This window comes from Caballeronia sp. PC1 (assembly GCF_021353155.1).
Taxonomy (GTDB): Bacteria; Pseudomonadota; Gammaproteobacteria; order Burkholderiales; family Burkholderiaceae; genus Caballeronia; species Caballeronia cordobensis.
Genome location: NZ_JAJUBH010000001.1, coordinates 2,742,467 through 2,799,405, shown reverse-complemented (window position 1 = coordinate 2,799,405; position 56,939 = coordinate 2,742,467). Strand labels below are relative to the sequence as shown.

The 56,939-nt window shown below is 62.9% G+C and carries 54 protein-coding genes (1 of these 54 cut by a window edge); 15 read left to right on the top strand and 39 right to left on the bottom strand.

Annotation, left to right across the window (positions count from 1 at the left end):
* Positions 1 to 237 precede the first annotated feature (237 nt).
* The 27 genes from LY284_RS13375 to LY284_RS13245 form a co-directional block, all read right to left on the bottom strand.
* The gene (locus tag LY284_RS13375; RefSeq protein ID WP_233386695.1) at positions 238 to 1,968 is read right to left on the bottom strand and encodes an AMP-binding protein; all 1,731 of its coding nucleotides are present in this window, start codon (positions 1,966 to 1,968) and stop codon (positions 238 to 240) included.
* A gap of 278 nt (positions 1,969 to 2,246) precedes the next feature.
* Positions 2,247 to 2,672 (bottom strand): F0F1 ATP synthase subunit epsilon, encoded by a 426-nt coding sequence (locus LY284_RS13370; protein WP_014192674.1) that lies wholly within the window; start codon positions 2,670 to 2,672, stop codon positions 2,247 to 2,249.
* A 77-nt stretch (positions 2,673 to 2,749) separates the two neighbouring features.
* Positions 2,750 to 4,144: a F0F1 ATP synthase subunit beta gene (gene atpD, locus LY284_RS13365; RefSeq protein WP_233386693.1), complete on the bottom strand. Its 1,395-nt coding sequence runs from the start codon at positions 4,142 to 4,144 to the stop codon at positions 2,750 to 2,752.
* A gap of 44 nt (positions 4,145 to 4,188) precedes the next feature.
* Positions 4,189 to 5,073, bottom strand: coding sequence for a F0F1 ATP synthase subunit gamma (atpG, locus tag LY284_RS13360; protein WP_014192676.1), 885 nt, complete (start codon positions 5,071 to 5,073; stop codon positions 4,189 to 4,191).
* Between the two features lie 74 nt (positions 5,074 to 5,147).
* Positions 5,148 to 6,689, bottom strand: a complete 1,542-nt coding sequence (gene atpA / locus LY284_RS13355) for a F0F1 ATP synthase subunit alpha (RefSeq protein WP_014192677.1) — start codon at positions 6,687 to 6,689, stop codon at positions 5,148 to 5,150.
* A gap of 56 nt (positions 6,690 to 6,745) precedes the next feature.
* Positions 6,746 to 7,288, bottom strand: a complete 543-nt coding sequence (locus LY284_RS13350; RefSeq protein WP_014192678.1) for a F0F1 ATP synthase subunit delta — start codon at positions 7,286 to 7,288, stop codon at positions 6,746 to 6,748.
* Positions 7,289 to 7,290: 2 nt separating this feature from the next.
* The gene (locus LY284_RS13345) at positions 7,291 to 7,761 is read right to left on the bottom strand and encodes a F0F1 ATP synthase subunit B (RefSeq protein ID WP_008352476.1); all 471 of its coding nucleotides are present in this window, start codon (positions 7,759 to 7,761) and stop codon (positions 7,291 to 7,293) included.
* Between the two features lie 135 nt (positions 7,762 to 7,896).
* Positions 7,897 to 8,166 carry a F0F1 ATP synthase subunit C gene (gene atpE, locus LY284_RS13340; RefSeq protein ID WP_007180033.1) on the bottom strand — a complete coding sequence of 90 codons (270 nt, stop codon included), beginning with the start codon at positions 8,164 to 8,166 and terminating at the stop codon, positions 7,897 to 7,899.
* A 95-nt stretch (positions 8,167 to 8,261) separates the two neighbouring features.
* A complete protein-coding gene (gene atpB, locus LY284_RS13335) occupies positions 8,262 to 9,113 on the bottom strand; it encodes a F0F1 ATP synthase subunit A (protein ID WP_233386692.1) in 852 nt (283 codons plus the stop codon).
* Positions 9,114 to 9,290: 177 nt separating this feature from the next.
* On the bottom strand, positions 9,291 to 9,836 hold the full coding sequence (locus LY284_RS13330; RefSeq protein WP_014192681.1) for an ATP synthase subunit I: 546 nt from the start codon (positions 9,834 to 9,836) through the stop codon (positions 9,291 to 9,293).
* 211 nt (positions 9,837 to 10,047) lie between these two features.
* Complete coding sequence (locus LY284_RS13325) at positions 10,048 to 11,184, bottom strand: SLC13 family permease (RefSeq protein ID WP_233386690.1); 1,137 nt, start codon at positions 11,182 to 11,184, stop codon at positions 10,048 to 10,050.
* Between the two features lie 12 nt (positions 11,185 to 11,196).
* Complete coding sequence (locus LY284_RS13320; RefSeq protein WP_014192683.1) at positions 11,197 to 12,099, bottom strand: ParB/RepB/Spo0J family partition protein; 903 nt, start codon at positions 12,097 to 12,099, stop codon at positions 11,197 to 11,199.
* 45 nt (positions 12,100 to 12,144) lie between these two features.
* Positions 12,145 to 12,924 carry a ParA family protein gene (locus LY284_RS13315; protein WP_014192684.1) on the bottom strand — a complete coding sequence of 260 codons (780 nt, stop codon included), beginning with the start codon at positions 12,922 to 12,924 and terminating at the stop codon, positions 12,145 to 12,147.
* A gap of 74 nt (positions 12,925 to 12,998) precedes the next feature.
* Positions 12,999 to 13,664, bottom strand: coding sequence for a 16S rRNA (guanine(527)-N(7))-methyltransferase RsmG (gene rsmG, locus LY284_RS13310; protein ID WP_233386688.1), 666 nt, complete (start codon positions 13,662 to 13,664; stop codon positions 12,999 to 13,001).
* Entirely contained in the window at positions 13,661 to 15,625 is a 1,965-nt protein-coding gene (gene mnmG / locus LY284_RS13305; protein ID WP_233386679.1) for a tRNA uridine-5-carboxymethylaminomethyl(34) synthesis enzyme MnmG, read from the bottom strand. Before mnmG ends, rsmG begins: the two co-directional genes overlap by 4 nt.
* A 157-nt stretch (positions 15,626 to 15,782) precedes the next feature.
* On the bottom strand, positions 15,783 to 16,550 hold the full coding sequence (locus LY284_RS13300; RefSeq protein WP_233387177.1) for an ABC transporter ATP-binding protein: 768 nt from the start codon (positions 16,548 to 16,550) through the stop codon (positions 15,783 to 15,785).
* Positions 16,550 to 18,322, bottom strand: a complete 1,773-nt coding sequence (locus LY284_RS13295; RefSeq protein ID WP_375294246.1) for an ATP-binding cassette domain-containing protein — start codon at positions 18,320 to 18,322, stop codon at positions 16,550 to 16,552. Before LY284_RS13295 ends, LY284_RS13300 begins: the two co-directional genes overlap by 1 nt.
* 4 nt (positions 18,323 to 18,326) lie before the next feature.
* Complete coding sequence (locus LY284_RS13290) at positions 18,327 to 19,370, bottom strand: branched-chain amino acid ABC transporter permease (protein ID WP_077157712.1); 1,044 nt, start codon at positions 19,368 to 19,370, stop codon at positions 18,327 to 18,329.
* Positions 19,371 to 19,467: 97 nt separating this feature from the next.
* Positions 19,468 to 20,640 (bottom strand): ABC transporter substrate-binding protein, encoded by a 1,173-nt coding sequence (locus LY284_RS13285; RefSeq protein ID WP_233386675.1) that lies wholly within the window; start codon positions 20,638 to 20,640, stop codon positions 19,468 to 19,470.
* 288 nt (positions 20,641 to 20,928) lie between these two features.
* On the bottom strand, positions 20,929 to 22,107 hold the full coding sequence (locus LY284_RS13280) for an ABC transporter substrate-binding protein (RefSeq protein ID WP_233386667.1): 1,179 nt from the start codon (positions 22,105 to 22,107) through the stop codon (positions 20,929 to 20,931).
* Between the two features lie 544 nt (positions 22,108 to 22,651).
* Entirely contained in the window at positions 22,652 to 23,623 is a 972-nt protein-coding gene (locus tag LY284_RS13275; protein ID WP_014192692.1) for a branched-chain amino acid ABC transporter permease, read from the bottom strand.
* Positions 23,623 to 24,507: a branched-chain amino acid ABC transporter permease gene (locus LY284_RS13270; RefSeq protein WP_233386665.1), complete on the bottom strand. Its 885-nt coding sequence runs from the start codon at positions 24,505 to 24,507 to the stop codon at positions 23,623 to 23,625. The genes LY284_RS13275 and LY284_RS13270 overlap by 1 nt, the downstream gene beginning before the upstream one ends.
* Positions 24,508 to 24,602: 95 nt before the next feature.
* Positions 24,603 to 25,823, bottom strand: coding sequence for an ABC transporter substrate-binding protein (locus LY284_RS13265; protein WP_077157715.1), 1,221 nt, complete (start codon positions 25,821 to 25,823; stop codon positions 24,603 to 24,605).
* 83 nt (positions 25,824 to 25,906) lie between these two features.
* A complete protein-coding gene (locus LY284_RS13260) occupies positions 25,907 to 26,668 on the bottom strand; it encodes an ABC transporter ATP-binding protein (RefSeq protein WP_014192695.1) in 762 nt (253 codons plus the stop codon).
* Entirely contained in the window at positions 26,665 to 27,444 is a 780-nt protein-coding gene (locus tag LY284_RS13255; protein ID WP_008352429.1) for an ABC transporter ATP-binding protein, read from the bottom strand. Before LY284_RS13255 ends, LY284_RS13260 begins: the two co-directional genes overlap by 4 nt.
* Positions 27,445 to 27,469: 25 nt before the next feature.
* Positions 27,470 to 27,652 carry a hypothetical protein gene (locus LY284_RS13250; RefSeq protein ID WP_233386663.1) on the bottom strand — a complete coding sequence of 61 codons (183 nt, stop codon included), beginning with the start codon at positions 27,650 to 27,652 and terminating at the stop codon, positions 27,470 to 27,472.
* A gap of 146 nt (positions 27,653 to 27,798) precedes the next feature.
* On the bottom strand, positions 27,799 to 29,475 hold the full coding sequence (locus LY284_RS13245; RefSeq protein ID WP_045451527.1) for a GMC family oxidoreductase: 1,677 nt from the start codon (positions 29,473 to 29,475) through the stop codon (positions 27,799 to 27,801).
* Between the two features lie 404 nt (positions 29,476 to 29,879).
* On the opposite strand from LY284_RS13245, the gene LY284_RS13240 reads away from it, so the two are divergent.
* On the top strand, positions 29,880 to 30,782 hold the full coding sequence (locus LY284_RS13240; RefSeq protein ID WP_014192698.1) for a LysR family transcriptional regulator: 903 nt from the start codon (positions 29,880 to 29,882) through the stop codon (positions 30,780 to 30,782).
* 117 nt (positions 30,783 to 30,899) lie between these two features.
* A complete protein-coding gene (locus tag LY284_RS13235) occupies positions 30,900 to 31,436 on the top strand; it encodes a class IV adenylate cyclase (protein WP_233386661.1) in 537 nt (178 codons plus the stop codon).
* On the opposite strand, the gene LY284_RS13230 is transcribed toward LY284_RS13235, so the two are convergent.
* Positions 31,412 to 31,897 carry an Lrp/AsnC family transcriptional regulator gene (locus LY284_RS13230; protein ID WP_041730842.1) on the bottom strand — a complete coding sequence of 162 codons (486 nt, stop codon included), beginning with the start codon at positions 31,895 to 31,897 and terminating at the stop codon, positions 31,412 to 31,414. The genes LY284_RS13235 and LY284_RS13230 overlap by 25 nt on opposite strands.
* Positions 31,898 to 32,145: 248 nt before the next feature.
* Positions 32,146 to 32,376, bottom strand: a complete 231-nt coding sequence (locus LY284_RS13225; protein WP_014192701.1) for a DUF3717 domain-containing protein — start codon at positions 32,374 to 32,376, stop codon at positions 32,146 to 32,148.
* A gap of 182 nt (positions 32,377 to 32,558) precedes the next feature.
* Here LY284_RS13225 and LY284_RS13220 point away from each other — a divergent pair, with 182 nt between their 5' ends.
* Positions 32,559 to 33,245 carry a response regulator transcription factor gene (locus tag LY284_RS13220; protein ID WP_014192702.1) on the top strand — a complete coding sequence of 229 codons (687 nt, stop codon included), beginning with the start codon at positions 32,559 to 32,561 and terminating at the stop codon, positions 33,243 to 33,245.
* Positions 33,246 to 33,265: 20 nt separating this feature from the next.
* Positions 33,266 to 34,780 (top strand): sensor histidine kinase, encoded by a 1,515-nt coding sequence (locus LY284_RS13215; protein WP_041730844.1) that lies wholly within the window; start codon positions 33,266 to 33,268, stop codon positions 34,778 to 34,780.
* 55 nt (positions 34,781 to 34,835) lie between these two features.
* Here the strand turns inward: LY284_RS13215 and LY284_RS13210 are convergent, their stop codons facing one another.
* The 8 genes from LY284_RS13210 to LY284_RS13175 form a co-directional block, all read right to left on the bottom strand.
* On the bottom strand, positions 34,836 to 35,300 hold the full coding sequence (locus LY284_RS13210; RefSeq protein ID WP_041730846.1) for an SET domain-containing protein: 465 nt from the start codon (positions 35,298 to 35,300) through the stop codon (positions 34,836 to 34,838).
* Between the two features lie 180 nt (positions 35,301 to 35,480).
* Positions 35,481 to 36,593, bottom strand: coding sequence for an NADH:flavin oxidoreductase/NADH oxidase (locus LY284_RS13205; protein ID WP_045451530.1), 1,113 nt, complete (start codon positions 36,591 to 36,593; stop codon positions 35,481 to 35,483).
* Between the two features lie 88 nt (positions 36,594 to 36,681).
* Complete coding sequence (locus LY284_RS13200; protein ID WP_233386659.1) at positions 36,682 to 37,410, bottom strand: glutamine amidotransferase; 729 nt, start codon at positions 37,408 to 37,410, stop codon at positions 36,682 to 36,684.
* A 158-nt stretch (positions 37,411 to 37,568) separates the two neighbouring features.
* Positions 37,569 to 38,213, bottom strand: coding sequence for a MarR family winged helix-turn-helix transcriptional regulator (locus LY284_RS13195; protein ID WP_045451532.1), 645 nt, complete (start codon positions 38,211 to 38,213; stop codon positions 37,569 to 37,571).
* A gap of 727 nt (positions 38,214 to 38,940) precedes the next feature.
* Positions 38,941 to 40,053: a YbdK family carboxylate-amine ligase gene (locus tag LY284_RS13190; RefSeq protein WP_014192708.1), complete on the bottom strand. Its 1,113-nt coding sequence runs from the start codon at positions 40,051 to 40,053 to the stop codon at positions 38,941 to 38,943.
* Positions 40,054 to 40,096: 43 nt separating this feature from the next.
* Positions 40,097 to 41,299: a cation:proton antiporter gene (locus LY284_RS13185; protein WP_014192709.1), complete on the bottom strand. Its 1,203-nt coding sequence runs from the start codon at positions 41,297 to 41,299 to the stop codon at positions 40,097 to 40,099.
* Positions 41,300 to 42,124: 825 nt separating this feature from the next.
* Positions 42,125 to 43,933, bottom strand: coding sequence for a bifunctional tRNA (5-methylaminomethyl-2-thiouridine)(34)-methyltransferase MnmD/FAD-dependent 5-carboxymethylaminomethyl-2-thiouridine(34) oxidoreductase MnmC (gene mnmC / locus LY284_RS13180; protein WP_014192710.1), 1,809 nt, complete (start codon positions 43,931 to 43,933; stop codon positions 42,125 to 42,127).
* 51 nt (positions 43,934 to 43,984) lie between these two features.
* On the bottom strand, positions 43,985 to 44,938 hold the full coding sequence (locus LY284_RS13175) for a VTT domain-containing protein (protein WP_233386657.1): 954 nt from the start codon (positions 44,936 to 44,938) through the stop codon (positions 43,985 to 43,987).
* Between the two features lie 369 nt (positions 44,939 to 45,307).
* Between LY284_RS13175 and LY284_RS13170 the strand changes: the two genes are divergently transcribed.
* Positions 45,308 to 45,586 carry an HU family DNA-binding protein gene (locus LY284_RS13170; RefSeq protein ID WP_008352404.1) on the top strand — a complete coding sequence of 93 codons (279 nt, stop codon included), beginning with the start codon at positions 45,308 to 45,310 and terminating at the stop codon, positions 45,584 to 45,586.
* An 81-nt stretch (positions 45,587 to 45,667) separates the two neighbouring features.
* Here the strand turns inward: LY284_RS13170 and LY284_RS13165 are convergent, their stop codons facing one another.
* Entirely contained in the window at positions 45,668 to 46,936 is a 1,269-nt protein-coding gene (locus LY284_RS13165) for a GTP-binding protein (RefSeq protein ID WP_014192712.1), read from the bottom strand.
* A 136-nt stretch (positions 46,937 to 47,072) separates the two neighbouring features.
* A complete protein-coding gene (locus LY284_RS13160) occupies positions 47,073 to 47,516 on the bottom strand; it encodes a lytic transglycosylase domain-containing protein (RefSeq protein ID WP_014192713.1) in 444 nt (147 codons plus the stop codon).
* A 585-nt stretch (positions 47,517 to 48,101) separates the two neighbouring features.
* Here LY284_RS13160 and gspD point away from each other — a divergent pair.
* From gspD to gspL, 10 genes are all read left to right on the top strand, one after another.
* Positions 48,102 to 50,504 (top strand): type II secretion system secretin GspD, encoded by a 2,403-nt coding sequence (gene gspD / locus LY284_RS13155; RefSeq protein WP_041730848.1) that lies wholly within the window; start codon positions 48,102 to 48,104, stop codon positions 50,502 to 50,504.
* A complete protein-coding gene (gene gspE / locus LY284_RS13150) occupies positions 50,501 to 51,988 on the top strand; it encodes a type II secretion system ATPase GspE (RefSeq protein ID WP_233386654.1) in 1,488 nt (495 codons plus the stop codon). Before gspD ends, gspE begins: the two co-directional genes overlap by 4 nt.
* A gap of 4 nt (positions 51,989 to 51,992) precedes the next feature.
* Positions 51,993 to 53,210, top strand: coding sequence for a type II secretion system inner membrane protein GspF (gene gspF / locus LY284_RS13145; RefSeq protein ID WP_014192716.1), 1,218 nt, complete (start codon positions 51,993 to 51,995; stop codon positions 53,208 to 53,210).
* The gene (locus LY284_RS13140) at positions 53,210 to 53,623 is read left to right on the top strand and encodes a general secretion pathway protein GspC (RefSeq protein WP_045451538.1); all 414 of its coding nucleotides are present in this window, start codon (positions 53,210 to 53,212) and stop codon (positions 53,621 to 53,623) included. Before gspF ends, LY284_RS13140 begins: the two co-directional genes overlap by 1 nt.
* 133 nt (positions 53,624 to 53,756) lie before the next feature.
* The gene (gspG, locus tag LY284_RS13135; protein WP_041731211.1) at positions 53,757 to 54,203 is read left to right on the top strand and encodes a type II secretion system major pseudopilin GspG; all 447 of its coding nucleotides are present in this window, start codon (positions 53,757 to 53,759) and stop codon (positions 54,201 to 54,203) included.
* Positions 54,106 to 54,696 (top strand): GspH/FimT family pseudopilin, encoded by a 591-nt coding sequence (locus LY284_RS13130; protein WP_375294259.1) that lies wholly within the window; start codon positions 54,106 to 54,108, stop codon positions 54,694 to 54,696. The genes gspG and LY284_RS13130 overlap by 98 nt, the downstream gene beginning before the upstream one ends.
* Positions 54,693 to 55,085 carry a type II secretion system minor pseudopilin GspI gene (gene gspI / locus LY284_RS13125; protein ID WP_014192720.1) on the top strand — a complete coding sequence of 131 codons (393 nt, stop codon included), beginning with the start codon at positions 54,693 to 54,695 and terminating at the stop codon, positions 55,083 to 55,085. The genes LY284_RS13130 and gspI overlap by 4 nt, the downstream gene beginning before the upstream one ends.
* Entirely contained in the window at positions 55,063 to 55,746 is a 684-nt protein-coding gene (locus tag LY284_RS13120) for a type II secretion system protein J (RefSeq protein WP_081478167.1), read from the top strand. The genes gspI and LY284_RS13120 overlap by 23 nt, the downstream gene beginning before the upstream one ends.
* Positions 55,743 to 56,876, top strand: a complete 1,134-nt coding sequence (gspK, locus tag LY284_RS13115; protein ID WP_144403919.1) for a type II secretion system minor pseudopilin GspK — start codon at positions 55,743 to 55,745, stop codon at positions 56,874 to 56,876. Before LY284_RS13120 ends, gspK begins: the two co-directional genes overlap by 4 nt.
* Before the next feature lie 36 nt (positions 56,877 to 56,912).
* A protein-coding gene (gene gspL / locus LY284_RS13110; protein WP_045451540.1) for a type II secretion system protein GspL crosses the window boundary here: on the top strand, positions 56,913 to 56,939 show its 5' end (the start). Its footprint extends 1,311 nt past the window's final position; 27 of the gene's 1,338 nt are visible here — the first part of the coding sequence; the start codon lies at positions 56,913 to 56,915; the stop codon falls past the right edge of the window.

Here is a 56,939-nt window from a genome sequence, read left to right as displayed (position 1 = left end):
GGGGGCATCCGTGTTGGGATCGTTCTTCGAATGGAAAGGCATTCGAACATCCCACGATTGGTCTCCTCGCGCTAACCCCGTAGCGTGTGGTTTTTAGCGGGCTCCAGGCCCGCTTTTTTTTCGTCTGGACAAACGTTTGCGTTGGCCGCCCGTTCGGTGCGACGACGCCCGGTCCAGGACAGAAGGGAGCGCCGCGGCGCTCCCTTCGTCATTTCTGCGTCCGCTTTCGGTGAGACGTCAGGCGGTCTTCGCCTCGGCGAGCTTCAGTTCGTCGATCATCCGCGCGCGCATCACGAACTTCTGCGCCTTGCCGGTAACGGTCATCGGCAACTCGTCGACGAAGCGGATATAGCGCGGAATCTTGTAATGCGCGATCTGCCCCTGACAGAACTCGCGAATTTCCTCTTCGCTCGCCTGCTCGCCCGGCCGCACGACGATCCACGCGCACACCTCTTCGTCATACTTCTGGTCCGGCACGCCGAACACCTGCACCGATTGCACCTTCGGATGACGGAACAGGAATTCCTCGATCTCGCGCGGATAGATGTTTTCGCCGCCGCGGATCAGCATGTCCTTCAGCCGTCCGACGATGTTGCAATAGCCTTCGGCGTCGAGCGTCGCGAGGTCGCCGGTGTGCATCCAGCCGTCGACGATCGCCTCGCGCGTCTTGGCTTCGTCGTCCCAATAGCCCTTCATCACCGAATAACCGCGCGTGCAGAGTTCGCCCGTCTCGCCGACGGGCACGATCTTCCCCAGCGGATCGACGATCTTCACTTCGAGATGCGGCTGAATGCGTCCGACAGTGGTCGTGCGTTTGTCGAGCGGATCGGTCGTGGAGCTTTGGAAGGAGACGGGGCTCGTCTCGGTCATGCCGTAGGCAATCGTGATTTCACTCAGGTGCATCGTCGACACGACGCGCTTCATCGTTTCGATCGGACACGGCGAGCCGGCCATGATGCCCGTGCGCAGGCGGCTCAGGTCGTACTTCGCGAAGTCGGGGTGATCGAGTTCGGCGATGAACATCGTCGGCACGCCGTGCAGCGCGGTGCAGCGCTCCTCGCGAACGGCGGCGAGCGTCGCGCCAGGGTCGAACGCTTCGCCGGGGAACACCATCGCGCAGCCGGTCGACACGCACGCGAGCACCGCCAGCACCATGCCGAAGCAGTGATACAGCGGCACCGGGATGCAGAGCGAATCCTGCTCGGTGAGGCGCATCGCCATCGCGATATAGCGCGCGTTGTTGACGATGTTCCGATGCGTGAGCGTCGCGCCCTTCGGGTTGCCCGTCGTGCCGCTCGTGAACTGAATGTTGATGGCATCGTCCGGCGCGAACTTCGCTTCGAGTGCGTCGAGCTTCGTTTTGTCCGCTTGCGCGCGGCCGGTGTGCATCACCTCGTCGAAGTTGAGCATGCCGGGCGTCTTGCCCTCGCCCATTCGAATGACGGCGCGCAACTCAGGGAGCTTTGCGGCGTGAAGGGCGTTGGGCTCGGCGCCGGCGAGTTCGGGTGCGAGCGCCTGAAGCATCTCCAGGTATTTCGACGTCTTGAATTGCTCGGCCGCGATGATCGCCTTGCAGCCGACCTTGTTGAGCGCGTATTCGAGCTCGGCCAGCCGGTACGCCGGATTGATGTTCACCATCACGGCACCCATGCGCGCGGTGGCGAACTGCGTCAGCAGCCATTCGATGCGGTTCGGCGACCAGATGCCGACGCGATCGCCCGCCTGGATGCCGAGCGCGAGCAGGCCGCTCGCCAGCACATCGACTTCGTGCGCGAATTCGCGCCACGTCCAGCGGATATTCTGCTCACGGAATACGACCGCCGGCCGATCCGGAAAGCGACCGGCGGTTTCGAGCAGAAACCGCGCGACGGTGGCGTCGCTCAGAGGAATGTCGGTCGCGCCGCGAACATAGGAAATACCGTCGCGCGGTTCGATCTGCGCGCCGGCCTGCGTCGGTTCAATTGCCATCGATGGTCTCCGCCAAGGTGAATCGCCGCCCGATGAAGGCTAAATGGAGGCCATTGTGCATCGCGGAGACGCCTGCGGACATTGAGTGTTTCCCCGCAATGCCGTTTTCGTGATAGCGTGAAAAATAAAATGAAATCAATGCGTTGGGACGAATTGGCGGGCAGGTCACACAACCGATATGCAGATATGCGCGCGCGCTTTGCCGATTTGGAGCATAAAAAAAGCAGCCCGAAGGCTGCTTTTTTCTACTGCTGAACGCCGCGTGGCGCGTCGCGCGCTCAATGCTTCGCGTGCGCCTTGCGCAGACGCTGGATCGCCGCGAGTTGAGCCGTCGCGTAGGCGAGTTCCGCTTGCGCGGTCGCGTACTCGAGCTCCGAGGTGTTGTTCTGAATCGCTTCCTCGGCGCGCTTCTTCGCTTGCTCTGCCTTCGCTTCGTCGAGATCGGCGCCGCGGATGGCGGTGTCGGCGAGCACGGTCACGACGCCCGGCTGGATTTCGAGAATCCCGCCAGCGACGAACACGAACTCTTCCGTTCCGTCTTCCGCCTCAATGCGCACCGCGCCCGGACGAATGCGCGTGATGAGCGGCGTGTGACCCGGCAGAATGCCCAGTTCACCCGCTTCGCCCGGCAGCGCGACGAACTTCGCCTGGCCCGAGAAGATCTCCTCTTCCGCGCTGACGACGTCTACCTTGATGGTTGCCATATGTGTCGACTCCTAGGGTCTCGTGTATTCGTGGACGCCGGCGCATGCACCGGCGTCCGCCTGAAAACACCCGACCTTTACTGGATCTTCTTGGCCTTTTCGAAGGCTTCGTCGATCGTGCCGACCATGTAGAACGCCTGCTCCGGCAGATGATCGCACTCACCTTCGACGATCATCTTGAAGCCGCGGATGGTTTCCTTCAGCGGCACGTACTTGCCCGGCGAGCCCGTGAACACTTCAGCAACGTGGAACGGCTGCGACAGGAAACGCTGGATCTTACGCGCGCGCGAGACCGACAGCTTGTCTTCCGGCGACAGTTCGTCCATGCCCAGAATCGCGATAATGTCGCGCAGTTCCTTGTAGCGCTGCAGCGTCTGCTGCACGCCGCGCGTGATCGAGTAATGCTCTTCGCCAATCACGTGCGGGTCGATCTGACGCGAGGTCGAATCGAGCGGGTCCACTGCCGGGTAGATACCCAGCGAAGCGATGTCACGCGACAACACGACGGTTGCGTCAAGGTGGCCGAAGGTCGTAGCCGGCGACGGGTCGGTCAAGTCATCCGCAGGAACGTACACGGCCTGAACCGACGTGATCGAGCCGGTCTTGGTCGACGTAATACGCTCTTGCAGCTTGCCCATTTCTTCAGCCAGCGTCGGCTGATAGCCCACTGCCGAAGGCATACGGCCGAGCAGAGCGGACACTTCCGTACCCGCCAGCGTGAAACGGTAGATGTTGTCGACGAAGAAGAGCACGTCGAGGCCTTCGTCACGGAAGTGCTCGGCCATCGTCAGACCGGTCAGCGCGACGCGCAGACGGTTGCCCGGCGGCTCGTTCATCTGGCCGTACACCAGCGCGACCTTGTCGAGAACGTTCGAGTCCTTCATTTCGTGATAGAAGTCGTTCCCTTCACGGGTACGCTCACCCACGCCCGCGAACACGGAGTAACCGCCGTGCTCCTTCGCGATGTTGTTGATGAGTTCCATCATGTTCACGGTCTTGCCGACGCCAGCGCCGCCGAACAGACCGACCTTGCCGCCCTTCGCGAACGGGCAGATCAGGTCGATAACCTTGATGCCGGTTTCGAGCAGTTCCGTCGACGGCGACAGGTCTTCGAACGAAGGCGCCTTCTGATGGATCGAGCGCGTGGTTTCCGAGGCGATCGGACCCGCTTCGTCGATCGGACGGCCGAGCACGTCCATGATGCGGCCGAGCGTCGGCTTGCCGACCGGCACGCTGATGGGCTTGCCCGTGTTCTTGACCACGGTGCCGCGGCGCAGACCGTCGGACGCACCCAGACAGATGGTGCGCACCACGCCGTCGCCCAGCTGCTGCTGGACTTCGAGCGTCAGTTCGGTGCCTTCCAGAATGAGCGCGTCGTAGATTTTCGGCATTTCCGCACGCGGAAATTCCACGTCGATAACGGCGCCGATGCACTGTACGATCTTGCCTTCTACCAAAGCAGTAGTACTCATCGCATTTCCTTTAGATACTGTGTTCTTTCACGCGGTCAGCAAAATCAGACCGCAGCGGCGCCGCCGACGATTTCCGACAATTCTTTCGTAATCGCGGCCTGGCGGCTCTTGTTGTAGACGAGCTGCAGTTCGTTGATCACGGTCTTCGCGTTGTCGGACGCGGCCTTCATCGCGACCATGCGCGCGGACTGCTCCGACGCCATGTTTTCCGCGACGGCCTGATAGACGAGCGCTTCGACGTAGCGGACCAGAAGCTCGTCCACCACGGTTTGCGCGTCCGGCTCGTAGATGTAATCCCACGAAGTCTTCGGCATGGCGCCTTCTTCGTCCTTCGCGTGGAGATCATCCACCGACAGCGGCAGCAGCTGCTCGATCACCGCTTCCTGCTTCATCGTATTGATGAAGCGCGTGTACGCCAGGTACACCGCGTTGATCTTGCCTTCCGAATACAGGTCGAGCTGCACCTTGATCGCGCCGATCAGCTTTTCCAGATGCGGCGTGTCGCCCAGTTGCGTCACTTGCGACACGACATTCGCCTTCAGCCGGTTCAGGAAGCCCAAACCCTTGCCGCCGATCGCCGACGCTTCGATCTTCACACCGCTCTGATCGAGTTCCTTGATCTTGTTCAGCGACGCACGCAGGATGTTCGTGTTCATGCCGCCGCACAGACCCTTGTCGGTCGTGACGAGGATCAGGCCGGCCGTATTCACGCCCTTGTTCTCGACCATGAACGGATGGCGATACTCGGGGTTCGCCTTGCTCATGTGCGAAGCGATCGCGCGGACCTTGTCGGCATACGGACGGGCGGAACGCATGCGCTCCTGGGCGCGGCGCATCTTCGATGCGGCGACCATTTCCATCGCTTTCGTGATCTTGCGCGTGTTCTGCACGCTCTTGATCTTGCCGCGAATTTCCTTCATTCCAGCCATTGCTTACTCCTTGATCGAAGCCGCGCGATGTCGCATGTTCGACACCGGCATCGCGCGTTGCTCCTCTATCCCGATCAATAAGCGCCCGACTTCTTGAAGTCCTTCAGCGCGGCATGCAGCGCGCCTTCGTCGTCCTTCGACAAGTCTTTGTTGTCTTCGATGCGCTTAATCAGATCGGCGTGGCTGGTCTTCAGGAATTCGCGCATGCCCTTTTCGAACGGCAGCACTTGCGAAACTTCCAGGTCGTCCAGATAGCCGTTGTTCGCCGCGAACAGCGAAACCGACAGTTCCCACACTTGCAGCGGCTGATACTGCGGCTGCTTGAGCAGTTCCGTCACGCGGCGGCCGCGTTCGAGCTGCTTGCGGGTGGCTTCGTCGAGGTCCGATGCGAACTGTGCGAACGCCGCCAGTTCACGATACTGCGCGAGGTCGGTACGAATACCGCCCGACAGCTTCTTCACGACCTTGGTCTGAGCCGCACCGCCGACGCGCGACACCGAAACGCCCGCGTTGATCGCGGGACGGATACCGGCGTTGAACAGGTCGGTTTCAAGGAAGATCTGGCCGTCGGTAATCGAGATCACGTTCGTCGGAACGAACGCGGTCACGTCGCCAGCTTGCGTTTCGATGACCGGCAGCGCCGTCAGCGAACCGCTCTTGCCCTTCACTTCGCCGTTCGTGAACTTTTCGACGTACTCTTCCGAGACGCGAGCAGCACGCTCGAGCAGACGCGAGTGCAGATAGAACACGTCGCCCGGATACGCTTCGCGGCCCGGCGGACGGCGCAGCAGCAGCGAAATCTGGCGATACGCCCAGGCTTGCTTGGTCAAGTCGTCATAGACGATCAGCGCGTCTTGACCGCGATCGCGGAAGTATTCGCCCATCGTGCAGCCGGCGTACGGTGCGAGGTATTGCATCGCAGCCGATTCCGAAGCCGAAGCCGCCACGACGATGGTGTACGCCATCGCGCCGGTTTCTTCGAGCTTGCGCACCACGTTCATGATCGACGATGCCTTCTGGCCGATCGCGACGTAGATACAAATGAGGTCCTTGCCCTTCTGGTTGATGATCGCGTCGACGGCCACCGCGGTCTTGCCGCACTGACGGTCGCCGATGATCAGCTCGCGCTGGCCGCGGCCGATCGGCACCATCGAGTCGATCGACTTCAGACCTGTTTGCACCGGCTGCGACACCGACTTACGCCAGATCACGCCCGGGGCGATCTTTTCGATTGCGTCCGTTGCCTTCGCGTTGATCGGGCCCTTGCCGTCGATCGGGTTGCCGAGCGCATCGACCACGCGGCCGATGAGTTCCGGACCAACCGGCACTTCGAGAATGCGGCCCGTCGTCTTGACGATGTCGCCTTCCGAGATGTGCTCGTACTCGCCGAGAATAACGGCGCCGACCGAGTCACGTTCGAGGTTCAGCGCGAGGCCGAAGGTGTTGCCCGGGAATTCGAGCATTTCGCCCTGCATCACGTCCGACAGGCCGTGGATGCGCACGATACCGTCGGTCACGGAGATCACGGTGCCCTGGTTGCGAACGTCCGCGCTCGCTTCAAGGCCCTGGATCCGGCTCTTGATCAGCTCGCTGATCTCAGAGGGATTGAGTTGCATTATTCGCTCCTGATAGTCAATTCTGTTGCGTGCCAGCTAGGCGCTTCTTTGAAGCGTCAGGCGGTCAGAGCCGTCTGCATGCTGGCAAGGCGCGCGCGGACCGAGGTATCGAGCACTTCGTCGCCAACCGTCACGCGAACGCCGCCGATCAGCGACTGATCGACGGAAACGATCGCTTTCAGCTTGCGCTTGAACTTGCGTTCGAGGCTTGCAACGAGGTCGTTCAACTGTTCGCCTTCGAGGGGAAACGCGCTCACGATATGAGCGTCGGCAGCACCTTCACGGGCGTTTTTCAGCTCGTCGAACTGGATGGCGATTTCCTGCAGCAGCGGCAGTCGATGGTTCTCGACCAGCATGCCGACGAAGTTCTTCGCCTGCGCGTTGCTCTGCGCGAGCGGCGACTTCACTGCGGCGAGCAGGAGATCGACGATCTGCTGACGGTTCACCTTCGGGCTCGAAGCGACCGATTCCACTTCGGGCAGACGCGCAACCTGTGCCAGCTCCTCGACGAAGGTGGACCAGCCCGCGAGATCGCCGGTTTCGGCCACGCGGAACAGCGCTTCTGCGTAAGGACGAGCGATGGTTGCAAGTTCGGCCATGATCAGAGCTCGGTTTTGAGTTGATTCAGCAGATCGGCGTGAGCCTTCTGATCGACTTCGCGCTTCAGAATCTGCTCTGCGCCTTTCACGGCGAGCGCGGCGACTTCGCCACGCAGCGCTTCGCGAGCCTTCACGATTTGCTGGTCGGCGTCGGCCTTGGCTTGCGCAACGATGCGTGCGGCTTCGGCTTGCGCGTTGGCCTTGATTTCTTCTGCGACTGCGGCAGCGCGCTTTTCAGCGTCGGCGATGCGTTGCTGGCCGTCGTTGCGTGCTTGGGCGAGCTCCTGGTCGACGCGCTTGTGCGCTGCTTCGAGTTCCGCTTTGCCCTTGTCGGCGGCGGCGAGGCCGTCGGCAATCTTCTTCGAGCGCTCGTCGAGGGCGTTGATCAACGGCGGCCACACGAACTTCATCGTGAACCACGCGAGGATCAGAAACACGACCATTTGCGCAAACAGGGTTGCGTTGAGATTCACGGTGTTTCCTTAAACGTTGCTTGATCGGAGGTGAAACGGTTAAAAGGCGCTCATCGGCTTGTTGAGCTCGATCAGCGCCTCACCCGTTCCGTTTTGCGTCCTGTCAAAAGATCAGGCGCGCACTTCCGAGGAACCTCAGCCTGCGAGCTTCGAGAGCAGCGGGTTCGCGAACGCAAACAGCATTGCCACACCAACGCCGATCAGGAACGCCGCGTCGATCAGACCAGCCAGCAGGAACATCTTGGTCTGCAGCGGGTTCATCAGTTCCGGCTGGCGGGCGCACGCTTCAATGTACTTGCCGCCCATCAGACCGATACCGATACAGGCGCCGATTGCACCCAGGCCGATGATGATGCCGATACCGATGGCGGTCAGACCTTGGATGTTGGCGATGAAAGCTTGCATGATCACTCCTTTGATTAAAGACTTTGGAACTGGATTTATAAAAATTGAAACTTGAAACCTTTGAACCTTAACGATCGCGGAACTGCCGCGAAGCGTCAGTGCGAGTCATGCGCCTGGCCGATGTACACCAGCGTCAGCATCATGAAAATGAACGCCTGCAACAGCACGATCAGAATGTGGAAGATCGCCCAAACCGTGCCCGCAACAATATGGCCAATGAAACCGAGCACGGATGCGTCCGCAGCGAAGGTCCACATGCTGCCCAAGAGGGCGATCAGGAGGAACAGCAGTTCGCCGGCGTACATGTTGCCGAAAAGCCGCATGCCGAGCGAAACCGTCTTGGCGACGAACTCGATGATGTTCAGCGCGAGGTTCGGAATCCACAGCAGCGGATGCGCGCCGAACGGAGCGGACAGCAGTTCATGCACGAAGCCGCCGGCGCCCTTGATCTTGAAGTTGTAGTAGATCATCAGCACGAACACGCCGAGCGCGATGCCGATGGTGCCGTTCAGGTCGGCCGTCGGCACGATGCGATGATGCGGGAGCACGTTCTCGAGACCCAGCCAGCCGATGATGCGGCCAGGCAGATCGACGGGGATGAAGTCGAGCGAGTTCATCAGGGCGACCCAGACGAACACGGTCAGTGCGAGCGGAGCGATGAAGCGGCGGCTGCCGTGGATCATCGACTTCGACTGGTCTTCGACCATCTCGACCAGCATCTCGATTGCGCACTGGAAACGGCCGGGCACGCCGGACGTCGCCTTGCGTGCGGCAAGACCGAGAATCAGGATGGTGAGGAGACCGCACACGATCGACCAGAACAGCGTGTCGAGATTCCAGACGTGGATATCGAAAATCGACGTCTGCGCGTGGGTGGAAAGATTCTGTAAGTGGTGCGCAATGTACTCGGACGGATCCAGAGCGTGCGTTCCTTCGCTAGCTGCCATATCGTTAAAGCCACCCAAATTGTCAAAAATCTTTCGCCGCCTGTCAGGTCCGAGCCGGCGCTTCGCGTCGCGGCTCCGGACCGGGAGGCCCGAGTGCGGAGCATGGTCCGCACCTGTTCATATGTGATGCTACTTGCAACCCGTGCTGCAGGCACTTACCTGGGACGTCAAGAATCGTCACCGAAGCGCCATTGCAACCCAGTAAGTCTTCAAAGCGACGATGTACGTGACGAGCAACGGCAGCCACAACGCGCTTTTGTACCAGTACGCGACGGCCACGAACATGGCAATCGTCGCTCCCATCTTGATCGCCTCGCCGATCATCCAGCTCATGATCGTCTCCGCGCCACTCTTCGCCTTCAGGCGCGCGGCGAACAACGCGCTCGGCACCCAGCAGATTGCGCCTCCCAGGAACGCGGACAGCGCAGCATCGCCCGGCGGCTTGTAGAACAGCCACCACAACAGCGTCGCACCCAGGGACAAAACCATTTGCGCTGCCACCACCTTATACGGCGTGACACGCGATGGACGACTCACCTCGGGCCCAAACAGCTTCTGTGCCTGATCCCGCGTGAGCGGAACGATATTGTTATCTTGCGCTTCGGCGTCCCACGACTCGCTCGACGAGCTGCGCGGCTGATTTCCGGAGGCCTTCGCATTGCCGGTTGCGTGAGCGTTCGGCGCTCGATTTTCCTCTCGCACCGTCTTCAAACCTTCAACCAAAAGTCCGGGGAAATCACCCTGCGCTTTCGCAGCGCTTTCGAGGTGGCCTAGCTGATAAATCCGGGCGATTGTAAGCGATTGTTGTCACGGATTCAATAGTTTAGGTGTGTCAAAAGCCAAGCGGACGAACCTTAAAAATCGGTCTCGAAAGCGAGACTTTTCTTGCAATTGCAAGGAGATTCTCAGTTGATGTAGAGGACCTCGGAACGCCTCAGACGAGCGCCCAACCGATGAGCATCGCCACGATCCAGAACGGTATCGACACGATGTGGAACGGCATCCACATGCCCTTTTCGCCGGACAGCCGCACGGCGATGAGATTGGCCAGCGAGCCGATCGCCAGGCCGAAGCCGCCGACGCTCACGCCGAACGCGAGCGCGCGCCAATCCTTGGAAAACTCCGCGAGAACGATCGCGGCGGGCACGTTGCTGATCGCTTGCGAAAGCACGGCGCCGGCCGCATAGGCGCGCACCGGCGTGCCGACGCCGATATGCGCGATCGCCGCGTGGATCGACGGCAGCGCGGCCGCGCTACGCAGCACGATGAACATCAACACGAAGATGAGCAGCAGCAGCCAGTCGATCTTGAACACGACCTCGCGGCGCCACAGCAGGAAAACGAGCGCGAGCACGGCGAGCGCGGGGCCAGCGTGATGCGCATCGGCGAGCGCGACGAATATCGCGAATGCAAGCACGCTCACGCCGCACAACACGCGATCGACGCGATGCTCTTCCACATCGCCCGACAGATCGAGCGGCGCGGCGCGAAACATCGCGAACGTGACGACGCCGAGCAGCGCCATCAACGCGGCGCACAGCGGCAGCAGCGTCCAGACGAAGGCGGGAAATCCCACGCCGCTCGTCTGCCAGAGAAAGAGGTTTTGCGGATTGCCGAGAGGCGTCAGCACCGAGCCTGCATTGACCGCCAGCGCGATCACGATGACGAGCCGCTTGATGGGCAGCGGCGCGAGCTTGTGCAGCGATAACGTGAGCGGCACGACGGCAAAGAGCGCGACATCGTTGGTCAGCACGGTAGAAAGGCCCGCGGCCAGCGCAACGAGCAGCAGCGCGAGCGTGCGCTCGCCGTGAATGTGATGTACGAGCCGATGCGCGGCCCACATCAGGAATCCTGATAATTCGATCGCCTTGGTGACGATCAGGAGTCCGGCGAGCGTGAGCACCGTCTGCCAGTCGACGAGACCCGGTAACGACTTCCACGGCCGCGGGTGCGCGATTTGCAGCACGATGAGCGCGACGACGAGAATGGACAGAACCGGCTCCCGGGAGACGGCTCGCCAGAGTCGCGCGAACAGATCGGTCCGCGGACGATTGATGTTGTATTCGGACAAGCGATGCTCAGGTCAGGCGGTGGGCGTGGGCGTTTCGATGCTGCCGCGCAGCTTCGTGAGAATGCCTTCGAGCGCGTCCAGATTCCCGAAGTCGATCAGCACCTTGCCGCGCCCTCTTCCGCCCAGTTTGATTTTCACGTTCGCCGATAGCAGATCCGACAGTTCTTCCTCCAGCCGGCGCGTATCGCGGCCACCGTCGTTCGCCACGCGCGCTTTGGTGGCGGGCGCTTCCTTGGTCGTCGCGGCGACGAGGCGTTCGGTTTCACGCACCGACAGGCGGCGATTCACGACGTGATTGGCGAGCTGGATTTGCGTCGCGGCATCGACGGCCAGGAGCGCGCGCGCGTGGCCCATGTCGAGATCGCCCGCGAGCAGCATCGTCTGGACGGGCGTCGCGAGGTTCAGCAGACGCAGCAGGTTCGATACGGCGCTGCGTGAGCGCCCGACGGATTCGGCAGCCTGCTCGTGCGTGAAACTGAATTCGTCGAGCAGGCGCTGGATGCCCTGCGCCTCTTCCAGCGGGTTGAGATCCTCGCGCTGGATATTTTCGATCAGCGCCATCGCGGCGGCGGCCTGATCCGGCACGTTTTTCACGAGCACCGGCACTTCGTCGAGACCGGCCAGGCGCGCGGCGCGGAAACGTCGCTCGCCCGCGATGATTTCGTAGTGATCGTCGCCCACCGAGCGCACGAGAATCGGTTGCATCAGGCCTTGCGCGCGAATGCTCGCCGCGAGCTCCTGTAGCGCGCCTTCGTCCATGCGCGTGCGCGGCTGATACTTGCCGGCCTGCAATTTGTCGAGCGACAGCACCGAAGGCGTACCCTCGCCGCGGACGGCTTCCGTAATATCGACGCTGCCGCCGAGCAATGCGTCCAGGCCTCGGCCTAAACCTTTCTTCTTCATTACAGCGCTCATTTCGGTTCCTCCGTCGGCGTTCCTTGCCGCATCGAATAGGTTGGCTTAGCTGACCTCGAGCGCACGCACGCGCTCCATCATCTCAGTGCCGAATTGGATGTAAGCCTGCGCGCCACGCGAAGACTTGTCGAATACGACCCCCGGCAGCCCGTAGCTCGGCGCCTCGGCCAGACGCACATTGCGCGGGATCACCACATCGAACAGCTTGCTGCCGAAATGTTCCTTCAATTGATCGGACACCTGTTGCTGCAAGGTGATGCGCGGATCGAACATCACGCGCAACAGGCCGATGACCTTCAGATCGCGGTTCAGGTTCGCGTGGACCTGCTTGATCGTGTTCACGAGATCCGACAGGCCTTCGAGCGCGAAGTACTCGCACTGCATCGGAATGATGACGCCGTGCGCCGCGCACAACGCATTGAGCGTCAGCAACGAGAGCGCCGGCGGGCAATCGATCAATACGAAGTCATAGTCATCGACTACTTCGGCGAGCGCGGTGCGCAGAATGCGCTCGCGGTGCTCCATCTGGACCAGTTCGACTTCGGCGCCCGCGAGTTCGCGATTGGCCGGCAGCACGTCGTATCCGACCGCCGACGGGCGCGTGCGCGCCTCAGACAATGTGACGCCATCGACCAGCACTTCGTAGACGGTGTTCTCGCACGCCGACTTGTCGATGCCGCTGCCCATCGTCGCGTTACCCTGCGGGTCCAGGTCGATCAGCAGCACGCGCTGATCGAGCCCCGCAAGGCTGGCCGCGAGATTGACCGCTGTCGTGGTCTTTCCAACGCCGCCCTTCTGATTTGCGACGCAGAAGATTTTTGCCATCGTTTAGTGTCCTTGTTTTCTCGCCGTCAGAAGATCAGCGTGCCTGGAATGTCGGATGGAAACCGTACGGGCCGTCAGTCTGGCGCGACGGCAATTTCAACGAGATGCCGCTCCGCGTCGAGCATCGGCACATTCAGCCGCTCGATGCCGAGCACCGTCGCACCTGCGGGGAGACGGGCGATTTCGGCATCGGGCTTGACGCCTTTCATCGCCAGAATCCGTCCATCGTTCGCAACCAGATGACGCGAAAGTGTAACGAAATCGGAGAGCTCTGCGAATGCGCGCGACACGATTACATCGAATTTTTCCGGCACTTCGACGCCGGGACGCAGACTTTCGACGCGACCGGTCACGACCGACAAATTGCTCAGACCTAACTGCACCTTCGCCTGCGACTGAAACGCGGTTTTCTTGTGCACGATATCGTTCAACGTGACACGCAACTCCGGCAGCACGATCGCCAATACGATGCCGGGCAATCCGCCTCCCGAGCCGACATCCAGCACAGTTCGCGGATGGCGGCCCGCGACCATCGGCACGATCGCCAGCGAATCCAGGATGTGCTGAATCACCATCTGGTTAGGATCGCGGATCGCCGTCAGGTTATAGACGCCGTTCCATTTGCCAAGCAGCGCGACGTAGTCGAGCAGTTTTTGTGTCTGCGCGGATGTGAGCGCCAGTTCGAGTTCGTCGACGCCCTTTTCGAGCGTCGTCGCAAGGGTTGAATTGCGGTCGGTCATTGAGCCGTCGTCGTGTTGCCGGTTGCTGACTCATCGGCTGCCGCATTGCGGCCGCGACGCCCCGCGCCTCGCTTCAGATGCACCATTAGCAGCGAGATTGCGGCCGGCGTGATGCCCGAAATGCGCGACGCCTGTCCGATCGTCTCAGGACGGTGCTGGATCAGCTTTTGGCGCGCCTCGAAGGACAAGCCGCGAACGTCGTTATAGTCGAGACTCTCGGGCAATCGCGTGTTTTCCTGCGCGCCGTTCCGCACGATTTCGTCCGCTTGACGGTCGATGTAGCCCTGATACTTCACACCAATCTCGATCTGTTCCTTGATCTGTGCCAGCAGCACGGGGTCGTCTGCGAGCGGTGCTTCGGGGCCGCACGCGCCTTCGCGTAGCGCGCAGATGCCGTCATACGAGATGCCAGGGCGCCGCAGCAAATCCGCAAGGCTGTATTCGTGATCGATTGGCTTGCCCAACAGTGCAGTCGCTTCTTCGGCTGGCAGGGTCTTCGGATTTACCCACGTAGAACGGAGGCGCTGTGTTTCACGTGAAACAGCGTCACGTTTGCGGCTGAAGGCGTCCCAGCGCACGTCGTCGACCACGCCGAGTTCGCGCCCGATCTCCGTCAGACGCATATCGGCATTGTCTTCACGCAGCGAAAGACGATACTCGGCGCGGCTCGTGAACATGCGATACGGCTCGGACACGCCCCGCGTGACGAGATCGTCCACGAGCACGCCCAGATAGGCCTGATCGCGACGCGGCGACCATGCCTCCTTCCCCTGCACCTGCAAGCCCGCATTGATGCCCGCCAGAAGGCCCTGCGCGGCCGCTTCTTCGTAGCCCGTCGTGCCGTTAATCTGACCGGCAAAGAACAGGCCGTTGATAGCCTTCGTCTCTAGCGACGCCTTCAGTGCGCGCGGGTCGAAATAGTCGTACTCGATTGCGTATCCGGGGCGAAGAATGTGCGCGTGCTCCAGACCGTTCATCGATCGGACAAGCTCGAGCTGCACATCGAACGGGAGACTCGTTGAGATGCCGTTCGGATAGAACTCATTCGTCGTCAGCCCTTCCGGTTCCAGGAAGATCTGATGCGCATCTTTCGACGCAAAACGATGAATCTTGTCCTCGATCGACGGGCAATAGCGCGGACCAACGCCCTCGATCACGCCTGTGTACATCGGCGACCGGTCCAAACCCGAGCGGATGATGTCGTGCGTCCGCGCGTTCGTATGCGTGACCCAGCACGGCATCTGCCGCGGATGCTGCTCTACCCGACCAAGGAAGGAGAACACGGGCACCGGATCGAGGTCGCCCGGCTGCTCTTCGAGCTTTGAGAAATCGATCGTGCGGCCATCGATTCGTGGTGGCGTGCCCGTTTTGAGGCGGCCCTGAGGCAGCTTCAACTCCTTCAGCCGCGCGGAAAGCGACACGGCGGCGGGATCGCCCGCTCGTCCGCCGACGTAATTATTCAGGCCGACGTGAATCTTGCCGTCCAGGAACGTACCCGCCGTAAGCACGACAGCGCGTGACCGAAAGCGCAGGCCGACTTGCGTCACGGCTCCGACGACGCGGTCGCCCTCCACCATCAGGTCATCGACGGCCTGCTGGAAGAGCCACAAATTCGGCTGATTTTCGAGCCGATGACGAATCGCTTGCTTATAAAGCAGCCGGTCTGCCTGCGCGCGTGTCGCCCGCACCGCAGGACCCTTCGACGAATTCAGGATACGGAACTGGATGCCGGATTCATCGGTCGCCGCGGCCATGGCGCCGCCGAGGGCATCGACCTCTTTAACCAGATGACCTTTTCCGATTCCGCCGATGGACGGATTGCAGCTCATTTGGCCCAGCGTCTCGATGTTGTGGGTCAAAAGCAGCGTTTTGCAGCCCGTGCGCGCGGAGGCAAGCGCGGCCTCAGTGCCTGCGTGACCGCCACCAACGACGATCACATCAAATTCTGTGGGATAAAGCATTGGAGATTTCGTGTGCGAACGACACGAACCTGAAGAGAGAATAGCTTTGAATTATAACGGTTTCTTCCTGGCCTCGAATTCGACCGATCGGCTAAGGACGAAAAAAATGGCGTGTTTCACGTGAAACACGCCATTCTGAGGAGACGTCAAGGTCGCTTTATGCGACCTTTTTCGTCAGACCAAGATAGGTTTCGATCACTTGAGGGTTGTGCTGGAGCGCATCTGCGTTGCCCTCCAGAGCGAATTCCCCCGTTTCCAGCACGTAGCCGTAGTCGGAGATTTGCAAGGCCGCACGCGCGTTCTGCTCGATCAGCAATGTCGCGACGCCCGTCTGACGAAGCGCGCTGACGATATGGAAGATCTCCTTCACGATCAGCGGCGCGAGGCCCAAGCTCGGCTCGTCCAGCATGAGCAATTGCGGCTTGCCCATCAACGCGCGGCCCACTGCGAGCATTTGACGCTCGCCACCGGAGAGCGTACCCGCCGCCTGTTTGCGTCGCTCCTTCAGGCGCGGGAACAGTTCGAAGACGTGATCCAGTTGATCAAGGAAATTACGGTCGCCTGCCTTCTTCCTTCGATAAGCGCCAAGTACGAGGTTATCCTCCACCGCCATCGTCGAGAATAGCTCGCGCTTCTCCGGTACCAGGCACATGCCGCGTGACACCCGACGTTCGATCGGCAGCGCGGACACATCCTCGCCGAGATAGCGAACGAGGCCCTTCGCGTGACCGATCTGCGGCAACGCGCCCATGATTGCATTGAGCAGCGTCGACTTGCCTGCGCCGTTCGGTCCGATCACCGAGACGATCTGCCCCGCGCCGACCGTAAGTTTGCCGTCATGCAGTGCTTCGACCTTGCCGTAACGCACCGACAGCCCTTGCACCTCCAGGATTGCGTCCTGCACCGCGTTCGTTTCTTTCGCCATCATTCCACCCCGCCCAGATACGCTTCGAGAACCGCCGGATCTTTCTGAACGTCCTTCGGCAAACCTTCTGCGATCTTCGTGCCGAACTCCATCACGACGAGTCGATCCGTCAGATTCATGACGAAGTCCATGTCATGTTCGACCAACAAAATGCTCATTCCTTCGGCGCGCAGTTTCCGCAGCAGGTCGGCAAGCTGCACCTTCTCTTGATAGCGCAGGCCGGCGGCCGGTTCATCGAGCAGAAGGAGCGTCGGATCGCAGCACAGCGCACGCGCAATTTCCAGAATGCGTTGCTGGCCGAGCGCGAGACTGCCCGCCTCGCTATAGATATGCTTCTCCAGCCCGACGCGTGCGATCTGTTTCGCCGCCTCGGACATGAGACGCGCTTCCTCCGGCGCATTCAAACGGGCGATACTGCGCCACACCCCCGTGTTCCCACGCAAATGCGCACCGATCGCGACGTTCTCCAGCACGGTCATGCCCGGAAGCATCTTGACGTGCTGAAACGTCCGTCCGATACCGCGCTTTACGATCTCACGCGAAGTCAGCTTCTCGATGCGTTCGCCGTGGAAACTGATTTCCCCGCTCGTCGCCTGGAGCACGCCTGTTACGAGATTGAACGTCGTGGATTTGCCCGCGCCATTCGGCCCGATCAGGCCAATGATCTCCCCCGCCTTCACCTCGAAGCTCACATCATTCACCGCGACGAGTCCGCCGAACTGCTTGCGCGCCTTTTCGACGACGAGCAAGCGCTCGCCCGCCGCCGGTTTGCTGCGCTGCGGAAGCGCGTCGCCATGATCCGGCACGTGAGCACGCGGCCCGCGCGGAAAAATACGCGCGACGAACGGCCAGACGCCCTGCCGCGCATATTGAAGCAACAGCACCATCACGACACCGAAAACGATAATCTCAAAATTACCGTTCGCGCCGATCAGCTTCGGCAGCAGCGTCTGCAGATAATCCTGCATAACGGTGAGGATGGTCGCGCCGAGAATCGCACCCCAGACATGCGATACGCCGCCGACCACGGCCATGAACAGGAACTCGATGCCATGATTCAACCCGAACGGCGTCGGGTTCACCGCGCGCTGCAAATGCGCGTACAGGAAGCCCGAAATAGCCGCCAGCACCGCTGCGTAGATGAAGATGACCACGCGCATCCAGGCGGTATTGACGCCCATCGCTTCGGCCATCGTGCCGCCGCCGCGCAGCGCGCGAATTGCTCGCCCGGGCCGACTATTAAGCAGATTCTGAACAGAAACCACCGCAAGCAGCACCACGACCCAGATCAGGTAGTAGATGCTGCGGCCCGATTCCAACTCCCAGCCGAAGAGATTGAGCACGGGAATGCCGTTGATGCCGTCGTACTTGCCGAGCAGTTCCATATTGCCGAACAGATAGAACAGCGACAGCCCCCACGCGATCGTCCCGAGCGGCAAAAAGTGTCCCGACAGACGCATCGTGATGAGCCCGAGCAGCAGCGCGATGAACGCCGTCAGCACGACGCCCGCAATCAGCGCGAGCCACGGCGAGACGCCATAGCGCGTCGTCAGGAAGGCCGTCGCATAGGCGCCCACGCCGACGAACGCAGCCTGCCCGAAGCTCGTCATGCCGCCGATGCCCGTGAGCAGCACGAGCCCTATCGCGACGATGGAATACAGGCCGATGTAGTTGAGCAGCGTGATCCAGTACTCGGGTACGGCGACAGGCCCCGGCAGCACGGGAAGCGCGAAAACGATCAGCAGGAAGATCCAGAAAGAACGGAATTTCATCGGCTTACTCCTCGTCCTCATCCGAATGCGGGCTCGCGAGACTTCGCCACAGCAAGACCGGAATGATCAGGGTGAAGACGATCACCTCCTTGTATGCACTCGCCCAAAACGACGAATACGATTCGAGCAGCCCCACCAGCAGCGACCCCGCCGCCGCGAGCGGATAGCTCACCAGACCGCCGACGATCGCGCCCACGAAGCCCTTCAGGCCGATCAGAAAGCCCGAGTCGTAGTAGATGGTCGTGATCGGCGCCACGAGCACGCCGCAGAGCGCGCCGAGGCCGGCAGCAAGCGTGAACGCGAGGCGTCCCGCCTGCGTCGTGCCAATGCCCACGAGCCGCGCGCCCAGCCGGTTCACCGAGGTCGCGCGCAACGCCTTGCCGGAGATAGAGCGATCGAAATAGAAATACAGCGCGACGATCAGCACGACGGCCGTGCCGACGACCCACAAGCTCTGCCCCGAGATCGACACATCGCCGAGATTGAACGTGGCGTCGGAGAAGGCGGTCGTGCGCGAGCCTTCCGCGCCGAACATCACGAGCCCGAGGCCGACCATCGCAAAATGCACCGCCACCGCGACGATCAGCAGCAGCAGCGTGCTCGCCTCCGCGATCGGCTCATAGGCGAGCCGGTAGACGAACGGTCCCATCGGCACGACGATCAGGAGCGTCAGCGCGATCTGCGCGATCATCGGCAAGGGCTGCGCGAACGCCGCCTGCGTGATGCCCCACACAGCGACGGGAAACAGCAGATATTTGGCCGCCAGCACTGGCAGCGAGCGCACGCTCGCCCGACCACGCACGACGCCGAACGTCTCGGCGACGAAGCAGCCCACGCCCATCGCGATGAGCAGATAACAGGTCGCGGGCAGCTTCTGCGTTTGCAGCGCGGCCAGCGTGAGCGCGCCGTACGCGACGAACTCGCCCTGCGGAATGAAAATGACGCGTGTCACGGAGAACACGAGCACCAGAGCGAGCGCGAGCAAGGCGTAGATCGCGCCCGTGGTGATCCCGTCCTGCGCGAGGATCGCCGCAATCGATAAGTCCATACTTCCTCTTCGGAGCTTCGGTGAAACATGGGCAAACGGCGCGCCGTTGCCGGTGCGCCGTCTGTCTTGAAAATAAGCGAAAAGCGTCTTGCGAAGATCAGTCGTTCAGCAGCTTCCACTTGCCGTCGACGATCTGCACCATCACGCGCGCGCGATCGTCGAAGCCATTGTGATCGGTCGGCGTTGTGTTCATGATGCCGTGCGACACCGGCAGATCCTTCAGGTTTTCCAGCGCGGCGCGCAGCGCCTCGCGGAACTCCGGCGTGCCCGGCTGCCCTTTCTTGAGCGCTTCGGGAATCGCGCGCTGAAGCATCTGGCCCGCGTCCCAGGCATGGCCGCCGAACGTCGAGAGCGAGCCCGCGCCATACGCCTTCTCATACGCGTCCTTGTAGGCCGCCGACGACTTCTTCACCGGATTGCTCGCCGGCAATTGCTCGGTCACGAGGACCGGACCCGCGGGCAGAATCTCGCCCTCGCAATCCTTGCCGCAGACGCGCAGGAAGTCGTTATTGGCGACGCCGTGCGTCTGATACACCTTGCCCTTGTAGCCGCGCTCTTTCAGCGCCTTGGCCGGCAGCGCGGACGGCGTGCCCGCGCCCGCGATCAGCACCGCGTCGGGGTTCGCGCCCATCGTCTTCAGTACCTGACCCGTGACGGACGTGTCCGTGCGGTTAAAGCGCTCGTTCGTGAGGATCTTCAGCTTGTGCGCTGCCGCCGCCGTGTTGAACACGTTGTACCAGCCGTCGCCGTAGGCATCCGCGAAGCCGATGAAGCCCACCGTCTTCACGCCGTGCTTCTCCATGTAGCTCGCGATCGCGTCGGCCATCAGCGCGTCGTTCTGCGGCGTCTTGAAGACCCACGCCTTCTTCGCGTCCATCGGCGAAATGATGGCGGCCGATGCGGCCATCGAGATCATCGGCGTCTTGCCTGCGGCGGCCGGATCGATCATCGCGAGCGAGTTGGGCGTGACGGTCGAGCCGACGATCGCATCGACCTTGTCTTCGTCGATCAGCTTGCGCGTGTTCTGCACGGCGCGGCTCGTGTCCGAACCGTCATCGAGCACGATCCATTCGACCGACTTCCCGCCGATTTCCTTCGGCAATAGCGCGACGGTATTTTTCTCGGGAATCCCGAGCGATGCGGCCGGTCCCGTCGCCGAAAGCGTCACGCCGATCTTCACTTGCGCGAACGCCGCGCCCGCGCCTGCGAACATGCTGCCCGCGACGGCGAGCGCGATGCCGCTCCTGATCCATGCCTTCTTCGTGTTCATTACTTGTCTCCAAACGCGACTTGCTTGTTATGCCAACACGCACCCGTGCGGTGCGCTGCTGCGAGCTGTTATCGATGCGAGCCTTCGGGTGCGAATCGAAGGCCGCCCCAATCTATGTACCGCGTCACTGCGTGCCAAGGGTGGATTTCCCTGACTGTTGCGCGGCTGCATGCGGGGCTTCGCGCCCTCTTCTTTCGCCGCCCTTCTTTCACTGCGAAGCACAGAAAAAAAGGCGCGTTACCTTGCAACGCGCCTTTGGTTTCCGAATCGGTTCACATACGGTTGCCGTCAGTTGCCCGAGAGCTTCCACTTGCCGCCGACGATCTCCACCATCACGCGCGCGCGCTGGTCGAGTCCTGCGTGATCGCCCGCGCTCATGTTGAAGATGCCGTGCGACGCGGGCAGATTCTTCGTCTCTTCGATCGCCGCGCGCAATGCTTCGCGGAATGCGGGCGTGCCGGGCTGGCCCTTCTTCAGCGCGAGGGGAATCGCGCGCTGGAGGATGAGGCCCGCGTCCCATGCATGACCGCCGAACGTGGAGACGGAACCCGCGCCATACGCGCCCTCGTACGCTTTCTTGTACGTGAGCGCGGCCTGCTTCACGGGGTTGCTGTCGGGCAACTGCTCCGCGACCAGAAGCGGCCCGGCGGGCAGGAACGTGCCTTCGCAATCCTTGCCGCACACGCGCAGGAAATCGTTATTGGCGACGCCGTGCGTCTGATAGATCTTGCCCTTGTAGCCGCGCTCCTTGAGCGTCTTCTGCGGCAGCGCCGCCGGCGTGCCCGCGCCCGCGATCAGCACCGCATCCGCGTTCTGCGACATCATCTTGAGCACCTGGCCCGTGACCGATGCGTCGTTGCGCGCGAAGCGCTCGTTCGCGACGACCTTCAGCTTCGCGAGATCGGCCGCTTTCGAGAATTCCTTGAACCAGCTCTCGCCATAGGCGTCGGAAAAGCCGATGAACGCGACCGTCTTCACGCCGTGATTCGACATGTGCTGCGCGATCGCGGTGGCCATGAGAATGTCGTTCTGCGGCGTCTTGAAGACCCATGCGCGCTTGCTATCCATCGGTTCGACGATGCTCGCGGCCGCGGCCATCGAGAGCATCGGCGTATGCGTTTCGGCGGCGATGTCGATCATCGCGAGCGAGTTCGGCACGACGGTCGAGCCGACGAGCGCATCGACGTGATCTTCGCTCGTCAGCTTGCGCGCGTTTTTAACGGCTTGCGTGGAATCGGTGGCGTCGTCGAGGACGATGTATTCCACCTTCTGCCCCGCGACTTCCTTCGGCAGCAATGCGACCGTGTTCTTTTCCGGAATGCCGAGCGACGCCGCCGGACCCGTTGCCGAGACCGTTACGCCGATTTTCACTTGCGCCATGACCTGATTGCTGAATGCCGCCGAGAAACTGACACACAGACCCGCGACGGCCATTGCGACCGTCTTACCGCGTAAAGCCAACTTCATTGATTTGCGCCCCGTAAATCGTGTTCTTGCTTGATGGACCGCTTGCGAAAATGCCCGTGATTCACGCCTGATCCGCACTCGAAACGAATCGCCGACCAATGGGTCGGGAAATGCAGTTTAGCGGACTGACGCACCGGGCAGCAAGCATTTTGAAGGGTTTCAGGCGTGCTTCGGCGTTGTGTTTTCGCTGCTTCGGCAACGCGCCCGCCCCAATCCCGATTACCTCGGGAAAACCCCGCTTAAAATGCGCCGCGGGATTATTCGTATTATCGGCGGGCAAATAAAAAAGCGCTGTTGGACTCATCCAACAGCGCTTTTCGGTCGGGCACTTTGTGCCTCATGTCTCCTCGTTCTCCACCTCAAAAAATCTGGGTGCAACAGAACTAGGACGCATATTAAAGAATGCAATACTGCGCGACAACCTAGCATTTACCCTAGTGGTGCACAAAAGCACCTCAACGGGGCGTATTTCTTGCAATACGGCGCGCATCTCGCAATTTTGCCCGATTAACCGAATTCATTCGGATTTCAAAACAAAATCCCTTCAGCCTTGCAACGGCCGGACCCGCGCGACGATTTCCCCGACAATCCCGCGCCTGAACGCCAGCACGCATGCGATGAAAATCACGCCCGTCACGATCGTGACCGACTCGCCGAGCGAGTTGAACCACTGCACGCCCGTCAGCCGCGCGATGCCGGTGCCGATGTCGCCGAGCCGGTCTTCCAGCGCGACGATGATCGCCGCGCCGAGCAACGGCCCGAACATCGTGCTCATGCCGCCGACGAGCGTCATCAGCACGACGAGGCCGGACATTGTCCAATAGGCGTCGCCGAGCGTTTCGAAGCCGAGCACGACCGTCTTCAGCGAGCCCGCGAATCCCGCGAGACCCGCCGACAGCACGAACGCCAGCAGCTTGTAGCGCGCGGTGTCGTAACCGAGCGAAATCGCGCGCGGCTCGTTCTCCTTGATCGCGATGAGCACTTGGCCGAACGGCGAATGCACGATGCGCACGATCAGCGCGAACGCGAGCAGCATCACAACCAGCACGACGTAATACAGCGTGATGTCGCTGCCGAGATCGATGGCGTTGAAGAGCCTGCCGCGCGGCACCCCTTGCAGGCCGTCTTCGCCGTGCGTGAAAGGCGCCTGCAGGAACACGAAGTACACCATCTGCGCGAGCGCCAGCGTAACCATCGCGAAGTAGATGCCCTGGCGCCGGATCGCGAGCAGGCCGGCTACGAGCCCGAGCAGCGTCGCCGCCGCCGTTCCCGCGATCACGCCGAGCTCCGGCGTGAAGTTGAGCGTCTGAATCGCATATCCGGTGACATAGCCCGCCGTCGCAAGGAACATCGCGTGGCCGAACGACAGCAGCCCCGTATAGCCGATCAGCAGATTGAAGGCCGCCGCGAAGAGCGCGAAGCACAGCACCTTCATCATGAACACGGGATACACGCCGACGAACGGCGCCACGATCAGGCCAATCAGCAACAGGCCGTAGAGCGCTTTTCTCTGCATCATTTTTCCTTGCCGAAGAGTCCTGCCGGGCGAATCATCAACACGATCGCCATGATGACGAAGACGACCGTCGCGGACGCTTCCGGATAGAACACGCGCGTAAAGCCCTCGATCACGCCGAGCAGCAGGCCCGTCAGGATCGAACCCATGATCGAGCCCATGCCGCCGATCACGACGACCGCGAACACGGTGATGATCATCGACTGGCCCATCAGCGGCGAAACCTGAATGACGGGCGCGGCCAGCACGCCCGCGAACGCCGCCAGCGCGACGCCGAAGCCGTAGGTGAGCGTGATCATCATCGGCACGTTGACGCCGAAGGCCTCGACGAGCTTCGGATTCTCCGTGCCCGCGCGCAGATAGGCGCCAATGCGCGTCTTCTCGATCACGAACCAGGTCGCGAAGCACACCGCGAGCGACGCGACGACCACCCACGCGCGATAGTTCGGCAGGAACATGAAGCCGACATTGGTCGCGCCCTGAAGCAGCGAGGGCACGTCGTAAGGCTGCCCCGACGACCCGTAGATGGAGCGGAACACGCCTTCGATCACGAGCGTGAGGCCGAACGTGAGCAAAAGACCGTAAAGGTGATCGAGCTTGTAGAGCCAGCGCAGCATCGAGCGCTCGACGATCACGCCGAAGATGCCGACGATCACCGGCGCCAGCAGGAGCATCAGCCAGTAGGGGATATCGAAGTACGAGTAGCCCATCCATGCGAGCATCGCGCCCAGCATGAAGAGCGCGCCGTGCGCGAAGTTGATGACGTTGAGCAAGCCGAAGATCACCGCGAGCCCGAGGCTCAGGATCGCGTAGAACGAGCCGTTCACCAGCCCGAGAAGCAGCTGGCTCATCATTGCGGCGAGCGGGATGCCGAAGATTTCCATTGAACCTGCCGTCAGAAACGTGTTGACGCGGTTGCAACGGCAAGCGGCTTTCCTGGCCGCCTGCGTTGCGAACGCGCTAGATCACTGCCGAATGCTTACTTCCAGAGCTTGCAGCGCGACTCCGCCTTCGTGCCGAACGCCTGATCGCCCGGAATCGTCGCGGTGATCTTGTAGTAGTCCCACGGCTCTTTCGATTCCGACGGCTTCTTCACTTCCATCAGGTACATGTCGTGAATCATTGCGCCGTCTTCGCGGATATAGCCCTTCGCGTAGAAGTCGTCGATCTTCGTCTTGTGAAGCTGCGCCATGACCTTGTCGCTGTCCGTCGTGCCGGCGGCCTTCACTGCGTTGAGATACGTCATCACGGCCGAGTAATCCGCGGCTTGCAGGCTCGACGGCATCTTCTTCATCTTGCCGAAGTAGCGCTGCGCCCACTTGCGCGTGTTCTCGTCCTTGTTCCAGTACCAGCTATCCGTCGCGACGAGGCCTTGCGTCGTCTCGAGCCCGAGGCTGTGGATATCGTTGATGAAGATGAGCAGCGCGGCGATCTTCATCGACTTGGTGATGCCGAATTCCTTCGCGGCCTTGATCGAGTTGATCGTGTCGCCGCCCGCGTTCGCGAGGCCGAGCACCTGCGCCTTCGATCCCTGCGCCTGCAGCAGGAACGACGAGAAGTCCGACGCCGACAGCGGATGCCGCACTTCGCCGAGCACCTGGCCGCCGTTCGCCTTCACGACGTCAGCCGTGTTCTTTTCGAGCGCCTTGCCGAACGCGTAGTCGGCCGTCAGGAAGTACCACGTCTTGCCGCCCTGCTTGGTCACCGCGGAACCGGTGCCTTTGGCGAGCGCCATCGTGTCGTAGGCGTAGTGGACGGTGTAGGGCGAGCATTGCTCGTTGGTCAGGTTGTCCGCGCCCGCGCCGATGTTGATGTACGGCGTCTTCTTCTCCGCCGCGACTTGCGCGGTGGACAGCGCCGTGGCCGAGTTCGTGCCGCCGATGATGACGTTCACGCCATCGCGGTCGATCCATTCACGCGCGCGCGACGCCGCGATATCGGCCTTGTTCTGGTGGTCCGCGTAGACGAGCTCGATGGGCTTGCCGTTCACCTTGCCGCCGAAATCCGCGATCGCCATGCGGATCGCTTCGAGTCCGCCCGGCCCGTCGATGTCGGCATACAGGCCCGACAAGTCGGTGACGTAGCCGATCTTCACGCTGTTGCCGTCGGCAGCGGAAGCGCTCGTGCTCATCACCGCCACACTCGCCGCCGCAGCCGCAAAGCAAAGAGTAGAGAGGCGCGCGAGGGTCTTCTTTTTCATTCCAGTCTCCATGAGTTTTGATTTGTTGCGGTGTTACTGGTGTTGCCCTTCCCAACCTGCCGGACCTGCATGCTGCGCGTGGTTTAAACGCCGAGCAGCTCGTGCAGCACCGGCATCTTCGCTTCGAGTTCCCCCGCGCCGAAATGCTCGACGATGTTTCCGTGCTCCATCACGTAGAAGCGGTCCGCGAGCGGCGCCGCGAAACGAAAATTCTGTTCGACCATGACGATGGTGTAGCCGCGCGACTTCAGCATCAGGATCATGCGCGCGAGTGTCTGCACGATGACCGGCGCGAGGCCTTCCGATATTTCATCGAGCAGCAGCAGGTTCGCGCCCGTGCGCAGAATGCGCGCGACGGCCAGCATCTGCTGCTCGCCACCCGAAAGACGCGTGCCCTGGCTTGCGCGGCGCTCTTTCAGATTCGGGAACATCGAGTAGATTTCATCGAGCGACATCGCGTCCTTCTGCTTGCCGATGAGCGGCGGCAGCAGCAGGTTCTCCTCGCACGACAGGCTCGAAAAAATGCCGCGCTCCTCCGGGCAATAACCGACTCCGTGATGCGCGATCTTGTGCGTGGCGAGGCCGATGGTTTCGTGTCCCGCGACGCGAATCGATCCCGTGCGCCGCCCGGTCAGGCCCATGATGGCGCGCAGCGTCGTCGTGCGGCCGGCGCCGTTGCGCCCGAGCAGCGTGACTACTTCGCCGCGGTTCACCTTGAGGTCCACGCCGTGCAGGATGTGGGATTCCCCGTACCACGCCTGCAGGCCCGAAATTTCCAGCGCGGGCGCATTGTTCGCCCCGCCGTTCGCGTTGAGCGAGCGGCGTTCCTCCACGGTCGTACTCATGCATGCGCTCCGGTGAGCGCCGCATCGGCGCTGCCCATGTAGGCTTCCATCACGAGCGGATTCTTCGACACTTCCGCGTAGCTGCCTTCGGCGAGCACCTCGCCGCGCTGAAGCACGGTGATGGTGTCGGAGATGCCCGCGATCACGTTCATGTTGTGCTCGACCATCAGAATGGTCCGTCCCGCCGACACTTTCTTGATGAGCGCCGTCACGCGATCGACGTCTTCGTGGCCCATGCCTTGCGTGGGTTCGTCGAGCAGCATGAGTTCGGGTTCCATCGACAAGGTGGTCGCGATTTCCAGTGCGCGCTTGCGGCCATAGGAAAGTTCGACCGTTTTGGTGTCGGCGAAGTCGGTTAGACCGACTTGCGTAAGCAGGTCCATCGCGCGGTCGTTGAGCGCGTCGAGCGAGCGCTCGCTGCGCCAGAAGTGAAACGATGTCCCCAGTTGACGCTGCAAGCCGATGCGCACGTTTTGCAGCACGGTCAGATGCGGAAATACCGCCGAAATCTGAAACGAGCGGATAATGCCGCGCCGCGCGATGTGCGCCGGACGCTCGCGCGTGATATCCGTGCCGTTGAAAACGATCTGACCCGCCGTGGGTTCGAGAAACTTCGTGAGCAGGTTGAAGCAAGTGGTCTTGCCCGCGCCGTTCGGTCCGATCAGTGCATGGATCGAACCGCGGCGAACGCGCAGGTTCACGCCATTCACGGCCGTGAAGCCTTTGAATTCCTTGGTGAGCCCTCGCGTTTCCAGAATGGTGTCGCCGAGAATCATGTCCCCTTCCATGCGAAGTGAAGCGCTAGGCCAACGGTGTGTTCGCCTGCGCTTTAATTTTTCTTTCCGCGCGCACCCGAACGTTGTCTCCATCCCGGTACTGCTTCGCTTCGATCATCGCTATCGCATCCGCACAAAGTCTGCGCGAGATAAGCCGAGCATCGCGTGTTCCGGGGCCATTGTCGCGCCATTGATGCAGCGCAATCATTGGGATTTGCACTAACTAACGAATTGCTTGGATTCGAAACGCATGCACGCAATAAGGGCATGAAGTGCATATTCGCGGCGCATATAAGCAATACGTGAAACGACATCGTGCGATGTCGTCCCAACGTATGACGCGTCATGCGGATGTCATGCAAGCGCGGTCGCGATCACTTCCTGCGCTTCGATGCCGCGGCGGTCCTCGCGGATCATGTCGCTCGCGCGCTCGGCGATCATCAGCGTCGGCGAGTTCGTGTTGCCCGACGTGATGGTCGGCATGACCGATGCATCGACCACGCGCAGGCCGCGCACACCGATCACACGCAAGCGGCTATCGACGACCGCGCCCGGATCGTTGTCCGTGCCCATGCGACACGTTCCGACCGGATGGAAGATCGTCGTGCCGACCTGGCCTGCCGCTTCGACGAGCTCTTCCTGCGTCTGAAACGCGATGCCCGGAAGAATCTCCTCCGGCGAGTATTGAGCCAGCGCCGATGCAGATACGATGCGCCGCGTGAGACGCAGCGAGTTGGCGGCGACTTCGCGGTCGCGATCGGTCGACAGATAATTCGGCGCGATCAGCGGCGCGGCGTGCGCATCCGGCGATTCGATATGCACGCTGCCGCGCGATGTCGGCCGCAGATTGCACACCGACGCCGTGAACGCGTTGAACGCATGCAGCGGTTCGCCGAAGCGTTCGAGCGATAACGGCTGCACGTGATATTCGACGTCGGGCCGTTTGATCGACGCATCGTCGGGATTGGACTTCGCGAACGCGCCGAGTTGCGATGGCGCCATCGACATCGGGCCGCTTCGCATCAGCGCGTATTGCATGCCGATCCATAACTTGCCCCACCAGTGCGCGGACAACGTGTTGAGCGTGCGCACGCCGTTCACCTTGTAGGCCATGCGCAATTGCAAGTGGTCCTGCAGATTTTCGCCGACACCGCGCAGACTCTTCACGACATCGATGCCGAGGCGCTGCAAGCGCGCGCCGTTGCCGATGCCCGACAGTTCCAGGATCTGCGGCGAGTTCACCGCGCCCGCGCTGAGAATCACTTCGCATCGTGCGCGCGCGATGTAATCCACATCGCCGCCGCGATACTCCACGCCGACGCAACGCGCCCCTTCGAATACGAGCCGTTGCGTGTGCGCGCCGGTGATGGTCGTGAGATTCGGGCGCTTCATCGCTTCGCGCAGAAAGGCTTTCGCCGCGTTCCAGCGAATGCCGCCGCGCTGGTTCACTTCGAAATAACCGACGCCGGTGTTGTCGCCGCGATTGAAGTCATCGGTGGCGGGGATGCCGCTTTGCTGCGCGGCTTGCGCGAAGGTTTCGAGAATCTTCCACTTGAGGCGCTGTTTTTCGACGCGCCATTCGCCGCCCGCGCCGTGCCATTGATTGCCGCCGTCGTGATGATCTTCACTGCGCATGAAGACGGGCAGCACCGAATCCCACGACCAGTTCGGATCGCCGCTGATGTGCGCCCAGTCGTCGTAGTCTTCGCGCTGGCCGCGCATGTAGATCATGCCGTTGATCGACGAGCATCCGCCGAGCACGCGGCCGCGGGGATAGGACAGCTTGCGCCCGTTGAGGCCCGGTTCCGCCTGCGTTTTGTAGAGCCAGTCCGTGCGTGGATTGCCGATGCAATACAGATAGCCGACGGGGATGTGGATCCAGTGGTAGTCGTCCTTGCCGCCCGCTTCGAGCAGCAGCACGTTCACGTCTGGATCTGCGGTGAGGCGATTCGCAAGCACGCAGCCGGCTGTGCCTGCGCCGACGATGATGTAGTCGAATTCGCCTTCGAGTTTGCGGGCGGTTTGTTTCATTTGGCTTTTGTCTCCTTTCTCATTCGATGCTTTTTTTTGTGGTGTTTCCTGTGATCGTGTCGGTCTATTGGCGTTGCCCCTGTGCGGGGCGGCACCTACTTTCTTTGCTGCTGCAAAGAAAGTAGGCAAAGAAAGCAGCTTCTCCCATCCAAAGTGCTTCACGCCGGCCGCGGCACAGGCGATTGGCCTAATGGCCCGGCAATAGCGAGTGCTCTCGTAGGTCTTTCGGGCGTGGATCGCGCACGGTCTGTCTCTTCAGTCGTTCAAAGTCTCTGGTTCGGCTTCGGTTCGTTCCGCCCCTGCGCTTCGCGCGGGCGATGGGTCACTTGCAGGGTACTTGCGTGTGGGCTCGCGATCCAATCAGATATGTTCAACTGGGATATAAGACGCGCTAATATCAGGCGATGGACTACATTCTCCTGCGCGCCTTTCTCACCGTCGCTCGCGAAGGCAATCTCACGCGCGCGGCCGCGCGTCTGCATCTCACGCAGCCGGCGGTCAGTCTGCAAATCAAGAATCTCCAGGAGATGCTCGGCGTCGTATTGTTCTCGCGCACGTCGCACGGTCTTTTGCTGACGCGCGATGGCGAAGCGCTGCTGCCGCATGCCGAACGCGCGCTCGCTGCCGCCGCCGACGTGCAGCGCGCCGCTGCTGCGTTGCGCCACGAAGTAAGCGGAACGCTTCGTATCGGGACCATTCTCGATCCCGAATTTTTGCGGCTCGGGGGTTTCCTGCGGCAACTGGTGGAGACGCATCCGCGCATCGAGACGTCGCTGCGGCATGGCATGTCCGGTTGGGTGCTGGAGCGCGTGAAGTCGCGCGAACTCGACGTCGGTTATTACATCGGCGATCCGGCCATCGACGGTACGCGCGACGCCGACCGGTTTCACGCCGTCAGGCTCACGCCGTTCGTTTATCGCGTGCTCGCGCCAGCCGGCTGGCACAACCGCGTGAACAAGGGCAAGCGCAACTGGGCCGCGCTCGCCAAGCTGCCGTGGATCTGGACGCCGCCCGAGTCGGCGCACAACCGCCTGCTGTCGCGCATTTTCCGCGAAGCGGGCGCGATGCCCGTGATCGTCGCGGAAGTGGATCAGGAGCCGTCGATGCTCGATCTCGTCAAATCGGGCGTGGGCCTCTCGCTCGTGCGCGATTCGATCGCGCTGGGCGAGGCGCATGCGCACGCGCTGACGATCGTCGAAGGCGTCACCGTGCCGACGCAGCTTTCGTTCGTCACGCTGGCGGAGCGTCGCGAAGAACCGGCGATCGCGGCGGCGCTGCGGCTGATCGACGCGCAATGGGCGGTTTGACAAGACATCTCGGTGCAAATCCCGAGGCGGCGGAAAGGGGCATTCAAGCGCCCTTCATCGATTGTTTGCTAGGCTGATCCCCTGCTCATTCATTCAACCGGGTCAGAGGGAGTCTTCATGGCACGCAACATCGAAATCAAGGCGCGCGCGCATCAGTTCGAGAAATTGAGGGAACGGGCCGCCGCGCTCGCCCCCGACGCGCCGCTGGTGTTCCGCCAGCAGGACTTCTTCTACGACGTGCCCACCGGACGCCTCAAGCTGCGCCAGTTCGACGACGGCACGCCCTCGGAACTGATCTTCTATCAGCGCGACGACCGCGACGGCCCGAAGGTGTCGTATTACTCACGCAGTCCGGTCACGAATCCCGAAGCCATGCACGCGCTGCTCGCGCAGGCGCTCACGACGCGCGGCATCGTGTCGAAGGAGCGGCACGTGTATCTCGTCGGGCGCACGCGCATTCATCTGGATCGCGTCGATGGCCTCGGCGATTTCATCGAACTTGAAGTCGTGCTCGGCCAGGACGACGACGAAGCCGGCGGCGAACAGGAAGCGCACGCCGTGTTTGCGCGCTTGGGCGTTGGCGAAGCGGATCTGGTGCCGCTCGCGTATGTGGATCTGCTGAATCCGGATCAGGAAGCGTCGCTGGCGAGATGAGAAAGCGGCAGCGGGCCGTTGCGCTTGAAGGTCGTGAGCACGATGTTCGAGCGCACGCTATCCACACCCGGCACGCGCATCAGCTTTTTCATCACGAAGCCTGAAAGCGCGTTCAGGTCGGGCGCGACGATGCGCAGCAGATAATCCGCGTCGCCCACGGTCGCGTGGCATTCGAGCACTTCGGGCAGCGTTTCGATCTGCTGCTGAAACTGCTCGATGATCGAATCGCCATGATGCTTCAGCTTCAGGCTCGTGAACGCCGTCACGCCGAGGCCGAGCTTCTCCGGCCGCAAAACCACCCGATATCCTTCGATCACACCCGTCGCTTCCAGCCGCTGCAGACGCCGCCCGATCTGCGACGGCGAGAGCGGCACCTGCTCGCCTAGCTGCTGATGCGTGGCGCGCCCGAAGCGTTGAAGCACGTCGAGCAGGGCAAGGTCGAAATGATCGAGTTCGAGCATGAGGCGGACACGCACTAGAGCCGGGACGAATGCGACTTTATCGCATCGACGCCCGCACGCTCACAAACCCCACGCGCAAAAGGGACGTTCGGCGCGCATTTAACGAATTCCTTACGGCAGCCAACAAGGTAACGTCCGTGTTACCAATCATGACAGCATCGAAAGCCGAAATTGGCGTAATTTCGCCGAAAACCTAAAGAATGAAGGCATTCGAACAGGCTGCAGAAAGCTTTCTTGTAAGCTATCTTTCAGTCACGAATGCCGTTCTTGAAACGCTCGTAAGCTTCCCAGGCGGCGCGCGCTTCGTCGTCCAGGTGCTCGGGCGGCACGCCGGACTGACGCTGTACAATCAGCAGCGCATAGGGCCTGGACAACGCGCTCGCCTCCTTGCAGAGGCTGAGTTCGTCGCCGCTAGACGGGGACCGGCCGCGCCAGAAATTGATCGCGGCTTCGAGTTCGTTGATCGGGATGAAAGCCATGTCCGCGCAGAATTACATTCGGTGTATGGCCGCGCGCGGCTTTCGGAATCAGGCGCGCACCGCCGCATGAAATGTGAGATTTGAACCGGCTCGAAGCCCGCGCCGAAACGTCGTGCATGCCTTTGCGCATGGACCGACCGCCCCGCCCGCTAGAGCTCAACCCATTGTACTTGAGCGACTCCATGCGAATCCTTCTGATCGAAGACGACCGCCCCATCGCGCGCGGCATTCAAAGCAGCCTCGAACAATCCGGCTTCACGGTCGACATGGTGCACGACGGCATTTTCGCCGAGCAGGCGCTCGCGCAGAATCGCCATGAGCTCGTGATCCTCGATCTCGGCCTGCCCGGCATCGACGGCATGACGCTGCTCTCGCGCTTTCGCCAGAGCAACCGTCATACGCCGGTGATCATCCTCACCGCGCGCGACGAACTGCACGACCGCGTGCAAGGCCTCAACAGCGGCGCCGACGACTACATGCTGAAGCCCTTCGAGCCGCAGGAGCTCGAAGCGCGCATTCGGGCCGTGATGCGTCGCAGCGGTCCGCATGGCGACGTGCCGCGTCCGGAAGTGTCGCTGGGCGGCCTGCGCCTGTCGGGCGTCGATCGCCGCATCTTCAACGATGAACGCCCGCTCGAACTCTCGCCGCGTGAATTCGCAGTGCTCGAAATGCTGCTGCTGCGCCACGGCCGCGTCGTGAGCAAGGCGCAGTTGCAGGATCATCTGACGCACTTCGGCGGCGATCTCGGCGATACGGCCATCGAGGTGTATGTGCATCGTGTGCGCAAGAAGCTCGAAAACACGCGCGTCGAGATCGTGACGGTTCGTGGCTTCGGCTATCTGCTCCAGGAGATCCGGCAAGCGGCGTAACGCTTCTGCCCTAGAACGCCTTGCGATTTCCCACCCGCCGCGCGGGCGATCAGCGTTTCGCCCGCGAAGACTGGCTCGATCTGGCGCGCTCGAAGCCCGCCGAAACGCCGACGCCGCGAAGCCTGCGGCGCACGCTGCTGCGGCGCCTCGCCGCGCCGCTGTCCCTGCTCGCGCTGATGAGCGGCCTGATGGCGTACTGGCTCGCGTGGCAATACACGCAACACGTCGTCGACCGCTCGCTCGCCGATCTCGCCACCGCCATCTCGAAGCAGATCCAGCTCGCGGGCGTCGATGCGCCCGTCACCGTGCCGCCGCTCGCGCAGGCGATGTTCTCCGATCCCGTCGAGCAGCTCATCTACCGCATCAGCACCGGCGACGAGGAAATCGCCGGCGAGCCCGATCTGCCGCTCACCGGCACCAACGTGCGGCGCATCCATTACGCGTATGTCTTCGAGACGCACTTCGAGGGCGTCTCCGTGCGCGCCGCGCAAGTGCGCGTGCCGCAGCCGACCGGCAATCCGATCGTCGTGGAAGTGGCGCAGCGGGTCGGCTCGCGATACCGGATCGCGGTGGAGTTTCTGATCGCGATCATGATGCCGCTGCTGTTGCTGCTGCTCGCCGGCTGGGTGATCGTGTGGCGCGTCGTGAACCAGCAGTTGAACCCGCTCACCGATCTCGCCGACGCGCTCAATCAGCAGACGCACATCTCGCTCGAGCCGGTCGACGAAACCTACGTGCCGAGCGAAATCCGCCCGCTCACGAGCGCGATGAACGCTCTGCTCGTGCGCCTGCAGACGGCGCTGGACGCGCAGCGCAAGTTCATCGCCGACGCCGCGCATCAGTTGCGCACGCCGCTCACGGCGGTCAAGCTGCATGCCGAGCAGGCGCTTAGCTCGCGCGATCCCGCGAAAGCGGTCGAAGCGGTGAAGGAACTGCGCGCATCGGCGGATCGCGCGGTGCGCCTGTCGAATCAACTGCTTTCGCTCGCGCGCGCCGAGCCGGGCGAGCAGGCCGCGCGCTTTGCCGATTTCGATCTCGCCGCGCTCGCCTTCGAAACCGGCGCGGAATGGGTGCCGCGCGCACTCGCCGCGAGCGTCGATCTCGGTTTTCAACGCCTCGACGATCCCGAGAACGAGCATCCGATGATCGTGCGCGGCAATGTCGTGCTCGCCCGCGAAGTGCTCGCCAATCTGATCGACAACGCGCTCAAGTACATTCCGCCGTTTCGCATCGAAGGCGCGCGCATCACGATGACCGTGTCGGAATGGCGCGACGCGAACGGCCGCCGCTTCGGCGAGGTCGTCGTGGAGGACAACGGGCCGGGCGTGCCGCCGGACCAGCAAGGCGATCTCTTCAAGCGCTTTTTCCGCGGCGACGGACAGAACGTGGAAGGCGGCGCGGGCCTCGGGCTTGCGATCGTGCACGACATCATGGTGCTGCACGGCGGCAGCGTGCATTACGAAGATGCGCCCGAAGGCGGCGCGCGCTTCATCGTGCGCATGCCGCTCAAGGAAGCGCAGCCGGCCACGGAATAAAAAAAAGCCACGGCTTCTTCCGATGCCGTGGCTCTTTGTCTTTGCGTCGAAGCGCTTACTTTTTCTTCTTCTCTTTCTTCACCGCCAGCATCGTGCCGCGGCACTTCTTCGCGCCGCACCGGCACTCGTATTCCTTCTTGAGCTTCTTCGTGATACGGCCGTCGATAACGAGCCCGTAGTCGTAGTTCAACTCTTCTTCCGGCTCGATGTCGCGCAGCGCGTGAATGAACACGCGCCCTTCGACTTCCTCGGCCTCGCAATTCGGCGCGCACGAATGATTGATGTACTTCGCGCTATTGCCTTCGATCTTGCCGTCGATCACGCGGCCGTCGTCGAGCGCGAAGTAGAACGTGTGGTTCGGTTCGTCGGGATTATGCGGATGGCGGCGCAGCGCTTCCTTCCACGAAATGCGCTCGCCCTTGTATTCCATCACCTGCTCGCCCGCGGCGATATGCTTCACCGCAAATACGCCCTTTCCATGCACGCCGGAGCGGCGAACGGTGACCCTGCGTGAACTCATCGAACGAATCCTTAAATGACGCTTCGCTCCCGCGTGCTCGGGATGAATTTCGGAATGAAAAAAAACGCGGTGGCCTCGACGGCGCCGCGTTGGCTCGGTTGAGCGCATACGCTCAAACCACCGGTATCCTACACTCCCGGCGCGCGTATGCTCAACCGTCTCGACAATGCCCGCAGTATTTCAACGTTGCCCGATGGTGATCTCGCCGAAGAGATTCTTCTGATCGCGCGGCTGCGAACGCCAGTACTGCGGCGGGGCCGCGACCGTCGCGCCGAGTTCCGCCGCCGCGTGCCACGGCCAGCGCGGATCGTAGAGCATCGCGCGCGCGATGGCGACGGAATCCGCCCGGCCGCTCGCGACGATCTCTTCCGCTTCCTTCGCCTCGGTGATCAGCCCGACCGCGACGGTGTGCACGCCGGTCGCTTCCTTCACGGCCTGCGCGAACGGCACCTGATAGCCGGACGACAGCGGAATCTTCTGCAACGGCGACACGCCGCCCGACGACACATCGACCCAGTCGACGCCGCGTTTCTTCAGCTCCGCAGCAAACGCGATCGTGTCTTCGATGCCCCACCCGCCTTCGACCCAATCGGTCGCGGAAACGCGCACGCCGACCGGCTTGTCGGCAGGAAACGCGGCGCGCACGGCGTCGAAGATTTCGAGCGGATAGCGCATGCGGTTTTCGAGCGAGCCGCCGTATTCGTCGATGCGCTGATTGGCGATCGGCGAAAGAAACTGATGCAGCAGATAGCCGTGCGCGCAATGGACTTCGAGGCCGTCGATGCCGAGCCGCGCCGCACGCTTCGCCGACGCGACGAACGCTTCCTTCACGCGGATGAGCCCGGCGGCGTCGAGCGCGAGCGGCGGCGTTTCCTCGGGCTTGTGAGGAATGGCCGAGGGCGCGGATGTCATCCAGCCGCCATCGGCAACGTCGATCAACTGGCCGCCTTCCCACGGCTTGCGACTCGACGCCTTCCGACCCGCGTGCCCGAGCTGCATCGTCACCGCGATCTTCGAATACTGGCGAATGGCGGCGAGCACCGGTCGCAGCGCGGCTTCGGTGACGTCGTCCCAAAGACCGAGATCGCCGGGCGTGATGCGTCCGTCCGGCTCGACGGCCGTCGCCTCGATGAACAGCATGCCCGCGCCGGAGAGCGCGAGCTGGCCGAGATGGATCATGTGCCATGCCGTCGCCTCGCCGCGCTCGGCGGAGTACTGGCACATCGGCGAGACGAAGATGCGGTTGGGGATCTGGAGACTGCGGAACGTCGTGGGAGTGAACAGCGCGCTCATGGCGATGACTCGTCGCTAGAAGAGGAGCGATCGAGAATAGCACCGCGGTTTCTTCCCTGCAGGGACGCCCGCCCGATGCTTCATACCATCACACTTCGTCGCGCTTTCCGTTGAAGCCGTCGAGCCACTCGCCGAACATCGCGTGCGCCGCGCGTTCGAGATTCGCCCCGTGGCGCGCGGTTTCCTCGCGCAATGCGGCGACCGTTGTGCCGCTCCTCGCGATATCGCCCGGATACGCGACGAGCCAGCTCTCGAAGCGCTCCACGAGCACTTCCGGATGACATTGCAGCGCGAGCACGTGTTCTCCCCACGTGAACGCCTGATGCGCGCACCGGTCGGTGGACGCGAGCAGCGTCGCGCCTTCGGGGAGATCGAAGGTGTCGCCGTGCCAATGGAAAACGGGCACGGGCGCGCCGTCCGCTTCGAGATGGCGCAGCGCGGAAGCGCGTCCCGCCTCGGTCAGCGTGAGCGGCGCCCAGCCGAGTTCCGGCTTGCCCGACGGATACACCCGCGCGCCGAGCGCCCGCGCGATGAGTTGCGACCCGAGACAGATGCCGAGCGTCGGCAAACCGGCCGCGATGCGCTTTTCGAGCATCGCGAGCAGCGGCGCGAGATGGGGATAGTGGGCGTCTTCGTACGCGCCGATCGGCCCGCCGAGCACGACGAGCAGCGACGGATCGAGCGGATTGGGCGCATCGATGCGCCCGCGCCCGACGTCGAGATAGCGCACGAGATGACCGCGATCGCCGAGGACGTGTTCGAGACAGCCCAGATCTTCGAAATAGACGTGGCGAATCGCCAGGACTTCATGTTTCATCGGCGGCATTCCGTAGGTCGACTGCGCGTGGCTCGACACCGGATCGTGACGAGCGAGCTGCGCCTCGCGGCGAGGCGCGACGGGCACAGTCTAACCGACTCGCCGCAGCCTCACAGCGCGAGTTGACGCCAAAGCGCCTTACCCGATACGCCTGCCGTTCAGGCGACTTGCGCGAAGACCTTCCAGCTCTTCTTCTGCGTCGTGACGTCGGCTTCTTCGTATACCGAACAGTCGAGACGCAGATCGGTGTCCGCCATGTTGATCTGAAGCAGCGCGCAGTGATGCGGCGTCTTCTTCGGATTCTTGCTGGCCTCGAAGTGCGAGCAGGACAGGCACATGCGGTGCGCCGGAATCTGCTGTTGCGATTCGAGCTGACGGATGGTCTTGAGCAGCGTGCGATAGAACGCCGTCTGCTCGTCTTCCTTCAGCGTGCCGACCGCCTTCGCGAGGAAGTCCGGCCACTGCAGCGCCTTCTTCGCGGCCGTGCGGCCACGCGCGGTCAGACGCACCGCGAGCGCGCGGCCGTCGTCGATCGCGCGACGCTTCTCGACGAGACCCTTGCCTTCGAGCGTGCTCACCGCATCGCTCGTCGTGGCGGCGGTCAGCGCCGTTTCACGTGCGATCTCGCCGAGGCGCATCGGCCCCTTGCGCTGCATCAGCAGAACGAGAATTTCACCCTGGGTAGGCGTGAGCCCCGCGCCTTCCGCCCATTCCCATGCCTGGCTGCGCATCGCCGTGCTCAGCCGCAGCAGGCCGTGGGTCACCCGCCCCGTCGCCTGCTCTCCGTAAACGCCTTCACTCATAGTCTTTCGCTTGTTGTTCCGCTTATGTGTTTTGACGGCACGCTCGCGTTACCGCCGCGAACACCTCGTTCGAAACGCCGTTCACAGAAAGTACTTCTAACCCCTTGCGAACCGCACTTCGTTCTTGGTCCCCACCGTCTCAAAATTCAGGCGTGCCAACCCAATTGACCGTGCCTGAATGGGGACATTGCAACCCTCTTCGTTATGCGCCTTCTTTTGGTCCTGCTCGTGGCGCTGTTTTCCTGCCGACTATAACGCTACATCTGCAAAGTCGCCATTCTAAGCGACATAGAACAAACGTACACCTTAATTATCCACGCAGAACTGTGGATAACCCGTGGAAAAGCGTCTTCTTGTTGATGGACGTATTCTTGATAACACTGCGCAGCGCATTGCATGCCTTTCGGCTGTCCGCAGCTTCGTGTTACGCCGCACACGCCGCCCGCGTGCTTATCCTCACGCTAGTGCCTTGACTCCGCACCTTTTTTCGACGTTGTCCACAGCAAGGCCCAGGCCCTTGTTCACGACTATTACGGATGTATACGGCTTTCTCGAAGCAAACCTTAGAGAGACCGAATCGATTCTCATCAAACGTTGTCACCGGAGGCTTTATTCTCGTCGCTCGTCTGCACGTGTTTCATACGGACCAAAGATAAAGGCCGCTTCGAAGCATATCGAAGCGGCCTTTCGTCATTGTTCGCGGCGCTTTCTTTGCGTAAGCGCGTCCTTACCGGCGCCACTGCAGGCATTGCTGCCGCACCGCCTCATGCAGCGATTTTTCCTTGTCGACGACGCCGCGCAGCCAGGTCGCATCGTTGGTGCCGCGCGCGATCTCGGCCACTTCCGCGAGCGCGGCCTGCGAGCCGAGCGCTTCGGCGTGCGGCGCGAGCACGTCGAGCGTCGCGAGAATGTCTTCGCCGATGGTGCGCCGCTCGCCCGTCTGCGGATGGATGCAGGTGCCTTCCAGCCCGAAACGGCATGCCTCGAAGCGGTTGAAGGTGTACACGAGATAGTCGTCCTCGCGCGGCGTGAGCGGCTTGTCCAGCAGCAGATAGCGCGACAGCGTCTGGATGTAGCAGGCGATCGCCGCGGCTTTATCGACGGAGAGCGGCGTGTCCATCACGCGCACTTCGATAGTGCCGAAACCCGGCTTCGGCCGGATATCCCAGTAGAAGTCCTTCATGCTGTTCACGACACCCGTGTTCACCATCTTCGAGAAATATTCCTCGAAGCTGTCCCAGGTCAGCACGAACGGCGCGCGGCCCGAGAGCGGAAACGCGAACACCGAATTCAGGCGAGCCGAATGAAAACCCGTATCGACGCCCTGAATGTACGGCGAGGACGCCGAAAGCGCGATGAAATGCGGGATGTAACGCGACATCGAATGCAGCAGGAAGAGCGCGCTGTTCGGATCGGGGCAGCCGATATGCACGTGCTGGCCGAACACCGTGAACTGTTTGGCAAGGTATCCGTACAGTTCGGAGATGTACTGAAAGCGCGGCGCGTCGTAGATCTGCCGGTCACTCCATTGCTGGAACGCATGCGTGCCGCCGCCGGCGAGCCCGACGTTAAGCTGATCGGCAGCGGAAACGAGCACGTCGCGGATCTTGCGCAGATCGGTGACGGCCTGCTCGTGCGTCGTGCAGATGCCGGTCGAAAGCTCGATCATGCTTTCGGTGATTTCGGGCGTGATGTTGCCCGGAATCTTCTCGTCCTTGATGAGACGCATGAGGTCCGACGCGGCGCGGGTCAGATCGTAGTCGTGCGTGTTGACGACCTGGATCTCCAGCTCGACGCCGAACGTGAACGGTTCGGAGTTGATGAAAGGTTCGAGTGCCATGACGCCTCTTGAATGATCAATACATGAGCGAAGCCGGGCGCGCTCATTCGCGCCGTTCGCCCACCGCCGACAGGCTGCGGTAGACGACGAAGGGCGACACGATCTGCAGCACGACGATCGAGCACATCACGATCGCGCGCAGCGTGGGATCGTAGTCCGGATAGAGCACGTACATGTCGTCGACGAGCAGGTATGCGAGCGCCGACATCGGCGTCAGCGCGACGCCGAGCGCCGCGCCCTGTTTCCAGTTCAGTCCGCTCGGCTTCGCGAAAATCAGCACGCCGACCAGCTTGCCGATGAAGCGCGCGACAATCAGCCCGAGCGCCGCCACGCCGCCGAGCGCGATATCGCGCCAGTGAAACGAGGTCAGCGTCAGCGCAAACAGAATGACGGTGAGCAGCCATCCCGCGGAGCCGAAGTGCGTCGGCCAGAGCTGCGGCCGCTCGTCGGCGTTCTTCACGATGATGCCCGCGGCGAGCAGCGCGAGAATCGTCGACAGCTTGAAGATGTGCGCGACCGCGATGGCCAGCAGCACGAGCCCGAAGAGCGCGACGAACGAATGCTCGTCGGTCGCGGGCAGGCGCCGAACCAGCAGATTGCACGCGCGCGCGAGCAGAAACGCCAGCACGAGCGAGCCGATCAACAGATACAGCGGCTGCAGAATCGTCGCCAGCGCATTGCCGTAGATTTCCTGATGCAGCACGCCCGCCGCGAGCTTTTCGACGACCACCGCGTACATGCTGTTCAGCGCGGTCAGCGTCAGAAGACGCTGCGTGACCTGACCTTCCGCGCGCAACTCGGTTTTCAGCTGGATGACCATCGCGGGCGAGGTGGCCATCGCAATGGCCGCGATCACGATCGACGGCATCGTCGGAACATTCAGCAATGTCAGCGCGATCAGCACGAGGCCGAACGTCAGTGTGGATTCCGCGATGCTCGACAGCACCAGATACGGATTGCGGCGAATCCAGCGCAGATCGAGCCGCCCGCCGAGTTCGAACAGCAAGAGTCCGAGCGCGACATCGAGCAGCGGCCGCGACAGGCCGCCCGCGCTGGCGTCGATGACGCCGAGACCGGCATTGCCGGCGATCAGACCGATGATCGCAAAGCCCGTGATGCGCGGCAGCCGCCACGCGCGCCACAGCAGCTCGCCGGCAAGTCCCGCCGTGACGAGCGCAAGACCGGCCCAGAGAATGGCGTCGGGTTCGAGCGGCCAGGCGGGCAGAAATGAAAATGCCGAATTCATCGTGTTGGCTTCTCCTTCGTTACTGCTAGTGCGATGCGTGCACGTACCGTTGCGGGACTCGCATCCGCGACGCGCGCTCGCGGGCGAGGCGCATCCGCCCGGGCAGGCGAGCGTGGGTTCATTCAGGTGATGCCGAAATGCGAACGAACACGGCGTCACGGCCGGGCCGTGCACGAATTAGACGACGTGTCCGGCTGGCGGCGATGCGCCTTGCACGCGCTCAATGTCGCATCGGAGATATAGGTTCCGTGTGACACGGCAAACGCGTGCGGCGCCCGCGGGAGGGCCGGGCCGAACACAGCAAACGACGATGCGGCTTCGTGATCAGATTCTTGGCGCGCACCCATCGTTCCATTGAAGCGGTCGCCGTCTGAACGGCGCGACGCAGGAAGAAGCGCGATTGTGCCATACCTCGGAACCCCTGACAGAAAGTCCAAGCTTTTGATTCTTATGAAGTAAAAGCGACAGCCGAACCTGGACCTGAATGGAAAAGCTGACCGGTTGCCGCTTTCACGGCATTCGGACTTTTGGTTTACCGCTGCGACGGCGGCCTCGCCGTCAGGTGTTTACAGGTTTACTGTATATAAACGTAGTAGTAGTTAACAAGAGCCTGCCGCTTCTGTGGATAACAATACTTTCGTCTTTTCATTCAATCATTTGGAGAAAGCAGAAGCGGGCCGTAAACATGTTGGGGCGGCACGGTTAACACGGAACAACTTTTTGCCGCGCACGGCATGCGTTCGAGTTGTCCCGTTTACGTGCACAACGCATGCACACGACTTTCACCTGCAATCCGAGGCGTTATCCACAGCATGCCGTGGACAACTACGCCGCGCCGAATTCGCCGTGCCGCAGTAGACGTAGCAAAAAACGGGCTGGATCGACCGATTCGGCCAGTTCGCGTTCGACGGGCCACGGCTCGCCCTCGATTTGCGATGCGATTAGTTCAGCCGCGAGCGTCGCCCAGACGAGCCCGCGCGATCCGAACGCGAACGCGCCATAGAGACCCGGCATGCGCGGCAGGTCGAGCGGCCACGCGCCCGACAGTTCGCGCGCATTGAGGCGCGCGGCGTTTTCATCGGCGAACTGGCCGATCATCGGCATGCGGTCGCTCGTCACGCAGCGGAACGCGACGCGCCCCGCGCGAATGCCGGGCGACGTGTTCGCGAGCGCCGGCAACATGCCCGCGACGCGCTCGATGTTTTCCCGATGTCCGTCCGCGCGGATCTCGCCATCGGCGTCGTCGATGTCGTAGGTCGCGCCGATGAGCACACCATCCTTGCCGAGCGGCACCGCGTAGCCTTCGCCGATCACCGGCAGGCGCAGCGCATCGAGCGCGCATGGATCGAGCACGCTGAGCTGGCCGCGCACACTGCGCGTGGGTTCGCCATGCAGGCCCGCGAGCCGCGCGGCGTCGTGCGCGCTGGCAAGCACCAGCACGGGCGCGCTCGCGATTTCAGCGCCGCTCGCGTCGAACGCGCGCCACACGCGGCCGTCGTGCGCGATGCGCGTCACGTCGGTGTTCATGCGCGGCGTGATGTTCGCCGACGCATCGGCGAGCTGCGCGGCGCAGACTGCCGCCGGCGAAATGGCGCCGCCAAGCGGGAAGAACCAGCCGCCGCGTTCGACATCGACACCGGCCATGCGCGACGCTTCATCGCGCGTCATCGGCTGCACGTAGGCGGGCGGATACGCGAAGCGCGCGATGGCGTGCGCGAGCGCTTCGGCATCGTCGGACGTATCGGCGATCTGCAGCAGGCCCGCGCCCGTGCGCTGCAAGTCGTGATGCGCCGATTCGAGCGCGTGCCAGCGGCGCAGCGCGTAGAGGAAGCCCGCGCGCGTGAGGCGTGCGGCGACGCTGTCGTCGCGCCAGACGATCGGATGAAACACGCCCGCCGGATTGCCCGACGCATCGCGCGCGGGCAACGCGTGACGATCGATCAGCGTGACGCGCCAGCCGCGCCCGGCGAGACGCGAACTCACCGCGCAACCCGCGAGCCCGGCACCGATGACGATGGCCTCTCGCGCGTTCGCCTCGTACGGCATCGGCGGTTCGTGACGGCGCACACGCCAGCGCGGCGCGAAACGCGCAGTGACGGGCGCATCGACGTGCGCGTCGTGTGGCGCGCAGGCGAAGCCCGACGCCTGCAACGCGCGCTCAAGTTGTTGCTTATCGGCAGTGAATGCGCACACCGTTGCGTCGTCGCCGGCGAAGCGCGCGAGCGTCTTGCACAGCTTGCGCGGATCGCCGGTCGCGGTCAGATCGAGATGGAAGGCATCGGCGCGCAGCCAGAGTCTGGACAGCAGCGTTTCGATGTCGTCGCCGATGGCAAGCGTCAGCACGACGCGCCCCGCATCGAATTCGAGCCGCTGGATGCCGGGCACGCGCATCGGCCACGCGCGCTCGAGTTCGGCGGCAAGCGGCGAAGGGTCATCGGCCAGAGGCGGCGTGTCGAGCGCGCGAGGATGCGCGAGCGCGACGATATGCAGCCGGTCGCATCGATTTTCGTCGTCGCGCCAGCGTTGCCAGAGCGCGAGGAAAGTGCTGAAAGTCGTGTCGACGAACGTGAAGGCGCGCTTGCGCCGCCAGCGCGCGGGAAGATCGTGCGGCGTGAAGAACGGAGATTCGGTCATGCGATCAACGAAGAGGCCGCGCGCGCGCCCGGGCCGGCGCGCGAAGTGAGATCAGGCGGAAGACGAATTGGTGACGCCTCGCGCCGCGGCGCTCGCGAGGCCTTCGATCATCAGCGGCTCCAGCGCGTAGCCCGCCGCGCGCCACGCTTCGAGCCCGCCGAGCAGCGGCGCGACGTCCGTGAAGCCGTGCGCCGCCAGCTCCTTCGCCGCGAGCGCCGCCGATACTTCGCTCGGACAGTCGCAGTAGGTCACGAGCTTGCGGTTGCGCGCGATGCCGGCAAGCTGCGACGCGGCGTCGTCATGCAAAAGCAATGCGCCGGGAATTGCATACGGGTCCATCGCGCGGCGTTCGTGGCGGCGCACGTCGATGACGAGCGGCGGCGGTTCCCCCGCGAGCAGCGCGCGCAATGTCGCGATATCGATACGCGCCATGCGCAGCCGGCGCAACAGCGACACGCGCTGCCACCAGCGCACCGCGAGATAGAGCGCGAGCGCGGCGACGGCGATCGCGATCACGCCGCGTCCGAACAGGTCGAGCCAGGCGAGCGCGGCATCGACGAGATCCGCGAAGATCGCGCCGAACGCGACGCCGGCGCCGGACCACAGCAGCGCGCCGAGCGCATCGTAGAACAGGAAGCTGCCGAAGCCGATGCCGGTTGCGCCCGCAACGGGAATCGCCAGTGTCGAGAGCCCGGGAATGAACTTCGATACGGCGAGGATGCGCACGCCGAAGCGGCCGAAAAAGCCGGCGCTGCGGTTGACGCAGGTATCGCGCGAGATGGAGAGCTTGCACATGAAGGCGAGCACACGGCTGCCGTAGCGGCGCCCGAGCCAGAACCAGAGCGTGTCGCCGATCAGCGCGGCAATGGTCGCCGTCACGACGATCGCGGCGAGCGGACCGATCGCGGTCAATGGAAACAGCGCCGGAAAAGCGTCCGGAACGAGGCTTGCCGAAACCGTGATGGCACCCGTCAAAGCCAATGTGGGCAAGGCTGGGAGCGGCAAGCCGAGGCACTCCATCAGAACGTTGGCAAAAACCAACGGCAGCCCGTATTCAATGATCAGCTCGCGTAGCATGGATCGGACCCAGATGTTCTACGCCACAAAAAACGGCCGGGAGCCCCAAGAAATTAAGGGTAAATCTTTGAAACCCTTGTCCAGATTGGGTTTGCGCTGCGCTATCATACCAAGCGCCGCGTATAGAGGCGGCGTGAAGGCGACGAAGTGCAGCAACGCCGGTGACATGGCCGAAAGCACGCCGATTCGTCGGGGAGGCCCGCCACAAGGCCGTCCCTACTCGACGTCACGGCTTGCGCACGTATAATCGGCGCGTTCGCGCTGTTCGTGTCAACCTAAACTGATAAAGGAACCTTAATGAACAAACAGGAATTGATCGACGCCGTAGCCGCTCAGACCGGCGCCAGCAAGGCTCAAACCGGCGAAACGCTGGACACGTTGCTCGAAGTGATCAAGAAGGCCGTATCGAAAGGTGACGCAGTGCAGTTGATCGGCTTCGGCAGCTTCGGCTCGGGAAAGCGCGCAGCGCGCACCGGCCGCAATCCGAAAACCGGCGAATCCATCAAGATTCCGGCCGCAAAGACGGTCAAGTTTACGGCTGGCAAGGCATTCAAGGACGCAGTGAACAAGCGGTAAGCATCTTGCCGATTGTGCGGCTACATGACGTAGCCCGTTGTACATGACCCGCCTTTGGCGGGTTTTTTTTCGGCCATGCGCTTAATGTTTGTGGTCGTCGCAGTCACAGTCGGGACCGTGGTCGTGGTCGTGGTCATGCTCGTGATCGTGTTCGTCGATATCCCATGCCGGGAACGGATCGGCGAAGCGCTGCCATGCGTCGGGGCCGAGCGCCCATTCGTCGTCGGTGAGAAGGCACGCGTCGAAGCTGTCCTGCCATGCGGACCGGTCGAGACCGACGCCGATCAGCACCAGTTCCTGCCGGCGATCGCCGATGCTGTTGTCGTCGGGATCGCCATACCATTCCGCAACAATCTCCGCTTCGAGCTCGGGGTCGTCGGTCGGCCATTCGCTGCGATCCTGCGCCGCCCACCATACGCCCGCCGGACCGTGCCGGCACGTGCCGCCCGCTTGCGAGAGCGAACCGCCGACCTCGCTTCTCGTCGCGAGCCAGAAGAAGCCTTTAGCGCGCAGCACGCCCGGCCATTCCCGATGCAGCAGGTTCCACAAACGTTCCGGATGAAACGGCCGGCGCGCGCGATACACGAAGTGACCGACATCCGATGATTCTGCTTCGTCGCTCGCCGAAGCGTCGCTGTCGAGAATGGCGAGCCAGCCGGGCGCGCTCGCGGTGGCGTCGAAGTCGAAGCGGCCGGTGTTCAGCACGTCGGCGCAACGTACTTCGCCTGCTTGCGTCTGCACCTGAACCGCGCGCGGGTTGAGGGCGTGCAGCATGTGCGCGATTCGCGTCACTTCGTCCGCGCCGGCGAGATCGATCTTGTCGATGACGATGACATCGCAAAACTCGATCTGCTCGACGAGTGTTTCCACGACCGTCTTGCCGTCTTCGTCATCGTGGCTTGCCTGTGCGAGCCCGCGTTCCGCCAGCGAATCCGACGAGGCGTAGTCGCGCGCGAAGCTCGTGGCATCGATCACAGTGACGAAGGTATCGAGATGCGCGCGGCCTGCGAGCGCCGCCTCGTCGTCGTCGCCGAACGCGAGTTCCTCGGCGATCGTCATCGGATCGGCGAGGTCCGGCGCTTCGACCACGATCGCGTCGAATCGCTGCTGCTGCGCAAGCCATGCGATGGCGCTTTCGAGTGCGTCCATCGACGGGTCGGCGAGCGTCATCCGCATGCAGCCGTTAGGCAGTTCGGTCGTGTCGCGGTCCGCGCCGGACGCGGTCTCGCCGTAGGTCACCGCGCCGATGCGCAGATCTTCGGCGTTGGCAAGCAGCGCATCGACGAGTGAGGCTTTATCCGCGCCGGTGAATCCCGATAGCACGGTGACTGGCAGTGGCGTGTCGTTCATTGCGAAGAGGCGTGACGAAGAAGAGGGCGCGCGAGCGCGAACCCGCGCGGCCACGGGCGCGGCGCGGATGATCGAATAAGGGATTTTGCATCAAATGCGCCGGACGCGGCGCGCGTGCGGGGGCGGCCCCGGAAGATCAGCGTGTGGCCTGGAGCAGTTTCCAGCGGCGCAGGATCTCAATGATCTGCGACGAGTACTTGTCGCGCAGCGCGGGTGTTTCGGAATGGTAAGCACCGACGGCCTGCCAGGAATTGCCATACTTGTTCATCTTCTGGCGCAGATGCCATGCGGCGACATAGACGCTCTTGCATGGCTCCATGAGCGTGCCGCTCGAAATGCCGTACTGAGCCAGCGTGCCGAGATGAATGGAGTTGATCTGCATCAGCCCGTAGTCGGTCGAGCCGTTGGCGTTCTTGTTGACGGCGTCGGGCTTGTTGTGCGATTCCTGCCAGGCGATGGCACGAAGGATGAGCGGATTGACCTTCTGATACTTCGCCGCTTCGTCGAAGCAGTCCGCGTGTGCCGACGCCGCCGCCAGAAGCGGCCCGCATATCGCGAGTAGTCGCACGATTTTCTTCATCTTTCTTCACTCCATCCGCCCGCGCGGAACGTCTTGCCGCCGTTGCGGCGCCTTGGCGCCAACGCCAACAAATCAACGCACCGCGACCGGAATTTGCTCGGGGAAAACCCGTGCTTTCTGCAACGCCCGGATTGCGGAACCGACCGTATCATACCGGCTGATGATTAAGGCCTAAAGTTGGCTATCAGACATACGTCCGGCAGCCGGGCTGAAGAACGCTTGCGCGCGATCGTACAGCCGCGTCAATCGGCAATGTTCTAAATGTATGAATATTAAGACTTCTGGACGGGGTACAATTCGGCTCCCGCGACCATCAGCCGATTCTGGAAACCGCCCAGATACGGTCTATCGGCAAGTTTTTCGAAAGCTTGAGCACGCTGGAAATGTGTATCGTGCGAGCAGCCGAAGTGCGGTCTGATCCGGAACGAATTGGCACAATTTCGTTACATAAAGCTGTTATCGTCACATTTTTTAAAATGACCGCGGTGGACCGGGCGACCGTTTCACCCTGCGGCGGCGGCGCTCTCGACTGACGGCGGCGCGGCTTGGCCGGCTCTTCCAGGACCCGGCTCTGACATCACATCCATGAGAAGACAACCTATCGCACTGCGTCGCAGAGCGACGGCACTGCTGGCGGCGGGACTCATCGTCGCGCAGGCCGCGCACGCGCAAGTGACGTTGAATTTCGTCAACGCGGACATCGACCAGGTCGCGAAAGCGATCGGCGCCGCCACCGGCAAAACCATCATCGTCGATCCCCGCGTCAAGGGGCAGCTCAACCTCGTCTCGGAGAATCCGGTTCCCGAGGACCAGGCGCTGAAAACGCTCCAGTCGTCGCTGCGCATGCAGGGCTTCACGCTCGTGCAGGATCATGGCGTCCTGAAGGTCGTGCCCGAGGCCGACGCCAAGCTGCAGGGCGTGCCGACCTACGTCGGCAACCAGCCGGCCGCGCGCGGCGATCAGGTGATCACGCAGGTCTTTCAGTTGCGTAACGAATCGGCGAACAATCTGTTGCCGGTCCTGCGCCCGCTGATCTCGCCGAACAACACGATCGCCGCCTACCCGGCGAACAACACGCTCGTCGTCACGGATTACGCCGACAACGTGCGCCGCATCGCGGGCATCATCGCGGGCATCGATACCGCGGCGGGCCGCGAGGTCGATATCGTCACGCTGAAGAACGCGAACGCCATCGACGTCGCCGAGCAGATGAACAAGCTGCTCGATCCGGGCACGATCGGCAGCACCGACGCGACGCTCAAAGTCACCGTCACGCCGGATGCGCGCACCAACTCCCTGATGTTCCGCGCCTCCAGCAGCGCGCGCCTCGCGGCTGCGAAGGCGCTCGCGAACAAGCTCGACGCGCCCACGGGCCAGCCCGGCAACATGCACGTCGTGGCGCTGCGCAACGCCGACGCCACGCGCCTCGCCAAGACGCTGCGCGGCATGCTCGGCAAGGGCAGCGGCTCGGACAGCACGTCCGGTTCGTCCAATCAAAGTTCGAATTTCGGACAAAGCGGCGGCGGCCTCAGCAATTCGTCGATGTCCACCGGCCAGTCCGGCATGCCGCCGCTGCCGGGCGGTCTCGGCGGCAGTTCGGGCACGAGCAACAATCCGATGACGGGCGGCTCGGGCAATCGCGATTCGAGCTTTTCGTCGAACAAGGACAACGACCAGGGCAGCGATCAGGGCGGCGGCATGATCCAGGCCGATGCGGCGACGAACTCGCTCATCATCACCGCGCCCGATCCGATGTACCGCAACCTGCGCTCCGTGATCGACCAGCTCGACGCGCGCCGCGCGCAGGTCTACATCGAAGCGCTGATCGTGGAACTCTCCGCGACGACCGGCGCGAATCTCGGCATTCAATGGCAGGGCGCGCTGCTTTCGAACAGCCACAACAACGCGCTGTACGGCAGTTCGAGCTTCGGCGCCGGCAATACGAACATCGTCGATCTGACCTTGCAGGGCAATGCCATTGCGCAGAATCCGTCGTCGCTCACTTCCACGACCGGTCTGCTCGCGCAAGGCCTGAACATCGGTCTTCTGCACCGCTTCGGCGATCTTTTCGGTCTCGGCGGCCTGCTGCAGGCGCTCTCGACGTCGGCGGATGCGAACATTCTGTCCACGCCGAACCTGATCACGCTCGACAACGAAGAAGCGAAGATCGTCGTCGGCCAGAACGTGCCGGTCGTGACCGGTTCGTATGCGACGCCGACCGCCAACGCCGCGACCTCGGTGACGGCGTTCAATACCTTCGACCGCCGCGACGTCGGCGTGACGCTGCACGTGAAGCCGCAGATCACCGACGGCGGCGTGCTGAAGATGCAGATCTATCAGGAAGATTCGAGCGTCGACAACGGCACGAAGAACGATCCGGGCGGCGTGACGATCAACACGCGCTCGGTGCAATCGACCATCCTTGCCGACGACGGCGAAATCGTCGTGCTCGGCGGCCTGATGCAGGATCAGTACAACAACAACAACAGCAAGATTCCGCTGCTCGGCGACATTCCGTTCATCGGCAGCCTGTTCAGAAGCGAAAGCAAGACGCGCACGAAAACCAATCTGATGGTGTTCCTGCGTCCGGTGATCGTGCGCGATCAGGCTACGTCCACGCAGATCGCCACCACGCGCTACGACTATCTGCGCCAGCAGCAATACGGCTCGACGACGGACAACCGTCTCATCAAGGACCAGAATGTGCCGGTGATGCCGCCCAAGCCGCTCGGTCCGAGCGAAGGCGGCGGCGCGCCGGCCCAGAATCTGCTGGACTGGAGCAATACGACGCGCGGCCCCGGCCCGAGCACGACGCTGCCGCAGAATCCTGAGGCCGGTCCGGTGCCGCAAGGCGGCACGATGTATCCGATGCCCGCGAACGGCGCGACCAACGCCATGCCGGCGAACGGCGCGACGAATGCCATGCCCGGCAACGCCGCGACGAACAGCAACGGGTATCCCAACACCCAGCAAGGAGTGCGGCCGTGAGCACGGTCAACGATGCAGTCGAGAGCGCGAGCAGCGCGGCGTCGCCGCTGGCGGCCCGGCTCGTGCCCTACGGCTTCGCGCGCAGCGGGCAGATTCTGCTCGCGCATCAGCACGCGGACAGCATCGAGGTGTGGATCAGCGAGCGCACGACCGATGCGGCGCTCGCGGAGGTCGCGCGCAATTTCGGCGCGCTGTCGATCGTGCGCAAGCCCGCCGACGAACTCGCCGCGGCGATCAATTCGGCGTATGCGCGCAACGACGGCAGCGCGGCGCAGGTCGTCGGCGAAGTGGAAGGCGAAGTCGATCTGTCGCGCCTGATGCAGGACATTCCGGAAGTCGAGGATCTGCTCGAATCCGAAGACGACGCGCCGATCATCCGCATGATCAACGCGCTTCTGACGCAGGCGGCGCGCGAGCAGGCATCCGATATCCACATCGAGCCGTTCGAGAACGCCTCGGTCGTGCGCTTTCGTGTCGATGGCACGCTGCGCGACGTCGTGCGTCCGAAAAAGGCGCTGCACGGCGCGCTGATCTCGCGTATCAAGATCATGGCGCAGCTCGATATCGCCGAAAAACGCCTGCCGCAGGACGGGCGCATCACGTTGCGCGTCGGCGGCCGTCCGGTCGACGTGCGGGTGTCCACGCTGCCGACCGGTCACGGCGAGCGCGCGGTGCTGCGTCTGCTCGAAAAAGACGCGCAGCGTTTGAATCTCGAAAAGCTCGGCATGGCGCGCGACACGCTCGTCAACTTCGACAAGCTGATCGGCCGCCCGCACGGCATCGTGCTCGTGACCGGGCCGACCGGCTCGGGCAAGACGACGACCCTGTACGCGTCGATGTCGCGGCTCGAAACGACGACCACCAACATCATGACGGTGGAAGATCCGATCGAATACGATCTCTCGGGCATCGGCCAGACGCAGGTGAACGAGCGCATCGGCATGACCTTCGCGCGCGCGCTGCGTTCGATTCTGCGTCAGGATCCGGACATCATCATGATCGGTGAAATCCGCGATCTCGAAACCGCGCAGATCGCGGTGCAGGCATCGCTCACCGGCCACCTCGTGCTCGCCACGCTGCACACGAACGACGCGGCCTCCGCCGTCACGCGTCTCACCGACATGGGCGTGGAGCCGTATCTGCTCGCGTCCTCGCTGCTCGGCGTGCTCGCGCAGCGGCTCGTGCGGCAGTTGTGCCCCGTGTGCAAGGAAGAGCGCGTCGAGGAAGACGGTACGAAGCACTGGCACCCGGTCGGTTGCGACCGATGCGGCCAGTCGGGCTATGTCGGCCGTCGCGGCGTCTACGAACTGCTGCTGATCGACGACACGATCCGCCCGCTGATCCATCGCAACGCGGCGGATGCCGAGATTCTCGAAGCGGGACGCGCGCAAGGCATGCGTACGCTGCGCGAGGACGGCGATCGCTGGCTCGCGGCAGGCGTAAGTTCGCTGGAAGAAGTGCTGCGTGTGACGGGCGGGGACTGAACGTATGCCGGCATTCCGTTTCGAAGCGATCGACCACGCGGGCAAGACGCAAAAAGGCGTGCTCGACGCCGACAGCGCCCGCGCCGCGCGCAGTCAGTTGCGCACGCAAGGGCTCACGCCGCTCGTCGTCGAGGCGGCGGGCACGCGCACGCGCGGCGAGCGCAATCAGCGGCTTTCGCTCGGGCGGCGTCTGTCGCAGCGCGAACAGGCGATCCTCACGCGCCAGCTCGCGAGCCTTTTGATCGCGGGGCTGCCGCTCGGCGAGACGCTCTCGGTGCTGACCGAACAGTCGGAGCGCGACTACATCCGCGAATTGATGGCCGCGATCCGCGCCGAAGTGCTCGGCGGCCATTCGTTCGCCAACGCGCTCGCGCAGCATCCGAAGGATTTCCCGGAGATCTATCGCGCGCTGGTTGCCGCGGGCGAGCACACCGGCAAGCTCGGTCTCGTGCTTTCGCGTCTCGCGGATTACATCGAGCAGCGCAACGCGCTCAAGCAGAAGATCATCCTGGCGTTCACGTATCCGGGCATCGTCACGCTCATCGCGTTTGGCATCGTCACGTTCCTCTTGAGCTATGTCGTGCCGCAGGTCGTGAACGTGTTCGCGAGCACGAAGCAGCAGTTGCCGTTTCTCACCGTCATGATGATGGCGCTGTCCGCCTTCGTCCGAAGCTACTGGTGGGCCGTGCTGATCGGCGTGGCCATTTTCGCGTGGCTCGTGAAGAGCATTCTCGCGCGGCCCGGGCCGCGCATGTCCTTCGACCGGTGGCTGCTCACCGCGCCGCTCATCGGCAAGCTGGTGCGCGGCTACAACACGGTGCGCTTCGCCAGCACGCTCGCCATTCTCACGGCGGCCGGCGTGCCGATCCTGCGCGCGCTGCAGGCGGCGGGCGAAACGCTGTCGAACACGGCGATGCGCAATAACGTCGACGACGCCATCGTGCGCGTGCGCGAAGGCTCGTCGCTGTCGCGCGCGCTCGGCAACACGCGGACGTTTCCGCCGGTGCTCGTGCATCTGATCCGCTCGGGCGAAGCGACCGGCGACGTCACCACGATGCTCGACCGCGCCTCCGAAGGCGAAGCGCGCGAACTGGAACGCCGCACGATGTTCCTCACGAGCCTGCTTGAGCCGCTGCTCATTCTCGCAATGGGCGGCGTCGTGCTCGTGATCGTGCTCGCGGTGATGCTGCCGATCATCGAACTGAATAATCTGGTGCAGTGATGAACGTCCTTCAAACTCGCTTGCTGACGCTCGCCGCGCTCGCGCTTTTCTGCGTGACGCTGACGTACTGGATCGTCACGCTGACGTCGCGCGATACCACGCCGTTGCCCGCCGCGGCCGCGACGCGCGCGCCCTCGGTCGAGCAGGCCGCGACCATTTTCGGCGGGCGGCTGGAACGCCAGGCCAATTCGGACGTGCATCTGTTCGGCATTCTCGCGCTGCAGGGCGGCGCGGCGGCCATCGTGAGCTACGGCGGCGAACCGGCGAAGGCCGTGTCGCTGGGCGGCCCGCTCACGCAGGGCGTGAAGCTCTCGGAAGTGCGCGCGCGCTCGATCATCATCGATCGCAATGGCGTGAAATCCGAAGTGTTCCTGCCGCAGAATCCGCCTGGGCCGACTGTCTGGGTGCGCTGAGCGCGACGCGATGACTCGCTCGCGCGTAGCGAGCCGGGCGCGCGTCTAGAATGACCGGCGGTTTTTCCGTTCACAGCGGGCACGAGGCCCGCAAATGTACTTTTAATTCAAGAGGTAAGCAGTTATGCAACTGATGCAACGCCGCATCGAAACCAATCGGGCACGCCGCCAGGGCGGCTTCACGCTGATCGAAATCATGGTCGTGATCGCGATTCTCGGCATTCTCGCCGCGCTGATCGTGCCGAAGATCATGAGCCGTCCGGACGAGGCCCGCCGCGTCGCCGCGAAGCAGGACATCGGCACGATCATGCAGGCGATGAAGCTGTATCGCCTCGATAACGGCCGCTATCCGACGCAGGAGCAAGGCCTGCGCGCGCTGGTCGAGAAGCCTTCGACCGAGCCGGTGCCGAACAACTGGAAGGACGGCGGCTATCTCGAGCGCCTGCCGGCCGATCCGTGGGGCGGACAGTATCAGTATCTGAATCCGGGCGTGCACGGCGAGATCGACGTGTTCAGCTACGGCGCGGATAACAAGGCGGGCGGCGACGGCAACGATGCCGACGTCGGCTCCTGGCAGTAAGCAGCAGGCTGCGGAAATCGTGAACGGGCATTTATCGGCGCGTCGTCAGGCAGGTTTCACGCTGCTGGAAATGCTCGTCGTGCTGGTGATCGCGGGTCTGCTCGTGTCGCTCGCGTCGCTGCAACTGACGCGCAACCCGCGCACCGACCTCAACGAGGAAGCACAGCGTCTCGCGCTGCTGTTCGAATCGGCGGGGGACGAAGCGCAGGTGCGCGCGCGGCCGATCGCGTGGCAGCCGCTCGACGGCGGCTTTCGCTTCGACATCCGCACGGAAGACGGCTGGCGTCCGCTGCGCGACGACCTGTTGCGCGCCCGTCGCTGGGAAGGCGGCGTGACCGGCGTGACGATCCAGTTTCTCGATTCCGACAAATCCGTGAGCCGGCTGGTGTTCGGCACCGAAGCCATCGACACGCCGATGGAAATCACGCTGATCTCGGCGGCGGGCCGCGTGACCATCGTCGGCAGCGGCAACGGCCGCTTTCAGGTGCGATGATGCGCGCGCGCCGTTCACCTCAACGCGGCTTCACCATGATCGAAGTGCTGGTGGCGCTGGCGATCATCGGCGTGGCGCTCGCGGCGTCGATCCGCGCGGTCGGCTCGCTCGCGACGGGCGAAGCGGATTTGCACCGGCGGCTGCTCGCGGGCTGGAGCGCGGACAACGAACTCGCGCAATTGCGGCTCTCGCGCCAGTTTCCGCAGATCGGCTCGCGCACGTTCGACTGCTCGCAGGGCAATCTGAAGCTCATGTGCACGCAGCGCGTGAGCCAAACGCCGAACCCGATTTTCCGGCGCGTCGAGATGCTCGTCACGACGCCGGGCCGCTCGGGTTATCTGGCGCAAATGGTCACGGTGGTGGCGAATGAAACGAATCGCTCGCTCTGACCGGAACCGGACGCATCGAAGGCAGCGCGGTTTCACGCTGCTCGAAATGCTGATCGCGATCGCGATTCTCGCGGTGATCGCCGTGTTGTCGTGGCGCGGGCTCGACTCGGTGATCCGCGCGCGCGCCACCATCGAGAATTCGATGGAAGACGAGCGCATCGTCGCGCAGTTGTTCGACCAGATGCGCATCGACGCGCGCCAGGCCGCCACCGACGACGAAGCCGGCCAGCCTGCGGTGCAGATCGGCAACGGCTCGCTGCAGATCGTGCGCGGCGTGTTCGCGCCCAACACGGCGCCGCGTCTGCAGGTGGTGCGCTATCGGCTGTCGAACGGGCGGATCGTGCGCTCGGCGTCGCCGCCGCTCGAAAACGTCGGTGAAGTGCGGCGCGCGTTGTCGTCGGGCGATTCGGCGGACGGCTGGAGCGCGATTCCGTTGATGGGCGGCGTGGCGTCGCTCGCGACGCGCGTCTACATTCCCGAAAAAGGCTGGACGACGCGAATGGCCGACGTGCTCTCGCAGATCAGGCAGAACGACAACAACCTGAAAGTGCCGCAACTGGGCAACGCGCCGCTCGCGCGCGCGGTTTCGGGCATTCAGGTCGCGGTCGGCGCGCGCAATCTGCAAGTGCCGATCACGCGCGTTTTTCTGGTCGGAGAATGACGATGCTAAAGCTCGGCCGGAACCGGAAGGAACGCGGCGTCGCGATCATCAGCGCGTTGCTGGTGGTGTCGCTCGCGGCGATTCTCGTGTCGGGCATGCTGTGGCGCCAGCAAGTGCAGATTCGCCGCATCGAAAATCAGCGGCTGCTCGCGCAGGCGCAATGGATTTCGCGCAGCGCGCTCGACTGGACGCGTCTCATCCTGCGCTCGGAAGCCGATACCTCGCCGACGGTCACGTATCTCGGCGGCGTGTGGGGCGTGCCGATCGCCAAGACGAAGCTCTCGGATTTTCTCGGGCAGATCGGCGAAGTGCGCGCGCAGCAGGGCGCATCGACGTATCTGTCCGGCTCGATCGAAGACGCGCAGGCGAAGTTCAACCTGCGCAATCTCGTATCGACGCCGACGCCCGGCGTGCTGACCATCAACGTCGAGCAGATTCAGGCGTTTCAGCGGCTGCTCGCGATGCTCGGCATCAACGGCTCGCTCGCGAAAACGGTGGCGTTGCAGATGCGCGCGGGCCTCGCGCGCTCCGCGACGCGTTTTCAGATGCAGACCGGCGTCGGCGGTACGACGAGTGCGACGGGCGCGGCGGGCGGCCAGAGCACCGCGGCGACGATCGCCGCGCTCGCGCAGGGCGGCGCTGCGGGCGGCGGCAACTTCACGGACGATCCCGGCCTCAAGGACACCGACGGCAACGCGCCCGTCGCGCCCTTGCAGATGATCAGCGTCGATTCGCTGCTCGACGTGCCGGGGTTTTCGGCGGAAGCGGTCGCGAAGCTCCGGCCGTTCGTCAACGTGCTGCCGACTTCGACGGCTGTGAACATGAACACCGCGCCCGCCGAAGTGATCGCGGCCGTGGTGCCGGGCATGAATCTGTCGCAGGCGCAGGCGTTCGTCGCGCGCCGCGAGACGGTGTTTTTTCACGACATCGGCAACGTGCAGCTCGCGCTGACCGGCGCGGGCGTCAAGACGGTGTCGATGGACCCGAACGAAATGGACGTCACCACGCGGTATTTCGTGATTCACGGACGCGTCGAGCATGAACGCGCGCAACTGGAGCGCACGACGCTCGTGTATCGCGATCCGACGACGCACACGACACGCATCGTATACACGCGCGACAGCCTGTAACGACGTGCCGCAGTCATTGATGAGAGGAAGTGGCCTTTGAGCACACTGATCGTTTTACTGCCG

Excerpts from the sequence above, each read along its gene's own strand:
- LY284_RS13350 (WP_014192678.1), bottom strand. The coding sequence starts at position 7,288 with ATGGCCGAACTTGCAACCATCGCTCGTCCTTACGCAGAAGCGCTGTTC.
- LY284_RS13160 (WP_014192713.1), bottom strand. The coding sequence starts at position 47,516 with ATGAAGAAAATCGTGCGACTACTCGCGATATGCGGGCCGCTTCTGGCG.
- LY284_RS13120 (WP_081478167.1), top strand. The coding sequence starts at position 55,063 with ATGAAACGAATCGCTCGCTCTGACCGGAACCGGACGCATCGAAGGCAG.
- rsmG (WP_233386688.1), bottom strand. The coding sequence starts at position 13,664 with ATGACCGACCGCAATTCAACCCTTGCGACGACGCTCGAAAAGGGCGTC.
- LY284_RS13280 (WP_233386667.1), bottom strand. The coding sequence starts at position 22,107 with ATGAAGTTGGCTTTACGCGGTAAGACGGTCGCAATGGCCGTCGCGGGT.
- LY284_RS13230 (WP_041730842.1), bottom strand. The coding sequence starts at position 31,897 with ATGCTCGAACTCGATCATTTCGACCTTGCCCTGCTCGACGTGCTTCAA.
- LY284_RS13290 (WP_077157712.1), bottom strand. The coding sequence starts at position 19,370 with ATGGACTTATCGATTGCGGCGATCCTCGCGCAGGACGGGATCACCACG.
- LY284_RS13285 (WP_233386675.1), bottom strand. The coding sequence starts at position 20,640 with ATGAACACGAAGAAGGCATGGATCAGGAGCGGCATCGCGCTCGCCGTC.
- LY284_RS13235 (WP_233386661.1), top strand. The coding sequence starts at position 30,900 with ATGGCACGCAACATCGAAATCAAGGCGCGCGCGCATCAGTTCGAGAAA.
- LY284_RS13195 (WP_045451532.1), bottom strand. The coding sequence starts at position 38,213 with ATGAGTGAAGGCGTTTACGGAGAGCAGGCGACGGGGCGGGTGACCCAC.
- atpG (WP_014192676.1), bottom strand. The coding sequence starts at position 5,073 with ATGGCTGGAATGAAGGAAATTCGCGGCAAGATCAAGAGCGTGCAGAAC.
- LY284_RS13165 (WP_014192712.1), bottom strand. The coding sequence starts at position 46,936 with ATGAACGACACGCCACTGCCAGTCACCGTGCTATCGGGATTCACCGGC.
- LY284_RS13260 (WP_014192695.1), bottom strand. The coding sequence starts at position 26,668 with ATGAGTACGACCGTGGAGGAACGCCGCTCGCTCAACGCGAACGGCGGG.
- LY284_RS13265 (WP_077157715.1), bottom strand. The coding sequence starts at position 25,823 with ATGAAAAAGAAGACCCTCGCGCGCCTCTCTACTCTTTGCTTTGCGGCT.
- gspD (WP_041730848.1), top strand. The coding sequence starts at position 48,102 with ATGAGAAGACAACCTATCGCACTGCGTCGCAGAGCGACGGCACTGCTG.
- LY284_RS13320 (WP_014192683.1), bottom strand. The coding sequence starts at position 12,099 with ATGAGCGCTGTAATGAAGAAGAAAGGTTTAGGCCGAGGCCTGGACGCA.
- LY284_RS13200 (WP_233386659.1), bottom strand. The coding sequence starts at position 37,410 with ATGAAACATGAAGTCCTGGCGATTCGCCACGTCTATTTCGAAGATCTG.
- LY284_RS13250 (WP_233386663.1), bottom strand. The coding sequence starts at position 27,652 with ATGATTGCGCTGCATCAATGGCGCGACAATGGCCCCGGAACACGCGAT.
- LY284_RS13225 (WP_014192701.1), bottom strand. The coding sequence starts at position 32,376 with ATGGCTTTCATCCCGATCAACGAACTCGAAGCCGCGATCAATTTCTGG.
- LY284_RS13270 (WP_233386665.1), bottom strand. The coding sequence starts at position 24,507 with ATGGAAATCTTCGGCATCCCGCTCGCCGCAATGATGAGCCAGCTGCTT.
- LY284_RS13315 (WP_014192684.1), bottom strand. The coding sequence starts at position 12,924 with ATGGCAAAAATCTTCTGCGTCGCAAATCAGAAGGGCGGCGTTGGAAAG.
- gspF (WP_014192716.1), top strand. The coding sequence starts at position 51,993 with ATGCCGGCATTCCGTTTCGAAGCGATCGACCACGCGGGCAAGACGCAA.
- atpB (WP_233386692.1), bottom strand. The coding sequence starts at position 9,113 with ATGGCAGCTAGCGAAGGAACGCACGCTCTGGATCCGTCCGAGTACATT.
- gspK (WP_144403919.1), top strand. The coding sequence starts at position 55,743 with ATGACGATGCTAAAGCTCGGCCGGAACCGGAAGGAACGCGGCGTCGCG.
- LY284_RS13300 (WP_233387177.1), bottom strand. The coding sequence starts at position 16,550 with ATGGCGAAAGAAACGAACGCGGTGCAGGACGCAATCCTGGAGGTGCAA.
- LY284_RS13275 (WP_014192692.1), bottom strand. The coding sequence starts at position 23,623 with ATGCAGAGAAAAGCGCTCTACGGCCTGTTGCTGATTGGCCTGATCGTG.
- LY284_RS13190 (WP_014192708.1), bottom strand. The coding sequence starts at position 40,053 with ATGGCACTCGAACCTTTCATCAACTCCGAACCGTTCACGTTCGGCGTC.
- LY284_RS13245 (WP_045451527.1), bottom strand. The coding sequence starts at position 29,475 with ATGAAACAAACCGCCCGCAAACTCGAAGGCGAATTCGACTACATCATC.
- LY284_RS13375 (WP_233386695.1), bottom strand. The coding sequence starts at position 1,968 with ATGGCAATTGAACCGACGCAGGCCGGCGCGCAGATCGAACCGCGCGAC.
- LY284_RS13370 (WP_014192674.1), bottom strand. The coding sequence starts at position 2,672 with ATGGCAACCATCAAGGTAGACGTCGTCAGCGCGGAAGAGGAGATCTTC.
- gspG (WP_041731211.1), top strand. The coding sequence starts at position 53,757 with ATGCAACGCCGCATCGAAACCAATCGGGCACGCCGCCAGGGCGGCTTC.
- LY284_RS13220 (WP_014192702.1), top strand. The coding sequence starts at position 32,559 with ATGCGAATCCTTCTGATCGAAGACGACCGCCCCATCGCGCGCGGCATT.
- LY284_RS13185 (WP_014192709.1), bottom strand. The coding sequence starts at position 41,299 with ATGAATTCGGCATTTTCATTTCTGCCCGCCTGGCCGCTCGAACCCGAC.
- LY284_RS13240 (WP_014192698.1), top strand. The coding sequence starts at position 29,880 with ATGGACTACATTCTCCTGCGCGCCTTTCTCACCGTCGCTCGCGAAGGC.
- atpA (WP_014192677.1), bottom strand. The coding sequence starts at position 6,689 with ATGCAACTCAATCCCTCTGAGATCAGCGAGCTGATCAAGAGCCGGATC.
- mnmC (WP_014192710.1), bottom strand. The coding sequence starts at position 43,933 with ATGACCGAATCTCCGTTCTTCACGCCGCACGATCTTCCCGCGCGCTGG.
- gspI (WP_014192720.1), top strand. The coding sequence starts at position 54,693 with ATGATGCGCGCGCGCCGTTCACCTCAACGCGGCTTCACCATGATCGAA.
- LY284_RS13255 (WP_008352429.1), bottom strand. The coding sequence starts at position 27,444 with ATGATTCTCGGCGACACCATTCTGGAAACGCGAGGGCTCACCAAGGAA.
- LY284_RS13205 (WP_045451530.1), bottom strand. The coding sequence starts at position 36,593 with ATGAGCGCGCTGTTCACTCCCACGACGTTCCGCAGTCTCCAGATCCCC.
- atpE (WP_007180033.1), bottom strand. The coding sequence starts at position 8,166 with ATGCAAGCTTTCATCGCCAACATCCAAGGTCTGACCGCCATCGGTATC.
- atpD (WP_233386693.1), bottom strand. The coding sequence starts at position 4,144 with ATGAGTACTACTGCTTTGGTAGAAGGCAAGATCGTACAGTGCATCGGC.
- LY284_RS13295 (WP_375294246.1), bottom strand. The coding sequence starts at position 18,322 with ATGAAATTCCGTTCTTTCTGGATCTTCCTGCTGATCGTTTTCGCGCTT.
- LY284_RS13210 (WP_041730846.1), bottom strand. The coding sequence starts at position 35,300 with ATGAGTTCACGCAGGGTCACCGTTCGCCGCTCCGGCGTGCATGGAAAG.
- mnmG (WP_233386679.1), bottom strand. The coding sequence starts at position 15,625 with ATGCTTTATCCCACAGAATTTGATGTGATCGTCGTTGGTGGCGGTCAC.
- LY284_RS13140 (WP_045451538.1), top strand. The coding sequence starts at position 53,210 with ATGAACGTCCTTCAAACTCGCTTGCTGACGCTCGCCGCGCTCGCGCTT.
- LY284_RS13170 (WP_008352404.1), top strand. The coding sequence starts at position 45,308 with ATGAACAAACAGGAATTGATCGACGCCGTAGCCGCTCAGACCGGCGCC.